This is a genomic window from Thermus neutrinimicus (assembly GCF_022760955.1).
GTDB lineage: Bacteria > Deinococcota > Deinococci > Deinococcales > Thermaceae > Thermus > Thermus neutrinimicus.
Window position 1 is genome coordinate 1 of sequence record NZ_JAKTNU010000012.1, and the last position, 55,038, is coordinate 55,038.

Sequence of the window (55,038 nt, forward strand, 5' to 3'; positions counted from 1 at the left end):
CTTGCGGGCGTTAGGGGGAGTAGAGGTGGTTTTTTAGTGGGAGGGCACTTAAAAGCCCGGGATGAGGACCCTCCCCTCCTCATCCCGCAGGCTGGCAATGGCCCGGCTCAAACGGTAAATGGGGTTCTCCACCACCGCCCCGTAGGAGGAGTGCAGGTCAAAGGCGGCGGTGCGCACCCGAAGCTCGAGGGCCACGATCCCCTTAAGCCCCGCATAAAGGTAAGGACGGCCCTTGGCGTCCACTCCCCCCGCCTCCCAGACGATGGCCCCGGCTCCCAGGAGGTCCCTTTTGTCCCTGACGTAGTCCGCCAGGTGAGGGCTTCCCACCTCCTCCTCCCCCTCCACCACAAACTTCACCCGGGGAAGAAACCCGTGCTTTTCCCGAAACAAGCGCAGGGCCATGACCCTGGCCACCAGCTCCCCCTTGTCGTCATGGGTACCCCGGCCATACCAGGCCCCCTCCCGCTCCACCAGAACAAAGGGATCGCTTTCCCATAGCTCCAGGGGATCCGGGGGCTGAACATCGTAATGGTTGTAAAACAAAAGGACCCTTTCCCCCTCACCCCCCTCGGCGTAGACCACCGGGGGCCCGTAACCCCCGTGGAGCTCCGCCCTAAGGCCCAGGTCCTGGAGCACCTCCGCCACCCTGGCCGCACCCTCCCCCAGGGCCCTTCCCTCGGCGCTCACCGTGGGCAAGGCCACCAGCTCCGCCAAAAGCGTCCTGGCCTCTTCCAGAAACGACCTCATGGTAGACTGAGCATACTATGGTGGAACCCTCCTTGGTCCTCTACGGGACCCTGTACCAGCGGGCCATGGATGTGCTCCAGGAAGCCCTGCAGGAAACGGGGGCCCGCTATGCCCTCTTCATTGACCGTAAGGGATTCGTCCTGGCCCATAAGGAGGCCCTCTGGGCCCCCAAGCCCCCGCCTTTGGACTCCCTGGCCACCCTGGTGGCGGGAAACGCCGCCGCCACCCAGGCCCTGGCCAAGCTACTGGGAGAGGCCCGCTTCCAAGAGGTGGTGCACCAAGGGGAACACATGGGGCTCTACGTGGACGAGGTCGGCGAGGCAGCCCTCCTGGTCCTGGTCTTTGACGAGAACGCTCCCTTGGGCAAGATCAAACTCCACGGGAAGCGGGCAGCGGAGACCCTGGCCCGCCTGGCCGAGGAAGCCTTGGCCAATCCGCCCAAGCTGAACCTGGACACCCAGTACCGCGAGGAGGCCAAAGCCCTGCTGGACGAACTTTTCGGTAACTAGCATGAGCACCATCAACTTCGCCAACCGCGAGATCAACTTCAAAATCGTCTACTACGGCCCGGGGCTCTCCGGGAAAACCACCAACCTGAAGTGGATATACAGCCGCATCCCCGAAGGCCGCAAAGGGGAGATGGTCTCCCTGGCCACCGAGGACGAACGCACCCTTTTCTTTGACTTTCTCCCCCTGGACTTGGGCGAGGTCAAGGGTTTTAAGACCCGCTTCCATCTCTACACCGTGCCAGGGCAGGTCTTTTACAATGCCAGCCGCAAGCTGATCCTGAGGGGTGTGGATGGCATCGTCTTCGTGGCGGACTCCGCCCCCAACCGCCTCAGGGCCAACGCGGAGAGCATGCGCAACATGCGGGAGAACCTGGCGGAGTATGGGCTTAAGGTGGAGGACATCCCCGTGGTACTCCAGGTGAACAAACGGGACCTGCCCGACGCCCTCCCCGTGGAGATGGTGCAGGCGGTGGTGGACCCCGAAGGACGCTTTCCCGTCTTCGAAGCGGTGGCCACGGAGGGAAAAGGGGTGTTTGAAACCCTCAAGGAAGTAAGCCGCCAGGTGCTGGCCCGGGTAGGTAGCACCTGAGCCCGCCCTTGGGATGCTTTACCCCCTCTGGGTATAAGCGTGAGAATATCAACTTCCCTTAGTTTCCTTTTTCCGAAGGGACAAATGTACTTCACCCTTTTCTCAGCTTTGGGCTAACATGGGCGCCGTATACGGCAACCCGCCGTAAGGGAGGAAGGGTATGGAGGAAAAACCAATCGGCGCCACGGGAGTGATAGTGGTTCTTACCCTCACCATCCTGATCTTCTGGCTGGGGGTATACGCCATCTTCTTCGCTAGGGGGTAGGGTATGGTGGACGAGCACAAGGCCCACAAAGCGATTCTGACTTATGAGAAGGGCTGGCTGGCCTTCTCCTTGGTGATGCTGGTGGTCTTCATCGCCCTCATCGCCTACACCCTGGCCACCCACAGCGCAGGGGTCATCCCCGCGGGACAGCTGGAACGGGTGGACCCCACCAAGGTGCGGTTCGAGGGCCCGTGGGCCGACCCTGCCCAGGCGGTGGTGGAGACCGGCCCCAACCAGTACACGGTCCATGTCCTGGCCTTCGCCTTCGGCTACCAGCCCAATCCCATAGAGGTGCCCAAGGGGGCGGAGATCATCTTCAAGATCACCAGCCCGGACGTGATCCACGGCTTCCACGTGGAGGGCACCAACATCAACGTGGAGGTCCTCCCCGGGGAGGTATCCACCGTGCGCTACACCTTTAAGAAGGCCGGGGAGTACCGGATCATCTGCAACCAGTACTGCGGCATAGGCCACCAGAACATGTTCGGCAAGATCGTGGTGAAGGAGTGAGCCATGGCGGTGCGCACCTCTGACTTCAGCCGAGTCTACGAGGCCTACCCGGAAAAGAAGGCCACCCTCTACTTCCTGGTCTTGGGCTTCGTCGCCCTCATCATCGGCAGCCTTTTCGGTCCCTTCCAGGCCCTGAACTACGGGAACGTGGACGCCTATCCGCTTCTTAAGCGCCTCCTTCCCTTCGTCCAGTCCTACTACCAGGGCCTTACCCTGCACGGGGTGCTGAACGCCATCGTCTTCACCCAGCTCTTCGCCCAGGCCATCATGGTCTACCTGCCGGCCCGGGAGCTGAACCTGCGCCCCAACATGGGCCTCATGTGGCTCTCCTGGTGGATGGCCTTCGTCGGCCTGGTGATGGCGGCCCTGCCCCTTCTGGCCAACGAGGCCACGGTCCTTTACACCTTCTACCCTCCCCTCCAGGGCCACTGGGCCTTCTACCTGGGGGCCAGCATCTTCGTCCTCTCCTCTTGGGTGAGCATCTACCTGGTCCTGGACCTGTGGCGGCGCTGGAAGGCGCAAAACCCTGGGAAGGTGACCCCTTTGGTCACCTACATGGCGGTGGTCTACTGGCTCATGTGGCTTATCGCCTCCATTGGCCTGGTCCTGGAGGCGGTGCTCTTCCTCCTGCCCTGGTCCTTTGGCCTCATCAAGGGGGTTGACCCCCTGATCGCCCGCACCCTCTTCTGGTGGACGGGCCACCCCATCGTCTACTTCTGGCTCATGCCCGCTTACGCTATCATCTACACCGTGCTTCCCAAGCAGGCGGGGGGCAAGCTGGTTTCCGACCCCATGGCCCGCTTGGCCTTCTTGCTCTTTCTCCTCCTTTCCACCCCGGTGGGGTTCCACCACCAGTTCGCCGACCCCGGCATCGACCCCACCTGGAAGATGATCCACTCCGTCCTTACCTTGTTCGTGGCCGTACCCAGCCTGATGACCGCCTTCACCATTGCGGCCAGCTTGGAGCTGGCTGGCCGGATGCGGGGAGGCAAGGGCCTTTTCGGCTGGATCAAGGCCCTGCCCTGGGGCAACCCCGCTTTCGTGGCCCCGGTGCTGGGCCTGATTGGGTTTATCCCGGGTGGCGCCGGGGGCATAGTGAACGCCAGCTTCACCTTGGACTACGTGGTCCACAACACCATTTGGATCGCCGGGCACTTCCACCTGCAGGTGGCAAGCCTGGTAACCCTTACGGGTATGGGGTCTTTGTGGTGGCTCATCCCCAACCTCACCGGCAAGCCCATCTCCGACGGCCAGAGGCGGCTGGGGTTGGCGGTGGTCTGGCTTTGGTTTATCGGCATGATGGTCATGGCCCTGGGGCTTCACTGGCAAGGGCTCCTTAACGTGCCGCGGCGGGCCTACATCGCCGACCGCGTGCTTCAGGAAGCCGGCGCCTATGCCCATGCTGCCCTTCCCATGGTCTTCAGCATCCTTGCGGGCATCATCCTCTTGGTGGCCCTTCTCCTCTTCATCTACGGCCTCTTTGGCGTCCTCCTGGGCCGGGAGCGTAGGGCAGAGCTGGCCGAGGCCCCGGTGCCCTTCGCCGAGGTCATCTCTGGCCCCGAGGACCGCCCCCTGGTGCAGGCCATGGACCGCATCGGCTTCTGGTTCCTGGTGGCGGTGATCCTGGTGGTGCTGGCCTACGGGCCCACCCTGGTGCAGCTTTTCAGCAACCTGAACCCGGTACCCGGCATGCGCCTCTGGTAGCCGGGCCACACGGGCAGGCAAGGGCCGGGCCTTCCGGCCCTTGACCTTTTCTGGGTAAAAGGAAAAGCTATAGGCGTGGGCTTCATCCCCTCGCCCGGACTCCCTTGGATAGCGGGTCTTTCCCTCCTCCCCTTCTTCCTTCAGTTTCTGGGGCTGGGCCTCGAGGGGGTCCTGGGCCAAGGCCTATGCGGCAGCGCCCTAGGGGTGTCGGAGCTGGAGGCCGTAAAGTACGGCCTGGTGAGCGAGTATTACCTCTACGGACAGCTTTTCCTGGCCCTCTTGGCCCTAAAGGTCACCTACGCCCTGGTCCTGATGGCCCTCCGCTTGATGTATCCCGAGAAAGACCCGCCCTTTGCCCCTCTGGTCTGGAAGGTGGGCGTGGGGCTTTCCCTGGTCCTCCTCCTCCTTTTTCTCGCCACCCGCACGCTACCGCTACCCTTCAGCACCCCTTTGGGCCCCGCCCTCCTCTCTCCTGCCCCCTTGGATCCCCTCTCGGTCATGATGGTTCTGCCCGAGCCCTTCCTGCTGGGTCTTTACCTCCGCTTCCGACCATGAAGCTTCCTCTTCAGGTATACCTGTTGGGCCTTGTCAGCTTCCTCATGGACGTGGCCAGCGAGATGGTCTATCCCCTCCTACCCCTTTTTCTGACCAGCCTAGGGGCGGGCGCAGGGGTGCTGGGCCTGGTGGAGGGCATGGCCGAGGCCACGGCCAGCCTCTTCAAGGTGGTGGGTGGAAGGATTTCCGACCGGTTGGGCCGAAGAAAACCCTTACTCCTCCTGGGATATGGGTTGCCCGCCTTCCTGAGACCCATTTTGGCCCTAGCCCAAAGCCCCGCCCATGTGCTCCTTTACCGTTTCCTGGACCGCACCGGTAAGGGCTTGCGCACCGCACCCCGTGATGCCTTACTGGCGGAGAGCGTGGACCAGGATGCCTTTGGCCGGGCCTACGGCCTCCACCGGGGCCTGGACACCCTGGGAGCCACCGTGGGTCCCTTCTTGGCCTTTCTCCTCCTACCCCACCTGGGAATCCGGGGCGTGTTTTGGGCGTCGGCTATCCCTGCTTTTCTGGCCTTTATGGCCCTCTTTTGGGTCCGGGAGGCCAAGGCCCCGCGGGCCAGGACCCCCCTACCCCCCTTCCGCCTCACCTACCTGGGTACCCTTCCCGTCCCCTACCGCCGGTTTCTCCTGGTTTCCGGCGTCTTCGCCTTGGCCCTCTCCTCTAATGCCTTTCTGCTCCTCCGCCTGAAGGAGCTGGGCCTAACCCAGGAGGCCGTGACCCTGGCCTACACGGGCTACAACCTTCTCTACGCTCTTTTGGCCTACCCTCTGGGTAGCCTGGCGGACCGGGTGGGCTTAAGGCGGGTGGTGGCATGGGGGTTTGGCCTCTACGCCCTGGTGTATTTAGGCTTTGCCCTGGCAAAAACCGCCCTCGCAGGTGTGGCCCTGCTACTCCTCTATGCCCTTTATTCGGCCGCCTTCGAGGGAGCCAGCCGGGCCTATCTGGCCACCTTGATACCCCAGGAAACGAAGGCCACAGCCATCGGACTCTACCACACGGTGGTGGGGGTTCTGCTCTTACCGGCCAGCGTGATCTTTGGCTTTCTTTGGCAAAGCTACGGGCCCGGGCTGGCCTTCGGCGTGGGAGCGGGCCTGGCCCTTTTGGCCCTCACCCTCTTCCTGCTTGACGGAAAGAGGAGGAGGCCCTAACCTAGAGGAGGTCCTTCGGGACCTCGAGGAGGAAGGGGCCAAAAGCGCCTTCCCCCCTGACGGAGGTAGAAATGCCCATCAGCAAGGAAGAGAAGCAGAAGGTGATAGAGGAGTTCGCCCGCTTCCCTGGGGATACGGGGAGCACCGAGGTGCAGGTGGCCTTGCTCACCTTGCGCATCAACCGGCTTTCCGAGCACCTCAAGGTCCACAAGCACGACCACCACTCCCACCGGGGTCTTTTGATGATGGTGGGGCAGAGGCGTAGGCTTCTTCGCTACCTGGAGCGGGAAGACCCCGAGCGCTACCAGGCCCTGGTTGAGAAACTGGGCCTGAGGAAGTAAACTGGTATGTAGGTCGGGGGCGGGGCCTTAGGGCTCCGCCCTTCGCTTGAGGAAACTATGCCGGAAGCCACACCCAACACCCCCCAGGCCCATAGGTACGAAACCCAGGTGGCTGGCCGCCCCCTGGTGTTGGAGGCAGGGAAATACGCCAAACAGGCCTCGGGCTCGGTCCTGGTGCGCTACGGGGACACCGTGGTCCTGGCCACCGCCCAGGCCTCCGAGGAGCCCATAGAGGCGGACTTCCTCCCCCTCACCGTGGAGTTTGAGGAGCGGCACTACGCCGTGGGCAAGATCCCGGGAAGCTTCATGCGCCGGGAAGGGCGGCCCGGGGAAAAGGCCATCCTCTCCGCCCGCATGACGGATAGGCCCATCCGCCCCCTCTTCCCCAAGGGGTTCCGGCACGAGGTGCAGGTGATCGTAACCGTGCTCTCTGCCGACCAGAAGAACCCCCCGGACATCCTGGGGCCCACGGCAGCCAGCGCCGCCCTCATGCTCTCGGACATCCCCTGGGAAGGCCCCGTGGCCGCGGTGCGGGTGGGTCTCATCGGGGGGCAGTTCGTCCTCAACCCCACCCTGCAGGAGCTGGAGGAGAGCACCCTGGACCTGGTGGTGGCGGGAAGCCGGGAGGCCATCCTCATGGTGGAGGCCGGGGCCCAGGAGGTGGACGAGGAAACCCTGGTCCAGGCCCTGGAGTTCGCCCACCGGGAGATGCAGCCCATCCTGGACCTGCAGGAGGAGATGGCCCGGGCCCTGGCCAAGCCCAAAATGGCCTGGACGCCTCCCGAAACCCTTAGCGAGGAGGAAAAGGAGGCCTTCTACCGCCTAGCCGTGGAACGGGGGCTTTCCGCCGTGCTCCAGACCGCCAGCAAGGGGGAAAGGAGCCGGGCCCTCGAGGCCTTCGCCGAAGCCTTGATCGCCGAGGTTTTGCCCAAGAAGGAGGACGGCACCCCGGACGAGAGCAGGAAGCCCCTTTACGAAAGCGCCTTTGACGAGGTGGTGCGCAAGGAGCTCAGGCGGCTCGTGCTGGAGGAGGGCAAGCGGGCGGATGGCCGCACCCCCAAGGACCTCCGGCCCATATGGATCGAGGTGGACGTCCTCCCCCGCGCCCACGGCTCCGCCGTCTTCACCCGGGGGGAGACCCAGGTGCTGGGCACCGTCACCCTGGGCACGGGCCGGGACGAGCAGATCATCGACGACCTGGGGATTGACGAGACGGAAAAGTTCCTGGTGCACTACAACTTTCCCCCCTTCTCCACGGGGGAGGTCAAGCGCCTGAGGGGGGTTTCCCGCCGCGAGGTGGGCCACGGCAATCTGGCCAAGCGGGCCCTGAAGGCGGTGCTACCCCCCGAGGACGCCTTCCCCTACACCATCCGGGTGGTGGGGGATGTCCTGGAGTCCAACGGCAGCAGCTCCATGGCCACGGTCTGCGCGGGATGCCTGGCCCTGATGGATGCCGGCGTCCCCATCCGCGCCCCGGTGGCGGGGGTGGCCATGGGTTTGGTGTGGGAGGGGGAGCGGGCAGTGATCCTCACCGACATCCTGGGGTTGGAGGATGCCCTGGGGGACATGGACTTCAAGGTGGCGGGAACAAGGAAGGGGGTCACCGCCTTGCAGATGGACAACAAGGTGGGTGGGCTCCCCCGGGAGGTGCTCAAGGAAGCCCTCATGCAGGCCCGGGAGGCCCGCATGAGGATCCTGGACCTCATGGAAAGCGTCCTTCCCGCCCCGCGCCCCGAGCTCAAGCCCTTTGCCCCCCGCATCCTCTCCCTGAAGGTGCCCGTGGAGAAGATCGGCTTGGTCATCGGGCCTGGGGGTAAGAACGTGCGGGCCCTCGAGGAGCTGGGTGTGGAAGTGGACATTGAAGAGGACGGGACGGTGCGCATCTACTCCAGCGACATGGAGGCTGCAAAGAAGGCCAAAAAGCGCATAGAGGAGCTCACCATGGAGGCCAAGGTGGGCGAGATCTACGAGGGCACCGTGACCAAGATCACCCCCTTTGGTGCCTTCATCAGCCTCTTCCCCGGGACCGAGGGCCTCTTGCACATCAGCCAGATCGCCCCAGGACGCGTGGAGCGGGTGGAGGACCACCTGAAGGTGGGGGATGTCATCAAGGTCAAGGTGCACCGCATTGACGAAAGGGGCAAGATAGACCTGATCCGCCCCGAGCTGGAGGGCAAGATTCCCCCCAGGCGGCGCAGCTAGCCTAAGGGGGTTTTCCTTAGGGTAAGGTCCCGGCCTAGCCGGGAAGATGGGAGGTTTATGGAAAACCAGGAACGCAGACCAAGAAAAAGACGGCGTAGAAGGCCATCGGAGGCCACTCCCATAAATCCGGGGGATGCCAGGGATTACCTGGAAATCATCCCCCTAGGGGGGATGGGGGAGATCGGCAAGAACATCACCGCTTTCCGCTTCCGGGACGAGATTTTTGTGCTGGATGGGGGGCTTGCCTTCCCCGACGAGGGGATGCCCGGGGTGGACCTCCTCATCCCCCGGGTGGACTACCTGATGGAAAACCGGCACCTCATCAAGGCCTGGGTGCTCACCCATGGCCACGAGGACCACATCGGGGGGCTCCCCTTTATCCTGCCCATGGTCTTCGGGAAGGAAAGCCAGGTGCCCATCTACGGGGCCAAGCTCACCCTGGGCCTCCTTAAGGGGAAGCTGGAAGAGTTCGGGTTGAGACCGGGGAGCTTTAACCTCAAGGAGATCTCTCCCGACGACCGCATCCCCGTGGGCCGGTACTTTACCCTGGACCTATTCCGCATGACCCACTCCATCCCCGACAACTCCGGCCTGGTGATCCGCACCCCCATCGGCACCATCGTGCACACCGGGGACTTCAAGCTGGACGCCACCCCCATAGACGGAAAGGTTTCCCACCTGGCCAAGGTGGCCCAGGCGGGCGCCGAGGGGGTCTTGCTCCTCATCGCCGACTCCACCAACGCCGAACGCCCCGGCTACACCCCCAGCGAAATGGAGATCGCCAAGGAGCTGGACCGGGTCATCGGCCGGGCCCCGGGTAGGGTCTTCGTCACCACCTTCGCCAGCCACATCCACCGCATCCAGGCCGTGATCTGGGCGGCGGAGAAGTACGGGCGCAAGGTGGCCATGGAAGGGCGAAGCATGGTGCGCTTTAGCCGCATCGCCATGGAGCTGGGCTACCTGAAGGTGAAGGACCGCCTGTACACCCTCGAGGAGGTGAAGGACCTCCCCGACCACCAGGTGCTGATCCTGGCCACGGGAAGCCAGGGGCAGCCCATGTCCGTCCTCCACCGCCTGGCCTTTGAGGGCCACGCCAAGATGGCCATCAAACCCGGGGACACGGTGATCCTCTCCAGTAGCCCCATCCCTGGCAACGAGGAGGCGGTGAACCGGGTCATCAACCGCCTCTACGCCCTAGGGGCCTACGTCCTCTACCCTCCCGCCTACAAGGTCCATGCCTCCGGCCACGCCTCCCAGGAGGAGCTCAAGCTCATCCTGAACCTCACCACCCCCCGTTTCTTCATGCCCTGGCACGGGGAGGTGCGCCACCAAACCAACTTCAAGTGGTTGGCGGAGTCCATGAGCCGCCCCCCGGAAAAAACCCTCATCGGGGAAAACGGCGCCGTTTACCGCCTTACCCGGGAAACCTTTGAGAAGGTGGCCCAGGTGCCCTCCGGGGTCCTCTATGTGGACGGCCTAGGCGTGGGGGACATCACCGAGGAGATCCTGGCCGACCGCCAGCACATGGCCGAGGAGGGAATCGTGGTCATCACCGCCTTGGCGGGCCAGGACCCGGTGGTGGAGGTGGTGTCCCGGGGGTTCGTCAAGGCCGGGGAAAGGCTCTTGGGCGAGGTGAGGCGCATGGCCCTCGAGGCCCTGCAAAACGGGGTGCGGGAGAAAAAGCCCTTGGAGCGCATCCGTGACGACATCTACTATCCGGTTAAAAAGTTCTTGAAAAAGGCCACGGGCCGCGACCCGGTGATCCTGCCCGTGGTGATCGAGGGGTGACCTATGTACCAAAGCCTCCTCCTTCCCACCGACGGAAGCCCGGCCGCGGAGGCCGGGGTAAGGGAGGGGCTCCGCCTGGCCAAGGCCCTGGGGGCCCGGGTGGCCTTCCTCTACGTCCTGGAGCCCTTGGGACCCAGGCTCCTCCTGGGCCCCGAGACCCTTCCCTACCACCAAGCCCTGATGGAGGACATGCGCAACGAGGGCCTGGCCACCTTGGACCGGGCCACCCGCATGGCGGAGGAGCTTGGGGTGGGGTTTGAGGCCCACCTCCTCGAGGGGCGGGCGGCGGAGGTGATCCTAAAGGAGGCGGGGAAGTACGACCTGGTGGTCATGGCCACCCACGGGCGCACGGGGCTGGACGCGGTGCTTTTGGGTAGCGTGACCCAGGAGGTGGTCCGCCGAAGCCCCAAGCCCGTCCTGGTGGTGCCCTACCGGGCCAAAGGAAGCGAGGCCGCAAGCAGGTAGAGGGCCAGGATGGCCCAGGAATCGTAAGCCAGGACCCATAGCTTCCTAAGGCTTTGGTACATGAGCCCGGTGAGCACCGTCCCCGCCATACCCAGGAGGACCAGGAGGCTCAATAGGTGGCTTCCCCCCACCTGGGCCAAGAGGGGGCCGGGGGCCAGGAAATCCGCATGGGGGAGGAGAAAGGTGTTGAACATGACGCTTCCCAACACGTTGCCCAAGGCCAGGTCCACCGCCCCCAGGCGGGCAGCGGCCAGGGTCACCGTGGCCTCGGGCAAGGTGGTCACCAGGCCCACCAGGAAGGTGCCCACCCAAGCCTGCCCAAGCCCTGTTTCCCGGGCCAAGGCCTCGGCCAAACCCGGAAGGAGCACCGCAGCCCCCACCAAAACCCCCGCCCCCAGCAGGTAGCGCCCGAAGGCCAGCCTCAAAGGGATATGGGCGTAGGCCTCCTCCTCGAGGGTCTCGTCCCGGGGGAAGCGCCTGGCATAGCGAAAGGAAAGCCAGAGGGCAAAGAGATAGAGGGGAAAGAGGGCCAGGGCAAACCCCCCCACCCGCCCCAACCCCCGCTCCGCCACAAGGCCAAGCCCCGCCACGGCCAAAAGCAGGATGGCCAGCCCCAGGCTCAAGGCATGCCCCTGGCTGGCCCGGGCGGTGAGGGGGCGGGGGTGGACGGCGTCCAGCACGGTGAGGAGTAGGAAGTTCACCATGCTGGCTCCCAAAAGGTTCCCCACGGCGATCTCAGGGAGGCCTTGAAGGGCCGCGCTGGTCACGTTGAAAAGCTCCGGCAAGCTGGTGGTGATGCCCACCAGAAAAAGGCCCATGAAGGTGCGGCCAAGCCCCGTTTTCCCCGCCAGGACGTCCCCGTAGAAGGCCACCTGCCGGCCGGCCAGGAGGATGACCGCCGCCACCGCCAAGAAGGCCAGCCAGGTCATAGCTGGGACTGGAGCAGGCGGAGCAGGTCAAACCGGGTGATGATGCCCTGGGGTCTACCCTCACCGTCCACCACGGGAACGTGGTTGATATCGTAGGCCAGCATCAGTTCCAAAACCCGGGAAAGAGGCTCCTCCGGCCCCACGGCGTGCACCGGGCTCGTCATGATCTCCTCCACCCGGGTACCCCTGGCCTCCGCCAATACCGCTTCCAAGCCGTCGGCACCCAGGAACCGACCCAGGAGCATGGGCGCCCGGAAGGTGGAAAAGGGCACACCCCGTTCCTTCAGGAAATCGCTTTCCGTCACTATGCCCACCAGGCGGCCCTCCTTGTCCACCACCAGCACGCTCCCGATTCCCTTTCCCAACATCAGCCGGGCCGCCTCCGCCAGGGAAGTTTCCGGAAGCACGCTCACCGCAGGGCTGGTCATGGCATCCTTGGCCTTCATCGCCGAGCCTCCTTCCGCCATACTAACCGGTCCACCCCTTCGGCCAACAGCCAGGCAAGGAGCGCCATGCCCAAAACCAGCCCCCAGATCCACGCGGGAACCGGAACGGCCTCCAAGACCCCAGGGGCCAGGGTACCCAGGCCGAGCTGGATGAGGATGCCCAGGGCCACCGCCCCATGCAGGTAGGGATTGGGCAGGGGCATGAGATGGGTATGCCTGGCGGCATAGGCAAAGAAGAGCTGGCCCAGGGTCATGAAGTGGAACGTGGCCGTGCGGGCCACCTCCGTCGCCTCCGAAAGGGAAACCCTCTGACCCATCCAGCCGGGCAACAGACCCAAGATGGCCAGGGCAAAAAGGGCCTTGATGCTTCCGGTAACCAGGATGAACCGCCAAGAAGGCGGATCCAGAAGAGGGCTTTCCTTGGGCCTGGGCGGTCGGTCCAAGACCCCGGGGTTACGGTCCAAGGCCAAGGCCAGGGCGGGAAGGCCATCGGTCACCAGGTTGATCCAAAGGATTTGCACCGCGGTCAGGGGAAGGAGGAGGTGCCCCGCCTCGTCCCGCAGATGGAGAAGGGCGGCGAACACCATGCCCAAGGCCACCACCAGGATCTCGGAGAGATTGGTGGAAAAGAGGAAGCGGATGAACTTCTGGATATTCTCGTAGATGCTCCGCCCCTCCTCTATGGCGGCCACGATGGTGGCAAAATTGTCGTCCATAAGGACCAGGTCCGCCACCTCCCGGGAAACATCCGAGCCCCGCTGGCCCATGGCCACCCCCACGTCCGCCCGCTTCAGGGCCGGGGCATCGTTCACCCCATCCCCGGTCATGGCCACCACTTCCCCCGCTCTCTGGAAGGCCTCAACGATGCGTAGCTTATCCTCGGGCTTAACCCGGGCGAAGACATCCACCTCCAGAAGCTCCTCGTCGGAAAGCCCCTCTATCTCCTCTCCGGTGGCCACCACCTCGGCGGGAATGCCCACCCTACGGGCGATGGCCAAGGCGGTGGCCGGGTGGTCCCCGGTGACCATCACCACCCTAACCCCCGCCTTCAAGACCTTGGCCACCGCCTGGGGCACCTCCGGGCGGGGCGGATCCAGGAGAAGGACAAACCCCAGAAAGCTTAGGCCTTCTTCCCGCTCCCCCTCCCCATGGGCCAGGGCCAGAACCCGGAAGCCCTTCTGCGCATGGGCCTCCGCCTCCTCTAAAAGGGAGGCCTTCTCCTCTTGGCCCAGGGCAAGGCGGGGGATTAGGGCCTCGGGAGCCCCTTTTAGGAAGCTACCCCCGGGCGTGGTCACCCGCATGTACTTCCAGGCGCTGTCAAAGGGCCTTTCGGAAAGCCGGGGGTATTCCTGGCGCACCTGCCTCACGTCCAGGTGCTGGGCCGCATACCGCAAAAGACCCAGCTCCAGGGGATCCCCGGCCCCGGTTTCCAGATCGGCATCGTTGCACAGGACCATGGCGAGAAGGGCCCTTTGGGGATCCGGCCCCACCACCTTCTGCACCTCCATGCGATTTTCCGTGAGGGTGCCCGTCTTGTCCGTGGCGATAACGGTGACGCTCCCCAAGGCCTCCACCGCCGCCAGGCGCCGCACCACCGCCTTGCGACGGGCCATGCGTTCCACCCCCAGGGCCAAGGCCAGGGTGAGGACGGCCGGAAGCCCCTCGGGAACCGCCGCCACCGCCAGGGCCACCGCGAAAAGGAGCACCTTGGCGGAAAAGCCTTCCACCAGAAACCCCAAAACCACCAGGGCCACGGCAAGGGCCAACACCCAGCGGGCCACCCTGTGGCCAAAGGCCTCGAGGCGCCGCTCCAGGGGGGTTTTCTCCTCCTCCATCCCCGCAAGGAGCCCGGCGATGCGGCCCATGGCGCTTTTTAGGCCGGTGCGGCTCACCTCCATCAGGGCCCTACCCCGCACCAGAAGGGTGCCGGAAAACACCTCCTCTCCCTCCCCTTTCTCCACCGGGACGCTCTCCCCGGTGAGCACGCTCTCGTCCACCAGGACCCCGCTGGCCTCGAGGAGAACCCCATCCGCCGGGATGCGGTCCCCCGCCTCCAAGCGCACCACATCCCCTGGCACGATCTCCCGGCTGGGGAGGTGCTGGAAGCGCCCATCCCTTAGGACCCAGACCAGGGGCTCCGCCAGGGCCTTTAGGCGCCTTAGAGCCTCTTCCGAGCGCTTCTCCTGCAGGGTACCCAGCCCGGCATTGAGAAGGAGGATGGCTAGGATGGCGAAGGACTCCAAGGGAAGCCCATGGGCCCCCTCATAAAGCCAAAGGCCCAGGTCCACCGCCAAGGCGAAGAGGAGGATGTAGATGAGAGGGCTTTGAAACTGGCGCAGGAACTTCCGCCAAAGGGGCTCGGGGGGCTTTTCGGGCAGGGCGTTGGGCCCGTATTCCGCCAGGCGTCCCTGCGCTTCGTGTGAGGTAAGCCCCCGCATGGGGGCATGATACCAAGGCCCCGAGGGGCTTATTGTCCTTAGGGATGTGCTTAGGGTATCATGGCCCCATGCTGCAGTACCCCGAGTTGCCCCTAGAAAGCCCCTTGATCGATGCCGAACTTCCCGACCCCAGGGGAGGACGGTACCGGCTTTCCCAGTTCCAGGAGCCCCTCTTGGCGGTGATCTTCATGTGCAATCACTGCCCCTACGTGAAGGGCTCCATCCGGGAGATCGTCTCCCTGGCGGAAAGGTACCGGGGCCAGGTGGCCTTTGTGGGCATCAACCCCAACGACTACGAGCGCTACCCCGACGACGCCCCGGAGAGGATGGTGGAGTTCGCCAAGGAACACGGCATCTTCTTCCCCTACCTCCTGGATGAAACCCAGGAGGTGGCCAAGGCCTACAAGGCCATGCGCACCCCCGAGGTCTTCCTGTTCGACCCAAGGCGCCTCCTCCGCTACCACGGCCGGGTGAACGACAATCCCAAGTTCCCCGACCAGGTGCAAAGCCACGACCTGGAGGCGGCCATAGAAGCCTTGCTCAGGGGGGAGGAACCCCCTTTGAAGGAGGCCCCGGCCTTGGGGTGCACCATCAAGTGGCGGCCCGGCAACGAGCCCGAGGTTAAGATCGGTTAGCCCTACCCTCTAGGCCTGTTAGGATGGGCCTGCTTTGGCCTGCGGCTTCCAGGCAGGCGGGAGGTGGTATGCGCGTACTGGTGACGGGTGGAGCGGGGTTTATCGGGAGCCATATCGCAGAAAGCCTTCTCCAGGAGGGCCTCGAGGTGGCAGTCTTGGACAACCTTTCCACGGGCAGACGGGAAAACGTCCCCAAGGGCATCTACTTCTACAAGGTGGACCTCAGGGACAAGGACGGCCTAGAACGGGTTTTCCGGGAGTTCCGCCCCACCCACGTTTCCCACCAGGCGGCCCAGGCCTCGGTGAAGGTAAGCGTGGACAACCCCCTCCTGGACTTCGAGGTGAACCTTCTGGGCGGCCTGAACCTCCTCGAGGCCATGCGCAAGTGGCAGGCGGAAAAAATCGTTTTTGCCTCCACGGGCGGGGCCATCTACGGGGAGGTTCCGGAAGGGGAACGGGCCGAGGAGACCTGGCCCCCCAAGCCCAAAAGCCCCTACGCCGCCAGCAAGGCGGCCTTTGAGCACTACCTCTCCGCCTACGGGCAAAACTATGGGCTCAAATGGGTCTCCCTCCGCTACGGCAACGTCTATGGCCCCCGGCAGGACCCCCACGGGGAGGCCGGGGTGGTGGCCATCTTTGCGGATAGGGTGCTCAAGGGGGAGCCGGTTACCCTGTACGCCAGAAGGAGCCCCGGGGACGAGGGGTGCGTCCGGGACTACATCTATGTGGCCGACGTGGTGCGGGCCCACAACCTGGCCCTAAAGGGACTGGAAGGCATCTACAACGTGGGAACGGGGGAGGGGCGCACCACCCGGGAGGTCCTCCTGGCGGTGGCCGAGGCCGCCGGACAAAGGCCAGAGGTGAACCCCGCCCCCCCGCGTCCCGGCGACCTGGAAAGAAGCGTGCTCTCCCCCCTAAAGCTCATGGCCCACGGCTGGCGGCCCGAGGTGGGCTTCCAGGAGGGGATCCGGCTCACCGTGGAATACTTCCGCAGCCGTTGACATACCCCCCACCCCTATCTGATGATGGGGGGTATGAGCGCGCGCTTCTTCCATCCCGCCTGGTTCGCCATGATCATGGGGGGAAGCGGGGTGGCCCTCGCCCTGCACCGCTTCGGCCTCGAGGGCCTGGCCCTGGTGAATTACGGTGTGGTGGCCCTTCTCTTCCTCGTAAGCTTGGGCATTTTCCTGGTGAAGCTTTTCCGCCACCGGGACCGGGTCGTTGAGGAGCTCCACCACCCCCTTCTTTCCCAGCTCTACGCCACCTTCCCCCTGGCCTTTTTGCTCTTCAGCCTGGCCACCCACGAGGTTTTGGGGCAAGGGGGGCTGGCCTTGATCCTCTTTGCCGTGGGCTCGCTTTTGGTCCTCCTTTCCAGCCTCCTTCTCAGCTACCTGATCTTTACCCGCATGCGCCTTCCCTTTGAAACCGCCAACGGCACCTGGTTCATCCCGCCGGTGTCCTCCATTGTGGTGCCCCTGGCGGGAGGCCCCCTCCTACCCCTCATGGGGCCTTGGGCCAAGGAGGGGTTCTACTGGATGCTCATGTTCCTAGGCCTCGGCCTCATCCTCTTCCTCTGGGTGGGGGCCAACCTCCTGGCCCGCCTCTACGCCCATGAACGGCCGGCCCCCGAGCTGGTACCCAGCTTTTTCATCGGCCTTGCCCCGGTGGGGGTGGGAATCCTCGCTCCCCTCTCCCTCTTTAAGGGCGCCAAGGCCTTGGGCCTTTTCCCAGGAGACCTTGAGGGCCTGTACCTGTTGGGGATCGCCCTTTGGGGCCTGGGCGGGTGGTGGTTTGCCCTGGCCATGGCCCTTTTTCTGGAGAACCTTCTCCTCCACCGGATCCCCCTAGGGTTCCAACCAGGGCTGTGGGCCTTTGTCTTTCCCCTGGCGGCCTTCACCCTGGCCACCCGGGCCCTGGCCGAGGGCCTCCACAGCCTGCTCCTCCACCTCCTAGCCCTGGGGCTCTTCCTGGTGCTCCTCTCCTTCTACCTGCCCCTGCTGATCCGTAGCCTTCTCGCCTTCCTCCGCCTGGAAACCCTCAGGCCCTTTGGCCAACAGCCGCCTGGCCAGGCGCACCCGAGCCCGCAGGGCCGCTAGGGCCTTCCGGTCCTCCTTAAGCCGGTCCTTGGCCCGGGCCATGGCCTCCGCCCGGGCCTTGGGGCCCACGCCCCCCAGGACCTCCCGGCGGGCAAAGAAGGCCTCGAGGCTCATCCAAGCCAGGAGCTCCTCCCGCGCCACCCCCAAGAGCTCGGGCCGCACCCCGGGCAGGGCCCCCTGGACCCGCCGGTAAGCCTCGGCAAGGGGCACCCCCTTGCGCACCAACAGGTCCACCGCCTCCGAGGCCAGGACCTCGGGGGAAAGCTCCTCCAGGAGAAGGGCCGGCTCAAATCGGCTTTCCTCGAGGGCCACCCGGGTTAGCTCCAAAGCCGCCTCAGCGCTTTCCAAAAGGGCCGTCAAGGGCTCCAGTACCCCGGTGGAGTGGTCGTTCAGGTCGGTGAAGGGGGTGTTGTGGTTCAAGGAAGCCAAGGTACCCATCCCGCCCACCAGCCGGCCGGCATGGATGCGGGCGTGCTCCAACACCACGGGATTCCGCTTCTGCGGCATAAAGCTGGAACCCTGGGCCAGCCCCTCCCCCACCACGAAGGCCCCCCGCTCCGCCAGGGCCAGAAGGTCCGTGAGGAAGCGGGAAAGGGAGGTGCCCAGTCCCGCCAGGGCCGAGGCCAGCTCCAGGGCGTAATCCCCCGAGGCCACGGCATCCAAGGTGTTCTCCACCGGCCCAGAAAAGCCCAAAAGGGCGGCGAGCCGCCACCGGTCCACGGGATAGGGGTTCCCCGCCAGGGCACTGGCCCCCAAGGGGCAACGGTCCAGGGTATCCAAAGCCCGCCTCAGGCGGCGGAAGTCCCTTTCTAAAAGCGCCTCCACCCCGAGGAGGTAATGGTCCAAGGTGGAGGGCTGGGCCGGCCGGTGGTGGGTGCGGAGGACCAGGGGTACCCCGGCATGGGCCTGGGCAACCCGGAGCACCGCCCCCCTTAGGCGGAGAAAATCCCCCAGCAAGGCCAGCGCCCGGTCCCTCAGGTAGGCGCGAAAGGCGGTGAGGTCCAGGTCGTTGCGGGATAACCCCCGGCGTATGGCCCCCGCCACCTCCTCCCCCCAGTGCTCGGCCAGCTGGGAGTAGATGGAGAAGAAGACATCCTCCACCTCTCCTGTAAAGCTGGGCAAAGGAAGGGTGCGGAGTTCCTGCAAAGCCGCCACCGCCGTTTGGGCTCGAGGAAGGCCCAGGCGGGCAAGCTCCATGGCATAGGCGGTGAGGGCATCAAAGAAATGGGGCACCAGGACCTCACGGGCAAACCGGTAGTGGCGGCCCAGGACAAAACGGCGGTAAACCGCATGCCAGCGCATGATCCCATCCTAGGGCCTGGGGGCCTTCCACCCCCCTAAGCCCCTCACCCTGCCGGGAAGCCCAAGGGGGGTACCAGGCCAGCCCCCGACCCGCTTGGCAAAGGAGAGAAAGCAGCATCCCTCAGGCGGGGCGGGCCCCTTTCCCAATGCTTAGGCGGTGGGCAAGGTCCCAGGGCTTGCCGAATGGAATGGGACATGGTATCTTTGCACCGAGCACAACCCGAAAGGAGGCGCAGGATGAAACGCAGGGAGTTTTTGAGGAAGCTGGGTGTGGGTACGTTGACGGCCCTAGGGATGCCCTACCTCGCCACCGCCCAGGCCAGGCCGGTGAAGCTGGCCACCCTTCTCCCCCTCACGGGGCCTTTTGCCTTTGCCGGCAACGCAGGCCGGGAGGGGTTCGTGGACGGGGTGGAGTACGTGAACGAGGTCCTGGGGGGTATTGCCGGCCGCAAGCTGGAGCTCATCGTGGAGGATACCGGCTACGATGTGGCCAAGGGGACCGCCGCCTTCAACCGGGTGGCGTCCCGGGAGCGCCCTGAGGAGCTTCTCTTCGTCTATGGGGACTCCACCGGCCTTTCCAAGGCCCTGGCGCCGGAGATTGCCCGCATGGGCCTTCCCTACTCCGCCACCAGCTTCGCCAGCGAACTGGCCGACCCCAAGACCTACCCCACCATCTTCGTCTTTGGCCCCACCTACAACGACATGATGGAGGCCCTCCTCAGGCAGATCCGCCTGCAAAAGGGCCGGGCCAAGATCGCCTTGGTCTACTCCAACACCGAGTTCGGCCGCGATCCCATCCCCTACGCCAAGGAAAGGGCCAAGGCCATGGGGATGGAGGTGGTCCACGAGGAGGTGACGCCCCCGGCCTTCACCGACGCCACCCCCGTGGTCCTTAACCTGCGCCGAGCCAACCCTGACTTCGTGATCCTTCAGGGCTATGCCCTTTCCGTCGAACCCCTGATCCTCCGCACCGCGCGGGAGCAGGGCCTAAGGGCCCAGTTCATGGGTACCTATTACTCGGCGGAGCTGGCCCTTATCCAGCGGGCAGGCCCTGCTGCCGAGGGTTTCACCGTCACCTACCACAACGCCTACTGGTACGACACCCTGGTGCCCGCGGTGGACGAGATGCGGAAATTCCGCCAGAGGAAGGGCCGGGACATCTCCTACCGCCCCACCTACTACATGGGGAGCCTGGCGGTGGTCCTGGGCATCGCCGAGGCCATGCGCCGGGCGGCGGGAGCGGGCAAGCTCACCCGGGCCGGGGTGGTGGAGTACCTGGAGAGGCTAGGGGACTATAACGGCCTGGGCCTGCAACGGAGCTTCCAGTTTGTGAACCACCGCCTCCCCTACACCAAGCTCTACCGGGCCGGCGTGAAGGAGGGGCGTTTCAACGCCATCACCGACTGGATCAAGCTGGCCTAACCCTAACCCGGTTACCCATGATCCCGGGGGCCTTCCCACACGCCCATGTCTGACCTCCTGCCTTATCTGATCGGCGGCCTAGCCAACGGGGCCCTTTACGGCCTGCTAGCCTTGGGGTTCGTCCTGGTCTACCGGGCCACCAGCGTGGTGAACTTCGCCATAGGCGAGTTTCTGCTGGTGGGGGCCTACCTCACCTACACCTTCGCCCTTTTCCTGCCCCTTCCCCTGGCCATGCTGGCCGCCCTACCCGTGGCCTTTCTCTTCGGCCTCCTGGTGGAGCGGGGCTTCGTGCGGCCCCTCCTGGGGCGGAACGTGGTGGCGGTGATCATGGCCACCATCGGGTTGGCCGCGGCCCTGGACGGCGGGGTGCAGCTAGTCTGGGGGCCGGACCTCAAGTACCTCAGGGGGGAACTGCCCCAGCTGGGTTTCCAGCTAGGAGACGCTTTCGTGCCCTCCCGCGCCGTCTGGAACCTCCTTCTTTCCCTGCCCTTGGGCCTTGGCCTCCTTTGGCTCCTTAGGAAAAGCCGGTATGGGATCCTGGTTCGGGCCATCTCCGAGCGGGAGGTGGCTGCGCTGGCCCTGGGCATCCCCACGGCCCGGATCCTGGCGGGGGTTTGGGGCATCTCCGCCCTCCTGGCCACCCTAGCCGGGGCCCTGCTGGCCGTGGCCAGCGGGGTGGGCCCCAACCTGGTCTTCCTGGGCCTCAAGGTCTTTCCCGTGGCCATCCTGGGCGGGATGGACTCGGTGGGCGGGGCCTTGCTGGCAGGGTTTATCCTTGGGGTCTTGGAGGCGCTTTCCCAGCGCTACCTGGAACCCGTTCTCCCCGGCTTCACCGAGGCCTTGCCCTTCGTGGTGGTACTCCTGGTGCTTCTGGTGCGACCCTATGGCCTATTGGGTGAGCGGCAGATTGAGCGGGTGTGATACCCTTCCGCCCAAGATGTCCAGGGTGTAAGCCCCGATGGAGGCCTCTTAAGGGCCAAGCGGGAAGATGCGTGAGGGAAATGGCATGGTCCTTTCTGTGGAAAACCTCAAGGTGGTCTACCGGGGAGTAATCCTGGCCCTGGATGGGGTGTCCCTGGAGGTTAGGGAGGGGGAGGCTGTGGCCCTCCTCGGGCCCAACGGTGCCGGCAAGAGCTCCTTGGTGCGGGCGGTGGCCGGCCTTCTTCCCAAGTTTGAGGGAAGGGTGCTGGACGGGCACGTGCGCCTCTTCGGCCAGGAGGCCACCCACCTGGATCCCGTGCGGATCAACGGCCTTGGGCTCACCGCGGTCCTCGAGGGGCGCCCCCTCTTCCGCTACCTGACCCCTGTGGAGAACCTGGTGGCCGCCGGCCACCGCCTCTCTCCCCGGGAGCTTAAGGAAGGCATAGAGGAGGTCTTCGCCCGCTTCCCCCGGATCTACGAAAGGCGCCACGAACAGGCCGGCTACCTTTCCGGGGGCGAACAGCAGATGCTCCTCCTGGGCATGGCCCTCCTCACCCGCCCCAAGGTGCTGGTGGTGGACGAGCCTTCCTTGGGCCTAGCCCCCAAGCTGGTGGAGGAGGTGATGCGCACCCTCGAGGCCTTAAGGCGGGAGAAAAACCTGAGCCTTCTTCTGGTGGAGCAAAATGCCCGGGCCGCCCTGGCCATCGTGGACCGGGTGTATGTCATGGAGCGGGGCCGGGTGGTCTTCGAGGGAGATGCCCTGACCGCTCAAGAGGACCAGGACGTGATGGAGTTCTACTTGGGCAAGGAAGAGGTGGGTTTCCGCCAGGCCAAGCGTTACCGGAGGAGGAAGCGGTGGGTGTGATCCTGGAGGTTAAGGACCTGCACCTTTCCTTCAAAGGGGTAAAGGCCCTGGCGGGGGTAGGGTTCAGCGTGGCCGAGGGGGAGTTCTTCGCGGTCATCGGCCCCAACGGCGCCGGAAAGACCACCCTCTTGAACGTGCTTTCCGGGGTGTACGAGCCCGAAAAGGGGGAAGTGGTGTTTCTCGGCCAGAACCTCCGCGGGAAAAGCCCTCAGGAAAGGGCCCGCTTGGGCCTGGGGCGCACCTTCCAGGGCCTGGAGATCTTCCGTGGCATGAGCGTTTTGGACAACGTGAAGCTGGGAGCCGAGTTGGCCCTTCCCTCCTATCCCCTAGCCCTACCCCAGGCCGAGCGGGAATGGCGGCTTAGGGCTTGGGCTGAGGAGGTCTTGGACTACCTCCACCTCTCCCCCTTTCGCCACGCCCCCGCCGGGATGCTTCCCTACGGCCTGCAGAAGCGGGTGGAGGTGGCCCGGGCCCTGGCCAGCAGGCCCAAGCTCCTCCTCCTGGACGAACCCATGGCCGGGCTTTCCCTGGAGGAGAAGCAGGACCTGGCCCGCTTTCTCCTGGATGCCCGGGAGGAATGGGGGGTAACCCTCCTCTGGGTGGAACACGACCTAAGGGCGGTTCTGGAGCTTTCCGATAGGGTCCTGGTCCTCTCCTACGGGGAGGTGCTCTACCATGGCCCCCCGCAAGGGGTGCGCCAGGATCCCAAGGTGGCGGAGGCCTACCTGGGGCAGGCTTGAGGCGCTATGGAAGGAACGCTGCTTGCCTACCTGTACCACCACGCCAAGGAAAGACCCCATGCTCCGGCTTTGCGGGCGAAGCGGCTTGGGGTCTGGCAGAAAACCTCCTGGAAGGAGCTTTTGGAGCGTACCCTTAGCCTCGCCGGGGGGCTTTGGGCCTTGGGCCTTCGGGAAGGGGAGGTCCTGGCCATCCTGGGGCACAACGCCCCCGAGTGGGTGGAAGCCGAGCTGGCTGCCCAGACCCTGGGGGCCCTTCCCATGGGCATTTACGCGGACGCCATGCCCGAGGAGGTGGGGTACTTCCTGGAGTTCACCGGGGCCAGGGGCATCGTGGTCTCCGACGAGGAGCAACTGGACAAGGTCTACCCCCACCTGCACCTTTTGGACTTCGTCCTGGTCTGGGAGGAAGCGGGGATGTCCCGCCACTTCCAGGGCAAGGTGCTCCGGTTTAGCCAGGCCCTTGGGGATCCCAGGGTGGGGGAAGAGGCTATGAACAAGCGCCGTCCTGAGGAAACCGCCCTCCTCGCCCCCACCTCGGGCACCACGGGAAGGAGCAAGCTGGCCATGCTCTCCCACCAGAACCTCCTCGCTGGCCACTTCGCCCTGGGCCAGGCCCTGGGGTTCCAGAAGGGAGCCTGGGTCTTCAGCTACCTACCCCTTCCCTGGATCGGGGAGCAGATGCTCACCGTGGTGCAGGGCCTGGTGGAGGGCTCCACCGTGCACTTCCCCGAGGACCCCACCACCCTCCGGGAGGACCTTAAGGAGGTCCAGCCCGACTTCTTCCTGGCCCCGCCCAGGCTTTGGGAGGATATGGCCAGCCTCATCCAAAGCCGCATGGCAGACGCCGACCCCATGAAGGCCTTCTTCTACCGGGTGGGGATGGGGGCTCTCCTGGAGGGGGCGAGGCGGGAGTTCCGCGGGGAAAAGGTGGGCCTGTGGCTCAACCTCAAGCGGAGCCTCTTCTATCCCCTCATCGCCAGGCCCCTCAGGGCCAGGCTGGGCCTTGCCGCCTGCCGCATCGCCGTCACCGGAGGAGCCCCCTTGGGCCCAGAGGTGTTCACCTTTTTCCGCGCCTTAGGCCTGGACATCCGCCAGGTCTACGGCCAGTCGGAAACCGCCGCCACCACCGCCGCCCACACCACCGGGGATGCCCCGCCAGAGACCGTGGGCCCCCCACTTCCCCGCACGGAGGTGCGCATCAGCGAGGAGGGGGAGATCCTGGTGAAAGGGCCCCAGGTCTTCCAGGGTTATTTCCGCCAGGAAAAGGCCACCGCGGAGACCTTCACCGAAGACGGCTTCTTCCGCACAGGGGATGCGGGCTTCTTTGACGAGCGGGGGCATCTGGTGATCCTGGGCCGGGTGAAGGAGGTGGGTGCCCTTACGGACGGAACCCGCTTTGCTCCGCAATTTCTGGAAAACCGTCTTAAATACTCCCCCTATGTCCGCGAGGCCGTGGTGCTGGGGCACGGGAGACCCTTTGTCACCGCCCTCATCGAGCTGGATCCGGAAAACGTGCAGAACTGGGCCAGGAAGCGGGGGATCCCCTTTACCACTTACCTGTCCCTCACGGAAAGACCGGAGGTCAAGGCCCTGATCGCCGAGGAAATCCGCATGGTGAACAAAACCCTTCCCGAACGGCTCAAGATCCAGCGCTTCGCCATCCTCCCCAAGGAACTCCACCCCGACGACGAGGAGATCACCCGCACCCGCAAGGTGCGCCGCCAGGTGGTGGAAGCCCGCTACGGCCCGGTGATCCAGGCCCTCTACGGGGAGGGGGGACGGGTGGAGGTGGTGCTTCCCATCCGCTACCTGGAGGGGGAGGGGAGGCTCGAGGCCACCTTGGAGGTGCAGGAGGTCTAGGATGTTCCACCTCGCCAAAGGGCTCACCGACGCCTTTAGCCGCCGCTTTGCCCGTGCGGTGCGGGAAACCTACCGGCAGGACGAGGCCTACGCCAGCACGCCCCTTGGGCGTTTGGCCCTCGGGGTTTTCCTGGTCCTCCTCCTTCTTCTTCCCCTCCTCCTCCCCCCCTATCCCATGTACGTGACCACCCTAGTGGCCATCGGGGCCTTAAGCGCCCTGGGCCTCCACCTCCTGGTGGGGGGTGCGGGGCAGATCTCCTTGGGCCACGCCGCCTTTATGGGGGTGGGAGCCTACGCCGCAAGCCACCTCCACGGCCCCTTGGCTCCCTTGGGCATCCTCCTTGGGGGAGGCATCGCCGCCCTCTTGGGCCTCGTGCTGGGCCTCCCCTCCTTGCGCATCAAGGGGGTGTACCTGGCCATCGCCACCCTGGCCTTCCAGTTCCTGGCGGATTATGTCTTCAAAAACTGGGAAGGGGTGACGGGGGGCATCCGGGGGCGGACCCTCCCCCCTGCGGAGCTTTTCGGCTTAACCCTGGACACCCCTGGGAGGCTTTGGTACCTGGTGCTCCTCTTCGCCCTACCCCTCTTCTTCTACGGCAAGCGCCTCCTCATGACCCGGGCGGGCCGGGCCTTCATGGCCGTGCGGGACAACGACCTCTCCGCCCGGGTGGCGGGGGTAGACCTGGTGCGGGTAAAGCTTCTGGCCTTCGCCCTCTCCGCCTTCTACGCCGGGGTGGCCGGGGGACTTCTGGCCCAGCTTTACAAGGCGGTGACCCCCGAGTACTTCCCCCTCACGGTGAGCATCCAGTACCTGGCCATGGTCATCGTGGGCGGGGCGGGCACGGTGCTGGGGGCGGTATTGGGGGCCTTCTTCGTCCTCCTCATCCCCGAGGTCTTAAACAGCCTGGTGGGGTCCCTGGGCCCCCAGTACGCCGCCACCCTGGCGGCCTGGCGCAACGTGGTCTTTGGCCTTCTCATCCTGGCCTTTTTGATCCTGGAACCCCTGGGATTGGTGGGTCTTTGGGGAAGAATCCGCAACTACTTCCGCACCTGGCCCCTCCCCTACTGACTACCGTTGCCAGTCCTTGAGGTGGCGTAAAGCCACGGGAAGACCGAGCCCTAACCCGAAAAGGAGGTAAGGGGGAACCGGGTGCAGAACGCTGGCCAGGAAGGGCTGGGCCAGGGCCACGGCCAGGGCCACCCGGTAGGGCCTTCGGAAAAGGGCAAAAAGCATGGCGAAAAGCAGGAGGGAAAGGAGGAGAAGCCGGGGGTCCACGGCAAGGAGCACCCCGGCCCCCGCGGCCAGGCCCTTTCCCCCCTTGAGGAGGAGCCAGGGGGAGAAGGCATGCCCCCACACCGCCCCCACGCCCCCGGCAAGGCCGCCCAGAGGGCTTCCCGCCACCCCCTCTCCCAGGGCCACGGCCAGGATCCCCTTGAAGAGGTCCAGAAGGAGAACCAGGAAACCCGGCACGGGACCCAGCACCCGGTAAGCGTTCAGGGCTCCTGGGTTGCCCGACCCCTCCCGCAGGAGATCCCTTCCCCGCAGGGCTCCAAACCAGTAGGCGATGGGCAAGCTACCCAGGAAGTACCCAAGGAAAAGCGCTAGGAACATGGGCTAGGAAAGGGCCCTTTGCACCTGGGCTTGGAGCCGCAGGAGGGCCGCCTCGAGGCCCCTTAGGCGCAAGGGGGTGAGGAGTTCCTCTAGCCCCGCCCCCTGGTAGAAGGTGGGGGGCACGGAAAGCACCGCCTCTGGGGGCTCGCCCTCGAGGCCCTCCTTGAGAAGCCCGGCAAAGGCCTTTACCGTGGGGGCTTCATGGGGGACGAGGAAGTAAAGCCTAACCCTGCCTTCCTCCACCTCCGCCCTCAGGAAGAAGGGGGTCTGGCATTCATGCACCCGTTCCAGCTCCACCCCAGGGGGCGGGGTGGGCACCTTTCTGGCATACTCCAGAAGCACCTGGGCCTTAAGCTCCTTGGGCATGGCCCGAATCAGGTCCAGGGCTTCCTGAAGCCTCTTGGGCAAGGCCATAGCCGTAGCTTAATCCACCCGGGGAGCGGTATGGGTGGGGCGGAGCTCCATCTCGCTCACCAAGGCCCTCTCCGGCATCTCCGCCGCAAAGAGCACCGCCTGGGCCACATCCTCTGGGGAAAGCTTCCAGGATGCTCCCGGGGTATTGCCGGCAAAACCCGTATCCACCGAGCCGGGCAGGATATTCACCACCCGCACCCCAGCTTCCCGAAGTTCCAGCATGGCCGCCCCCATGAGGCCCAAGAACCCAAACTTGCTGGCGTTGTAGGCGGCCCCGCCCTTAAAGGCGTTCTTACCCGCCAGGCTGGCGATGTTCACCACCACCCCCCTCGAGGCCAAGAGGGCAGGCAAAGCCGCCTTGAGGCCCAAAAAGGGCCCCACCAGGTTCACCTCCAAAACCTGGCGGAACTCCTCCTCGCTGAGCTCGGCCACGGGCCTCATCACGCCGATCCCGGCGTTGTTGACCAGGAGGTCCAGCCGGCCGTAAGCCTCCACGAGGCCTGCCACCGCCCTCTGCCAGTCCCCAAAGGAGCGCACGTCCCCAGGCAAGGCCATGGCCCCCTCCCCTAGCTCCGAGGCCAAGGCCCCAAGCCTACCTCCATCCCGGGCAAAAAGGCCCACCCGGTACCCTTTGGCGTGGAGAAGCCGGGCGATGGCCTCCCCGATGCCCCGGCTCGCCCCCGATACCAAGGCCACCCTCATGCCCCCTAGCTTAGCCCAAAGCGCTCCTTGATCCGGGACAAAACCCCCCTTAACCCCTCTTCCAGCTCCTCAACCCCTCCCCGGTTCTCCAAAACCCAGGTGGCCCGCCTCCTCTTCTCCTCCTCGGGCATCTGGGCCCTTTCCCGGGCCAGGACCTCCTCCGGCGAAAGCCCGGAGCGCGCCACCACCCGCCTCACCCGCTCCTCCACAGGGGCCGCCACCAAAAGGGTCCCATCCAGACGGGCTTCCCAACCCTTCTCAAAAAGAAGGGGGATTTCCAGGAAAACCAGGGGGGCCTGGATCCTGCCCAACTCCTCGGCCAACAGCCTCCGCACCTCGGGGTGGAGGAGGTCCTCGAGGGCCCTTAGCCTTTCCGGGTGGGAAAAGACCAGCTGGGCCAGCACCCTGCGGTCCAGTTCCTCGCCGGCAAAGGCCTCGGGGAAAAGCCGCTTAAGCTCCGCCTTCTTGTTCTCCCTGGCCCTTGCGGCCAGCTCGTCCAGGTCCAGGACCGGGTAGCCCCAGGACCTGAGGAGGGCGGCCACCGTGCTCTTGCCGCTTCCGATGTTCCCGGTAATGCCGATAATGATGGGGTGCTTCGCCCTATCGCCCATAGGGACTTCCCCTTTTATACCCCCAAGGGGGCCATCCCCGTGGGGGGTGTCCTAAGGGACCTCCTTCTGGGAAGGAGGCCCCAGGACCTGGACTTCGTGGCAGAGGACCCGAGGAAGGCGGCAGAGGATGCCCAAAACCACCTGGGGGGCACCCTTTTCCCCTTGGACGAGGAACGGGGCCAGTACCGCCTGGTGGCGGGTGGCCTTGTCCTGGACTTCTCCCCCTTAGAGGGCAGCCTGGAGGAGGACCTCCTCAAGCGGGACTTCCGCCTAAATGCGCTTATCTGGAGGCAAAACCGCATCCTTGGTATCCCAGGGGCGGGAGGGGATCTCTCCAAGAGGGTGCTGGTTCCCGTACGGGAGGCCAATTTCTACCAGGACCACCTGCGAAGCCTCCGCGCGGTGCGCCTGGCCGCCAGCCTGGGCCTTGGCCTGCCCGGGGAAACCCGAAAAGCCCTTTCCCGCCATGCCCGCTTCCTCCAGGACCACCTCGAGGCCCTTCCCGCCCGGGAGCGGGTGAAGGAGGAACTGATCCGACTCCTCCTTTCCCCAAGGGCAACCTGGGGCCTTCATCTTTTGGAGCGCACGGGCCTTTTGGACCTCTACCTCCCCGAGCTCCGCCCCCTGGTGGGCCTTAAGCAGGGGGGCGTCCATCATCTGGATGGCTGGCAGCACACCCTCTCCGTGGTCCTCCACCTGGTCTGGCTTTGGCCCGAGGCCCCCTTGGAGGCCCGGCTGGCCGCCCTGTACCACGACGTGGGCAAGCCCTTAACCCGCCGCTTTGACCCCCAGGTGGGCCGCTTCCGCTTCCTGGGGCATGCGGAGGTGGGGGCGGAGATGGCCAAGGCTGCCCTCCTTTGGCTCCGTTTTCCCAAGGAGGCCGTGGAAAAGGTGGAGGCTTTGGTGCGTCGCCACATGGACCGGTTACCAGACGAGGCCAAAGCCCTCCGGCGCTTTCTCTTCCGCCGAAAGGACCTTCTGCCCCACCTGGTTTACCTCATGGCCGCAGACCGCCTGGGCACAAGGGGGGTGGAGGAGGAGGCCTGGGGGGTCTTGGAAGCCTACCAAAAGGCCTTATCCCAGCCCCTGCCCACCCGTCCCCTCCTTTCCGGGGAGGAGGTGATGGCCCTCCTTTCCCTAAGGCCCGGCCCCCTGGTGGGGAAGGCCCTGGAAGCCCTCCTCTTGGCCCAGGTGGAGGGAAGGGTTACGACCCCAGAAGAGGCCAAGGCCTTTCTCCTATATTGGAAGGGCCATGGAGCGGATACGCCTGCGGGAACCCCAGATCACCCCTATTGAGGGGGGGTTCCTGGTTTCCGACCCCTACGGGGTCTTCCCCAAACCCCTGGCCCTTACGGAAGGAGGGCTTTTCCTCCTCTCCCTCCTGGAGGGACGCACCCTGGAGGAAGTGCAGGAGGAGGTATTCAAAACCCACGGGGTGCTGGTACCTAAGAAGGAGCTGGAGGAGCTGGTCAAGGCCCTGGAGGAGGCCGGACTGCTCCTTACCGAGGAGGTGGAGAGGCGGCTTAAGGAGGAAGAGGACAAGCTGAAAAAGGAGCGCCCCATGCGCCTGGCAGGGCTTTCCTACCCCCAAGGGGAACGGGAGGCCCGGGCCTTCCTCCAGGCCTTCCGGGCCAGCTTCCCGGGGCCAAGGCCCCAAGGGGACCCCTCCATCCTCCTGCTTCCCCATCTGGAGCCGAGCCGGGTGCCCGAGGCCTACGGAGCCGCCCTGGCAGCCTTGGAGGGCATACCGGAACCCGAGCGGGTCTACCTGGTGGGGGTGGCCCACCGGCCCCTGAGGGAGAAGGCCGCCGCCCTCCCCGTTCCCTTCCAAACTCCCTTTGGCCCCGCGGAGCCCGACCTTGCCGCCCTGCAGGCCCTGGACGCCCTCCTGCCCTACGAGCTCTTCAACACCCCCCTGGCCTTCCGGGAGGAGCACAGCCTGGAGCTACCCCTTTTCTTCCTCAAGGGAGCCTTTCCCCAGGCTAAGCTCCTCCCCCTCCTGGTGGGCCGCGGGAGCCTCGAGCTGGGGGAGGCCCTGAGGGTGGTCCTTAAGGACCATCCCGGCCTTCTGGTCCTGGCGGTGGACCTCTCCCACGTGGGGCCCCGCTTCGGCGACCAACCCCTTTCCCGCTCCCTGGCGGAGGAGGCCCGGAGGCGGGACCTGGGCTTTTTGGAAAGGCTCGCCCAGGGAGAGCCGGAGGCCGCCCTGGCCTTCCTGGGGGGAAATCCCACCCGCGTGGACGCCGTGGAGGTGGTGAAAAGCCTAGCCCCCCTCCTCACCGCCCAGCGGGGCCAGGTCCTGGCCTACCGCCTGGACCTCGAGGCCCCCACCCTCTCCGCCGTGGGGGCCGGCACCCTGGTCTTCCCCGCCCCTCCCGCCTAGTGGGGCTTGCCCCCTTCCCCCCATACCGCGGGGGGAGGGCAAGGCCTGGCCCAGGGATCCCCCAGGGCTCCCGTCCTGGCCTCGCCAAGGCGGGGTGGTGTCAGCGGCGCCTGCGCCGCCTCTTGGCCCTGGTCTTCACCGGGCGGTGCACCCCGGCCTTCTCCTCCCTGGGAGCCCACTCGCCGAAGTACACGGTGTTCACCGTGGCCCTTTCAGGCCGGCTGTCGCGGCTTTTATCCGTAGGCGGTCCTACCACCTTGCGCATTTCTACCTCCTTTGCCTTCTTCACCAGGGTTTTCCCCCTGGAAGATTCCCTCTTTTCCCCCTCCCGGTAGGGCAGGAGGTCGATCTGCCGAAGCCTGGGGTTGGCGGCGGCGATCACCACCTCCATCTCGTCCCCCAGGCGGATCCTCTTGCCCTTGGGACCCAAAAGGGCCAGGGCCTCCTCGCTGTAGCTGTAAGGGCCCAGGGCCTCGAGGCGCACCAGACCCTCCACCCCGTTTTTCAGCGTGACAAAGGCGCCAAAGCTGGCCACCCCGGTCACCTTGCCCAGGAAACGCTCCCCCAGGTGGAGCTCCGCCCACTTGGCCATGTAGTACTTGGTGAGCTCCCGCTCCGCCGCCTCCGCCTTCCTCTCCATCTCCGAGGCGTGCTCGGCCATGGCGGGGAAGGTTTCCAGCCAGCGGGCCTTTTTGGCCGGGGTGAGGGTGCGCCGAAGGATGGCCTTTAGCACCCGGTGCACCACCAGATCCGGATAGCGGCGGATGGGGCTCGTGAAGTGCAGGTAGTGCTCCATGGCCAGGCCGAAATGCCCCAGGTTCTCGGCAGCGTACCGGGCCAGGCGCAAGGAGCGCAGGACCAGGTTGGCCACCACGGGCTCCTCGGGGCGGCCCTTGGCCTCGAGGAGGACCCGTTGCAAGGCCTTGGAGGAGAGCTTCTCCGGCAGGGTATACCCCAGCCGGGCCAAGGCCAGGCGGAGCTTTCCGTAGGCCTCCTCCAGGGGCTCCTCGTGCACCCGGAAAAGCCCGGGAAGCCCCTTGTTCACCAGGTGCTCGGCCACCACCCGATTGGCCAGGAGCATGAGCTCCTCGATAAGGCTACGCGCCTTAGCCTCCTCCTGGGGGATGAGGTGGAGGGTGCCCTCCTCCACCTCCACCTTCACCTCGGGGAAGGAGAAGTCCAGGGACCCCGCCTCGAGGCGCCTTTGCCTGAGCCTTTGGGTAAGGTCCAGGAGAAGGCTTAGATCCTCCGCCAAAAAGGCGTGCTCCTCGGGCAGTCCGAAGCCCTCGGCGAAGGCCTCCACCTCCGTGTAGGTCATCCGGGCCACGCTGCGGATAACCCCCTCGGCAAAGCGCACCCGCCTCACCCTAAGGTCCTCGTCCAGCTCCACCAGCACGGAGAGGACCAGCCGGTCCTCATGGGGCCTCAGGGAGCACACCCCGTTGGAAAGCCTCTCGGGGAGCATGGGCAGGACCCGCCCCGGCAGGTAGACGCTGGTGCCCCTTAGGAAGGCCTCCTGGTCCAGGGCGCTACCCTCCTTGACGTAGTGGGACACGTCGGCGATGTGCACCCCGACGCGGTACCCCTTGGAAAGGCGCTCCACGTGGATGGCGTCGTCAAAGTCCTTGGCGTCCACCCCGTCGATGGTGAAGACCCGGAGGCCCCGGAAGTCCTGCCGCCTCCTAAGCTCTGCCTCGGGGATCTCCAGGGGAATGGCCTCCGCCTCCCTTAGCACCTCCTGGGGAAACTCGGCCCTTAGGCCGTACTTGGCGATCACCGCCTCGGTTTCCGTCTCCGGGGCGTCCCCCTCCCCCAGGTACTCCAAAAACTCCCCGTAAGGGCGCCGGCCATAGTGAACCTTCGCCACGATCCGGCTTCCCCGCTTAAGGCCGTGGAGCCCCTCGGGAAGAAGCCTGAGCTCGGGCAGGCCCGGCTCATCGGGCAAGAGGACCGCATACCCCTTGCGGAAATCCAGGGTACCCACCACCCGTTCCCGGGCCCGCTTTAGCACCCGCTCCACCACCCCCCAGGGCTTCCCGTCCCGGCCAGGGGGCATGACGCGGGCCTCCACCAGGTCGCCGGGCCAGGCATCCTGGGTGTAGCCGGGCGGGATGAAAAGGTCCTTTTCGGGAAGGCGCACAAAGCCATACCCGTCCCGGTGGAGGCTGATGGGCCCCTGCACCCGGGCGGGGAGGAAGTACTGGCTTCCCCTCTTCTCCAACAGCCCTTCCCGCACCAGGGCCTTAAGGTAGGCCTTGGCCTCCCGCTTTTCCAGCCCAAAGCGCCTTAGGATCTCCTCCAGGCGGTGGGGCTTGCCGGTCCTTTTGAAAAACTCCAGTAAGGTTTCCCGCATTCTAACCCAAGAGGCCTTCCAGGGCCTTCTCCGTGGCCTTAAGGCTCTCCGAGAAGGCCGAAAGGGCCTCGTCCACGTGCTCCTTGCCGATGATGAGGGGGGGCTCGAGGCGCACCACCTTGGGGTTATTGAGCCCAAAGGCGGTGATCACTCCCCTCTCCGCCAGCTCCGCCACCACCAAGGCGCCGATGTCCGCATCGGCGAACTCCACACCCAGCATGAGACCCCGGCCCCGCACGTCCGCCATGAGGTGAGGATACTGGGCCTTAAGCCCCTTGAGCCCCGCCATCAGGTACTCCCCCATCTCCAGGGCCCTTTGCGGCAGGTTCTCCTCCAGGGTGACCTCTATGGCCGCCAAGGCCGCCGCCGCCGCCAGGGGGTTACCCCCAAAGGTGGAGGAGTGGAAGAGGGGGTTTTGCCGGAAGATCTCAAAGATCTCCCTCCGGCCCACGCAGGCCCCAATGGGCATCACCCCGCCCCCTAAGGCCTTGGCCAGGGTCATGAGGTCGGGGGCCACCCCCTCCCAGTCCACCCCAAAGAGCCTCCCCGTGCGCCCCAGGCCGGTCTGCACCTCGTCGGCGATCATGAGGACGCCCCTTGCCCGCGTAAGCTCCCGCACCCCCTTCAGGTAGCCCTGCGGGGGCACCCGGATCCCCCCTTCCCCCTGGATGGGCTCCACGATCACCGCGGCGGTCTCCCCGTCTATGGCGGCCTCCAGGGCCTCGAGGTCCCCATAGGGCACCGCCTTCACCCCGGGGAGAAGGGGCTTGGCCGGATCCTGATACTCGGGCTTGGGGGTAAGGGAAAGGGCCCCCATGGTCTTGCCGTGGAACCCCCCATGGGTGGTGACGATGCCCGGCTTGCCCGTGTAGGCCCGCGCCAGCTTGATGGCGGCCTCCACCGCCTCCGCCCCGGAGTTGCCGAAGAAGACCATTTCCAGGCCTTCGGGGGTGATCTCCGCCAGTTTCGCCGCAAGCCTCGCCGTGGGCTCGGAAACCAGGACCCGCACGGACATGGGCATGCGCTCAAGCTGGGCCCTAACCGCCGCCAGCACCTTGGGGTGGCGGTGGCCCAGGTTCAAGGTGCCGTACAGGCCCAAAAAGTCCAGGTAGCGCTTGCCCGTGGTGTCCCAGACGTAAGGGCCTTCCGCATGGGACTCTACCCGGTCCAAACCGGTGAAGCGCAACAACCCTGCCAAGCCGGGATTGATGTGCCGCTCAAAAAGCGTGAAGGGGTCGTGGCTCATGCCCACAATGCTACCCTAAGTGTAGCATACTCAAGGTTTGGTAGATGTCCTCGGGGATGCGCCCGGCCCTCTCCCCCACCTGGCAAAGGTGGCGGGTAAAACCCTCGGCCAACAGCACGCCCTCCCGCTCCACCCGGTAGCGGAAGAGAAGGTCCCGCCGGGAAAGGTGGGCCAGGCGGGTCCGCACCAAGACCTCCTCCCCAAAGCGGGCAGGGGCACGGAAGGTCAGGCCCAGCTCCACCACGGGGAAGAACACCCCCCGGGCCTCCACCCGGTGATAGGGTAGGCCCGCCCTCTCCAAAAACTCCACCCGGGCCGCCTCCAGGTACACCGCATACACGGAGTGGTGGACCACCCCCATCTGGTCGGTCTCCGCGTAGCGCACCTTTATGCGGGTCTCGCTCTCCACGGCACGAACTCCAGACGGGGCAGGTGGCGCAGCCGCACCCTGCGGGCGATCTCGGAAAGGAGCCTTCCCTCGGCGTGGCCTAAGGCCACGAGGGCCTTTTCCTCCTCGGCAAAGGCCTCCACGTACACCGTGAGCACCCGGCCATCGGGGGAAAGGCGGACCGCCTCCACGGTGAGGAGGAAAAGCCTGGGGTCCTCCAGGCCACCGATGGCCTCGGCCAGCGCCCGCCTAAGGCGCTCCTCCAGGTGGGCCCTTCCGTAACTCACCACCTAAAGCTTACTCCCCATCCAGGCGTAAGACCAAGGCGGCCAGCTCCCTCGCCACCTCCTCCGCCCCCTCCTTGGCCTCCACCATGACCCGCACCACGGGCTCGGTCCCCGAGGGGCGCACGTTCACCCGGCCCAAGCCCCCAAGCCTTTCCTGCGCCTCCTGCACCGCTTCCTTGAGCCTGGGATGGGCCATGATCCGATTCTTGTCGGAAACCCGCACGTTCAAAAGCACCTGGGGGTACATGGGCAATGCCTCGTACCAATCCGCCAGATCCCCCCCTAGGGCCCTTAGGGCCTTCAGGGCGAGGAGGGCGGTGAGGAGGCCATCCCCCGTGGTGTGGTGCCTGAGGAAGATCACGTGCCCCGAGGGTTCCCCGCCCAAGGCCAGCCCCTTTTCCTTAAGCATCTCCAAAACGTACCGGTCCCCCACCGCCGCCCGGTGGAAGGCCAGCCCCTTTTCCCTCAAGGCCACCTCGAGGCCCATGTTGCTCATCACCGTTCCCACCACCCCCTTTTCCCCGAAGGCCAAGGCGGCGAGGTAGAGGATGTGGTCCCCGTGAAAAAGCCGTCCCTTCCGGTCTATGAACTGCACCCGATCCCCATCCCCATCAAAGGCGATGCCCAGGTCCAGGCCCAGCTCCACCACGAAGCGGGAAAGGGCCCTGGGATCCGTGGCGCCACACTCCTTGTTGATGTTGCGGCCGTCCGGGGTGTTGAAGAAGGCCATCACCTCGGCCCCCGCCCGCTGAAAGAGCCTGGGCCCCAGGCGGTAGGTGGCCCCGTGGGCCAGGTCAAGGCCGATCCTCAGGCCCGAAAGGTCGGGGGCGTGGGAGAGGAGGAAGTCCAGGTAGATCCTCTCCGCCTCCCGGAAATCCCCCACGGTACCGATGCCCCGCGTGGGGTGCTCCTCTTCCAAGAGGGCCTCCACCTCCTCCTCCACCGGGTCGGGAAGCTTCTCCCCCTCGGGCCCGAAAAACTTGATGCCGTTGTCCTGGTAAGGGTTGTGGCTGGCGGAGATCATGGCCCCGGCGCTGGCCCTAAGGTGCCGGGTGAGGTAGGCAAGCCCCGGGGTGGGTAGGACCCCCAGGTGCTCCACCCTCACCCCCTGGCTCAGAAGCCCCGCCGCCAAGGCGGCCTCCAAAAGGTCGCTGGATTCCCGGGTATCCTTGGCCAAGAGGACCACCGGCCTGGGGCTCGCCTTGCGGAAATAGGCCCCCGCCGCCTGGCCGAGCCTCAGGACGAACCCAGGGGTCAGGGGGGGCTTGCCCGCCTCCCCTCGCACCCCGTCAGTGCCGAAGTAACGCCTCATGGGCAAGAATATACCCCAGGCCCCCCCGGGGCTATCCGGACTCCTTGCCGGACGTTTCCCTCCACCATGCGCCGTAAGCTGGGGGACCCGGTCCCCTACCCCGGCCTCAGGGGGGTCTGCCATCCCGGGAACCTCGAGGCCCTTCACCTGGGCCCCTTAGGCCTTGGCGGAAAGCCAGTCCTCCCCGATGCCCACCTCCACCTCCAAGGGCACCTTAAGGGGCCACACCTCCTCCATGGTCCCCTTGGCCACCTGGGCAACCTCCTCCGCCCTCTCCTTGGGCGCCTCGAGGACCAGCTCGTCGTGCACCTGCAAAAGCATCCTGGCCCCCAGCTCCTCAAGTCTGGGGAAGAGCCTCACCATGGCCAGTTTCATCAAATCCGCGGCGGTCCCCTGCACCGGCATGTTGAAGGCCATGCGCTCGGCGGCCTCCCGGATGCTCTTCACCCGGGAGGCCAAGTCAGGCACGTAGCGCCGCCGGCCAAAGAGGGTTTCCACGTAACCCCTCTCCCGCCCCTCGGCCAAGGTTTTCTCAATCCAGGCGCGCACCTTGGGGTAACTCTGGAAATACCGCTCAATGAAGGCCACCGCCTCCTCGTAGGGGATGGCCAGCTCCCCCGAAAGCCGGTGGGCGGACATCCCGTAGAGGACGCCGAAGTTGATGGTCTTGGCCGCCCGGCGCATGGGGGAATCCACGGCCTCAGGGGGCACGCCGAACATCCAGCTGGCCGTCTGGGTGTGGATGTCCCGCCCCTCCTGGAAGACCCGGATCAGGTTCTCGTCCCCGGAAAGGTGCGCCAGGACCCTGAGCTCGATCTGGCTGTAGTCCAAGGCCACCAGGGTCCACCCCTCCTCGGCGATGAAGGCGCGGCGGATGCGCTGGCCCAAGGGGGTGCGCACGGGGATGTTTTGCAGGTTGGGGTCGGAGCTACTCAGGCGCCCCGTGGCGGTGGCCGTCTGGTTGAAGCGGGTGTGCAGCCGGCCCGTCTTGGGGTGGACCAGGGCGGGCAAGGGGTCGATGTAGGTGCCCTTGAGCTTGGACAGTTCCCGGTACTGGAGGATGTGGTCCACGATGGGATGGACCTCCCTCAACGCCTCCAAAACCGCGGCGCTGGTGGAGCGCTTGCCCGTCTTCTCCGTCTTGCCGATGGCGGGAAGCCCCAGCTCGTCAAAGAGTACCCTTTCCAGCTGGTCCCTTGAGTTCAGGTTGAAAGGATGCCCGGCCAGGCGGTGGACCTCCTCCTCGAGGCGCCTAAGCTCCGCCTCCACCTCCAGGGAAAGGGCCTGCAAATAGGCCACATCCAACCGAACCCCCGTGGCCTCCATGTGGGCCAGGACCCGGGAAAGGGGCTTTTCCACCTCCTCATAGAGCCAAAGAAGCCTCTCCTCCCCCTTAAGCCGCTCCCGGAGGGCGGCGTAAAGCCTTTCGGCAAGGAGCGCCCTTTCCCCCGCCTCCTCGGTCCACTCTCCCCCGTAGCGCCTGGCTACCCCTTCGGGGGCCGTGTTGGAGGGGTCCAGGAGGTAGGCGAGGAGCATGGGGTCATCGCCCGAGGCCAGGGCAATCCCCTCCCGCAGGGCCAGCACCGCCAGGTCCTTGGCCAAAAGCCCCCTCACCTCCCCAAGCCCCCGCAAGGCCTCGAGGGGCTCCTCCGCCCGGTAAACCCGCCCCTCCCAGGCCGCGGCCAAGGCCCTGAGCTCTGCCCACATGGGCTCGGGGCGGGTAAGCACGTAGCCCACGAAGGCTCCCCCTGGGGGCGGCCAGGGAGCCTCCTCCACCGCCACCGGGCTTTCCAACAGGCCGAACTCGTGGAGGAGGCTTCCGAACTCCAACCTCTCCAGAAAGGCCCTGAGCCCCTCCCGGTCTGGCTCCCGGCGCCGGGTGAAGTCCACCTCCAAGGGCAGGTCCGCATGCACCCGGGAAAGCTCCAGGGAAAGCCTAAGGTCCTCCATGTGGCTAAGGATCTTCTCCCGCACGGATGCAGGCTTCACCCGGTCCAGGTGTTGGAGCAGGTTTTCCAGGCTTCCAAACTCCCGGATCAGCTTGGCCGCAGTCTTCTCCCCGATGCCCTTCACGCCGGGGATGTTGTCGGAAGGGTCCCCGGCCAAGGCCCGGTAGTCCACCCACTGGGAGGGCTTAAGCCCGTACCTCTCCCAAAGCCATTCCGGGGTGATCAGGTGCCCCTCCGGGTGGAGGATGGAGATCCGGTCCGAAAGAAGCTGGTAGAGGTCCCGGTCCGCGGTGAGGATGCGCACCTCGTAGCCCTCCCCCTCCGCCTTCTTGGCCAGGGTGGCCAGGACGTCGTCCGCCTCAAAGCCCGGCACCTCGAGGCGCATGAGCCCCATTAGGTCCACCAGTTCCTTGATGAGGGCAAGCTGCCGGGGAAAATCCTCGGGGGTAGGGGCCCGCCCCGCCTTGTAGGCCTCGTAGGCCTGGTGGCGGAAGGAGGGGGCCTTGGCGTCAAACACCACCATCACCACATCCCCGTCTTCCTTTAGCGCCTTCAACAAGCTCTTGGCAAAGCCGTACACCGCCTGGACCGGCTCCCCGCGGCTGGTGGTGAGGCCCTTTAGGGCAAAAAAGGTGCGGTAGGCCAGGTGGTGGCCGTCCACCAGAAGCACCCGGCCCTTGGGCTCAAAGAGGGGCAGCATCGCCCTTATGCTACCCTAGCCCTCCGCGTACGCCTGCCCCCGGGTGAGGTCTCTGAGCTCCTGCAAAAAGGCCTCCCTTTCCTCCGCGGGAACCCTTAGGCAAAACCGCACCCCTTCCGCCAGGTACTCCTCCGAAGCCCTCCAGGAGCGGGCGGCTAAAAGCCTGTGCACCCGGCCCACCTGGGAAAAAGGGACCACAAACCGCACCTCTTCCCACTGCGTCAAGGGCACCTTGGGAGCCCGTCGCAGGGCCTCCGCGGCCACCCCCCCGTAGGCCCGGACAAGCCCCCCGGCTCCCAGCTTGACCCCGCCGAAGTAACGCACCACCAAAACCACCACCCGGTCCAGCCCTTGGGCCTCAATGGCGTGGAGGATGGGCTTACCCGCTGTGCCCGCGGGCTCGCCGTCGTCAGAGAAGCGGTAGAGGTTGCCCAGCTTGTACGCATAGCAGTTGTGGGTGGCCTGGGGTTCCCGCTGGGCCTGCAAAAAGGCCAAGGCTTCCTCCTCCGAGGCCACCGGGGCCGCCTTGGCGATGAAGCGGCTCTTCTGAATGTTTTCCTCGTGAACCACCGGGGCCGCCAGGGTATAGGCCATTCACTCCCCCTCCAGGGCCTGGCGGGCCGCCTCCTCCATGCCCTTGGGGTCAGGGAGAAGGCCTGTCCAGATGCGGAAGGCCAAGGCCCCCTGCCAGGCCAGCATGCCTAACCCCGTCTGCACCCCTAGGCCCCTTTCCTTGGCCTCCTTGAGAAACCGGGTCCACAGGGGGCGGTAAACGAGATCCACCGCCGCCCCCTCCTCGGGGAAAAGCTCGGCCGGCAAGGGGGTGGCTAGCGGATCCCTAAGCCCCACGCTGGTGGCGTTGACCAGGAGCCTGGCCTCCCGGGCCCGTTCCAAGGGAACCGGCTTTAGTCCAAACTCCTCCGCCAGGGCCTTGGCCTTTTCCCAGGTGCGGTTCCAGATCCAGACCTCGAGGCCCGCCCCCCTCAAGGCCCAGGCCACCGCCCGCCCCGCACCCCCTGCCCCCAGGACCAAGGCGGGGCCCACGAGGGGGATCCCCCCGGCCCCCAGGGCCCGCAAAAACCCTGGGGCATCGGTGTTGAAGCCAAGGAGCCTCCCCTCCACGGAAAGCACCGTGTTCACCGCCCCGATGGCCCGGGCCTCTGGGGCCACCCAGTCCAAGAGGGGCAAGGCCGCCTCCTTAAGGGGGATGGTCAGGTTCACGCCCCGGTATTCCCGGCGCACCTCCTCCAGGCGGTCCCTCAGGGCCTCGAGGGGGGTCTCCAAGGCCTCGTAGCTGCCCTCGAGACCAAAGGACCTTAAGGCGTACCGGTGCATGGCCGGGGACAGGGAATGGGCTATGGGTTTGCCCAACACCGCCAGGCGCAGCATGAATCCCAGGATACCCCACCCCACTCCCCGCCCAAGCCGTATAGAATGGAGGCGGTGAAAAGGCTCCTTGCCCTATGCCTCCTCCTCCCCCTGGCCCTAGGGAAGACCTATCTCGTGCCCATCCAGGGGGAGATTGACCCCGCCTTGGCGGTCTTTGTGGAGCAGGCCCTAACCCGCGCCGAGCGGGAAGGGGCAAGCGGCGTGGCCTTCCTCATCGACACCCCGGGGGGCCGGGTGGACGCCGCCATCCGCATCTCCGACCGGATCCTGCAAACCCCCCTTCCCACCCTGGCCGTGGTGCAAAACGCCTTTTCCGCTGGGGCCCTAATCGCCCTTTCCTGCCGGCAGGTGGCCATGCTGCCGGGCTCGGAGATCGGCGCAGCCCTCCCGGTGGTGGCCCTGCCCCTGCAACAACCCCAGGCGGCGGACCAGAAGATCATCTCTGCCCTCAAGGGGAAGTTCCGCGCGGTGGCCGAGGCTCGGGGAAGGCCGGTGGAGCTGGCGGAGGCCATGGTGGACCCCAGCCTGGAAATCCCCGGGCTTTCCGCCAAGGGGGAGCCCCTCACCCTCTCCGCCGACAAGGCGGTGGAGCTCAAGGTGGCGGACTTTAAGGCGGGAAGCCTGGCCGAGGCCCTGCGGCAGGCGGGGTATAGCCTGGAGACGGAAAGGCTCGAGCCCGGCCCTAGGGTGCAGGTGGCCCGGTTCCTCACCAGCTCCACCGTGGCGGGGCTTCTTTTGGCCCTCGGGCTTCTCCTTCTCCTCCTCGAGCTTTTCACCCCGGGCTTCGGGGTCATGGGGGCCCTGGGCCTGGCCTTTTTGGCCCTTTACTTCGCCGGGGGATGGCTCGCCGGGCTTTCCGGGGCCTTCGAGCTGGTTCTCTTCTTTCTGGGGGTAGCCCTCCTCCTGGCCGAGGCCTTCCTCTTCCCCGGGTTTGGCATCGCGGGCGCCTTGGGGGTGGGATCCATCCTGGCCTCCGTGTACTTCACCTTTGGGGAGAACGCCCTCTTGGTCATCGCCATCGCGGTGATCGCCTTTGGCCTTGGTCTTCTTTTGGTCTTCCGCTTCCTGCCCAGGACCCGGCCGGCAAGGGCCTTGGTGCTGGAAAGCGCCATCGCGGAGCACGCCACGGGGGACGAGGTGGAGGTGGGCGCCATCGGCGTGGCCCTCACCGACCTGAGGCCCGGCGGGGTGGCCCGCTTCGGCAACAAGCGCATCGATGTGGTGGCCAACCGGGGTTTCCTGCCCAAGGGCACCACCTTAAGGGTGGTGGAGGTCAGGGGACCCACGGTGGTGGTGGAAGCCTTGGAGGAATGATATGGAAGGACTCGGTGTGCTCTTTCTGGCCTTTGTTGTTCTCATCCTCGTTTTTCTCTTCTTCAGCTTCATCCCGGTAGGCCTCTGGATCTCCGCCTGGGCCGCAGGGGTCAGGGTACCCTTGATCACCCTGGTGGCCATGCGCCTAAGGCGGGTTCCCCCGGCCAAGATCATCTACCCCCTCATCAAGGCCACCAAGGCGGGGCTGGACGTCCGCCTGGACCGCCTCGAGGCCCACTACCTGGCCGGGGGCAATGTGGACCGGGTGGTGGATGCCCTCATCGCCGCCGACAAGGCGGGCATCAAGCTCTCCTTTGACCGGGCGGCGGCCATCGACCTGGCGGGACGGGATGTGCTGGAGGCGGTGCGGGTCTCCGTGAACCCCAAGGTGATCCAGACCCCCATGGTGGCCGCGGTGGCCAAGGACGGGATCCAGCTTCTGGCCACCGCCCGGGTAACGGTGAGGGCCAACATCGACCGCCTGGTGGGCGGGGCCGGGGAGGAGACCATCATCGCCCGGGTGGGGGAAGGCATCGTGACCACCATCGGCAGCGCCAACTCCCACAAGGAGGTCCTGGAAAACCCGGATCGCATCAGCAAAACCGTGCTGGAAAAGGGCCTGGACGCCGGCACCGCCTTTGAGATCCTCTCCGTGGACATCGCCGATGTGGACGTGGGCAAGAACATCGGGGCCCAGCTCCAGATCGACCAGGCGGAGGCCGACAAGAAGATCGCCCAGGCCAAGGCGGAGGAACGCCGGGCCATGGCGGTGGCCGCGGAGCAGGAGAACCGGGCCCTGGTGGAGGCCATGCGGGCCAAGCTGGTGGAGGCCCAGGCCCAGGTGCCCCTGGCCCTGGCGGAGGCCTTGCGGGCGGGAAGGCTTGGGGTTATGGACTACTACCGCCTGAAGAACATTGAGGCCGACACGGACATGCGGGAGTCCATCAGCCGGGCCGCCAAGCCCGAGGGTGAGGAATGAGCCTAGACGACCTCCTGGGTCTCCTTTTCCTCCTCTTCTTCATCGTCATCCCGGCCCTGCAGGGCCTAAGCCGCCGGGGCCAGCCTCCCCCCACCCCCCCGGGCTTTCCCGAGGAGCTGCCCGTACCCGAACCCCCGCCCCGCCCCAAGCCCAAGGCCAAGCCCAAGCCCAAGGTCCCGCCGCCCTCGTCCCTTCCCCCACCCAGGAAGCCGGAGGCGGAGAGTCTAGAGCGGCCCTCCAGCCTCGAGCGGCAACCCTTGGAGGTGCGGTTCCGCGAGGCATCCCCGCCGGAGGAGGAGGGAAAGAAGCCCCCGCGGAAAAAACTCCTCACCACCGATAGGGAAAGCATCTTGAAAGGGGTGATATGGCACGAAATCCTGAAGAAGCCCAAAGGCTGGTGATCCCCCTAAAACCAGAGGAAACCCTGGCCTTTTTAGGCCAGGCGGACCGGAACCTAAAAAAGCTCCGCTCCCTCTTGCGGGAGGCTTTCGGCGATCGGCTTAAGCTCATCATGCGGGGCAACCAGGTGGAGCTGGAGGGCGAAGGGGAGGCGGTGGAGGTGGCCCACCGGGCGGTACGGGACCTTTTGGCCCTCCTAAGGCAGGGAGCCGAGCTGGACCCCCCCACCCTGGAACAGGCGGTGGCCCTGGCCCTGCAAGGGGAGGGTCTGTACCAGGCCACCAGCCCGGAGACCGAGCTCGCGCTACCGGGGCGTCTCAGGCCCAAAACCCCTGGGCAAAGGCGGTACGTGGAAGCCATCGCCCACCACGACATCACCTTTGGGGTAGGCCCCGCGGGCACCGGCAAAACCTATTTGGCGGTGGCCATGGCGGTGAGCCACCTCCGGGCCAAAAGGGTTAAGCGCATCATCCTCACCCGGCCGGCGGTGGAGGCAGGGGAGAAGCTGGGGTTCTTGCCGGGGGACATCCAGGCCAAGGTGGACCCCTATCTCCGCCCCCTTTACGACGCCCTCTTTGACATGATCGACGCCGAACGCTTTGAGCAGTACCTCCAGTCCGGGATCATCGAGGTGGCCCCTTTGGCCTTCATGCGGGGCCGCACCCTCAACGACGCCTTCATCATCCTGGACGAGGCCCAAAACACCACCCCGGAGCAGATGAAGATGTTCCTCACCCGCATGGGCTTCTCCTCCAAGATGGTCATCACCGGGGACATCACCCAGATCGACCTCCCCAAGCACCAAAGGTCGGGGCTGGTGGAGGCCATCCGCATCCTCGAGGGCATTGAGGGCATCGCCTTCGTGTATTTCAAGGAATCCGACGTGGTGCGCCATCCCCTGGTGGCCCGCATCATCAAGGCCTACGAGGAAGCCGAGCGTGGTGGAGATCGTAGCCAATAAGCGTACCCCCCGGGGCCTCATCCCCAGGCTCCGCCGGGCCCTTATTGCCCTGATGGAGGAGCTGGGCGTGGGGGACAAGGCGGTCACGGTCATCCTCACCGGGGACCGCAGGATCCGGATCCTCAAGCGGCAGTGGTGGGGAGAGGATGAGGCCACGGACGTCCTTTCCTTTCCCCACTACGAGCCGGGGGACCCCTTCATACCCCCCCACCTGGGGGATATCTGGATCAGCCTGGACACCGCAAGGAGGCAGGCGGAGGAACGAGGGACTTCCCTGGAGGAGGAGGTGCTGGTCCTGGCGGCCCATGGGCTATGGCACCTCCTGGGCCATGACCACCAGCAGGAGGAGGATTGGGAGGGGTTCCGCCGCGTCCAAGAGAGGATCCTCAGCCTCTAAAAGGGGTTTGGCGCTCCCTGGGCTACGCCTGGGAGGGCGTTTTGTACGCCTGGCGGGTGCAGCGCAACTTCCGCCTCGAGGCCTACCTGGCCCTTCTGGCCCTGGGGCTTGCCCTCTGGCTGGAGGTGAACCCGGTGCCGGTGCTATTGGTCAGCGCCCTGGTGCTTTCCCTGGAGCTCATGAACACTGCCCTCGAGGCCCTGGCCGACCTGGTGAGCCCGGTATTCCATCCCCTGGTCAAAAGGGCTAAGGACACCGCGGCGGCGGCGGTGCTCTTGGCCAGCTTCCTCGCCCTCCTCATGGGCCTCTACCTCTTTCTACCTCCCCTCCTGGCCCGCTTTGGGCTAAGCTAAAGGTATGGACCACGAGGAAAGGGAGATGATCCTGGAGATCTTTCCAGGCACTCCCCCAGAGCTTCTCCCCATTGGGGAGATTCTTTATTATCGTGACGAGGAAGGCCGGGTGATCATCCAGGAAAAGGGGCCCCCGGAGCTCCGCCTGGCCCTGGAACCCCTGCCGGGAACCCTGGGAAGCCCCCAGGTGTGCGAGGCCTGCCGCCGCCACCTTTCGGGAAGCGCCTTGGGTTTCTTCCGCCACCCCGTGGGGGGCAGGGAGACCCACCTCCGCTATCTGGTCCTCTGCCGGGACACCGCAGCCTGCGCCAGCCACGCGGAGCCCGAGCGTTTGAGGGAAATCCTCCTTCGCGGTATACTCACCTGAGAAGGAGGCCCTGGGGCCAAGGAGGTCGGCTTTGGCCGGCCTCCATGACTTACGAGGTGAGCTATGGCGCGCGAGGTGAAGCTAACCAAGGCCGGCTACGAGCGGCTCATGCAGCAACTGTTGCAGGAAAGGGAACGCCTCCAGGAGGCCACCCGCATCCTGCAGGAGCTCATGGAGTCCTCCGACGACTACGACGATTCGGGGCTGGAGGCGGCCAAGCAGGAAAAGGCCCGCATTGAGGCCCGGATCGATAGCCTCGAGGACATCCTCTCCCGGGCGGTGATCATCGAGGGGGCCACCACCGAGGTCATCGGCCTGGGCTCGGTGGTGGAGCTGGAAGACCCCGTCACCGGGGAGCGCCTGGAGGTGCAGGTGGTCTCCCCCGCCGAGGCCAGCGTCCTGGAGACCCCCATGAAGATCTCCGATGCCTCCCCCATGGGCAAAGCCCTACTGGGCCACAGGGAAGGGGATGTGCTCAGCCTGGAGACCCCCAAGGGCAAGAAGGAGTTCCGGGTGGTCTCGGTGCGCGGCTAAACATGAACGAACAGACGAGGCAACGCCTGCTCAACCTGGAAGCCCTGGTGGAGGCGGGCTTTCAACCCTACCCCTACCGCTTCCCCAAAACCCATAGCGCCAAGGAGATCCTCATCTCCAAGCAGGGGGCTCCCCCGGAAAGCGAGTGGGAAGGGGAAGTGGCCTTGGCCGGGCGGATCGTGGCCCTACGCCGCATGGGGAAGGTCACCTTTGCCCACCTCCTGGACGAAAGCGGGAAGATCCAGCTCTATTTCCAAAAGGACCTTACCCCGGGCTACGAGCTCCTAAAGAAGCTGGACGTGGGGGACATCCTGGGGGCCACGGGCACGGTCTTCACCACCAAGACCGGGGAGGTGACGGTGAAGGTCCTCTCCTGGACCCCCCTGGTGAAAAGCCTCCACCCCCTCCCCGACAAGTGGCACGGGATCAAGGACAAGGAGGTGCGCTACCGGCAGCGCTACCTGGACCTTATCGTCAACCCCGAGGTGCGGGAGGTCTTCCGCCGGCGCACCGCCATGGTGCGCTACATCCGCCGCTTCTTTGAGGAGCGGGGGTTTTTGGAGGTGGAAACCCCCATCCTCCAGGCCACCACCGGCGGGGCGGAGGCCAGGCCCTTCAAGACCTACCACCACGCCCTGGACCACGAGTTCTACCTCCGCATCTCCCTGGAGCTTTACCTGAAGCGCCTTCTGGTGGGCGGGTTTGAGAAGGTCTTTGAGATCGGGCGGAACTTCCGCAACGAGGGCATCGACCACAACCACAACCCCGAGTTCACCATGCTGGAGGCCTACTGGGCCTACGCCGACTACCAGGACATGGCCAGGCTGGTGGAGGAACTCCTTTCCGGCTTGGTCCTCCACCTCTTTGGCAGCTACCAGGTGCCCTACGGGGGCCGGGTGCTGGACTTCACCCCCCCCTTCCGGCGCATCTCCTTCGTGGAAGCCCTGAAGGAAAAAGCCGGCCTCCCCTTTGACCCCCTGGACCTGGAACGGCTTAGGATCTTCGCCGACGCCCACCACCCCGAGCTGGCCCAGGTCCCCAGCTACAAGCTTCTGGACAAGCTTTTCGGGATCTACGTGGAGCCGGAACTCCAGAACCCCACCTTCGTCTTTGACTTCCCCTTGGCCATCAGTCCCCTGGCCAAGCGGCACCGGGAAAAACCCGGGCTCACGGAGCGCTGGGACCTCTATGCGGCCGGGATGGAGCTCGCCCCCGCCTACTCCGAGCTCAACGATCCCCTGGACCAACGGGAGCGCTTCCTGGAGCAGGCCAGGCGCCGAAGGGAAGGGGATGAGGAAGCCCCCGAGCCCGACGAGGACTTCCTGTTGGCCCTGGAGTACGGCATGCCCCCGGCGGCGGGGCTGGGCCTAGGCCTGGACCGCCTGGCCATGATCCTCACCGACCAGCCCTCCCTAAGGGACGTCCTCCTCTTCCCCCTTCTCAAGCCCAAGCGGGAGCTGGTGGAGGAAGAAGCCTAGGTGGCGGAAAGGGCTGCCCGCCTTAGCCTCCTGGTGGCCCTTTTGGTCTTGGGGCTCAAGGCCTTGGCCTATCTCCTCACGGGCTCGGTGGCGCTTCTATCGGACGCCCTCGAGTCCACGGTGAACGTGGCCGCGGCCCTCCTGGCCCTTTTCGCCATACGCTTTGCCCACCGCCCCCCCGACGAAACCCATCCCTTCGGCCACACCAAGGCCGAGTACTTCTCCGCGGTCCTGGAGGGGGTTTTGGTGGTGGTGGCGGCCCTTTTGATCGCCCAAGAAGCCCTGCCCCGCCTCCTCCAGCCCAAGCCCCTCGAGGGCCTGGGGCTGGGCCTGGTGGTTAGCCTCGCCGCCTCCCTCCTTAACGGCCTCCTGGCCTGGCACCTTATCCGTAAGGGCAAGGTCCTCCGTTCCCCCGCCCTCACCGCCGACGGGTACCACGTGCTTTCCGACGTGCTCACCTCGGCGGGGGTTCTCGCCGGGGTGGGGCTTGCCGGGCTCACGGGGCTATGGGTGCTGGACCCCCTCCTGGCCCTGTTGGTGGCAGGGAACATCCTTTTCATGGGCTTCCGCCTGGTACGCCAGTCCGTGGGAGGGCTTATGGACGAGGGGCTTCCCGCGGAGGAGGTGGGGCGGATGCGAAAGACCATCGCCGAGGCCCTTGGGGGGAGGGCCCTCGAGGTGCACGACCTTAAAACCCGTAAGGCAGGGCACCGGACCTTTTTGGAGTTCCACCTGGTGGTGCCGGGGTCCATGACCGTGGAGGAGGCCCACAGGCTCTGCGACGAGTTGGAAAGGGTCTTGGAGGAAGGCTTCCCCGGGCTTACCGTCACCATCCACGTGGAACCCGAAAGCGAAAAGAAGCGCCTGGGGTGAGGAAGGCCGCGGCCCAATGCTCCGGGAAGACCCAGGGGACGGCATTCCCCGCTGCCCTGGCCACCCTGCCCCTTGCAAAAGGGGGCTCGCGAAAAGGGTAGGCCGGGGCCCTAACCCCCAGGGCTTCCCGCCCCGGCAGCTTGGGATGGCATAACGCTCTTTTCCTTAGGCGCACAAAAGCGTAGAATATGGCCCAAGGGAGGGCCCATGCGCAAGAAGCACGACTGGCTCAGGGAAACGTACCAGAAGAGCCTGGAGAAGATGCCCGAAAGGCCCATAGCCCACCGCACCCTTTCGGACATCGCCCCAGAGCCCCTCTACACCCCCGAGGACATCGGGGTCCTGGACCCGGAGTACGAGGAGAAGCGGGGCTACCCTGGGGAGTACCCCTACACCCGCGGGGTCTATGGCTCCATGTACCGGTCCAAGCTCTGGACCATGCGCATGTTCGCGGGCTTCGGCACCGCCGAGCAGACCAACGAGCGCTTCAAGAAGCTGTTAAAGGCGGGCCAGACCGGCCTCAGCGTGGCCTTTGACCTGCCCACCCTCATGGGTTACGACTCCGATCACCCCCTCTCCAAGGGGGAGGTGGGTAAGTGCGGGGTGGCGGTCTCCAGCCTGGCGGACATGGAGGTTCTCTTCGAGGGGATCAACCTCGAGGAGGTCACCACCTCCATGACCATCAACAGCCCCGCCAACGCCATCTGGGCCATGTACCTGGCGGTGGCCAAGAAAAAGGGCTACGACTGGAAAAAGCTGGGGGGCACCATCCAAAACGACATCCTCAAGGAGTTCATCGCCCAGAAGGAGTTCATCTTCCCCCCTGAGCCCAGCGTGAAACTGGTCATCGACACCTTTGAGTGGGGGCCCAAAAACGTTCCCAAGTGGAACTTCATCTCCGTCTCCGGCTACCACATCCGGGAGGCCGGTTCCACCGCTGTGCAGGAGCTGGCCTGGACCCTGGCGGACGGGTTTGAGTACGTGGAGGCCGCCCTCAAGCGGGGCCTGGACATCGACGAGTTCGCCCCCAGGATCAGCTTCTTCTTCGATGTCCACAACGACTTCTTTGAGGAGATCGCCAAATTCCGCGCCGCCCGGCGCATCTGGGCCAAGGAGATGCGCCACCGCTACGGGGCCAAGAACCCCCAGAGCTGGATGCTTCGCACCCATGCCCAGACCGCCGGGGTCTCCCTCACCGCCCAGCAGCCCCTCAACAACATCGCCCGGGTGGCCATCCAGGCCCTGGCCGCCGTCCTTGGGGGCACCAACAGCCTCCACACCGATGCCTACGACGAGGCCCTGGCCCTGCCCACGGAGGAGTCTGCCACCATCGCCCTCAGAACCCAGCAGATCATCGCCTACGAAAGTGGGGTCACCCACACCATCGACCCCCTGGCGGGAAGCTACTACGTGGAGTGGCTCACCGACGAGATGGAGCGCCAGGCCATGGCCATCATCGAGGAGATCCGGCGCATGGGGGGCGTGGTGCGGGCCATCGAGGAGGGCTACTTCCTCCGGGAGCTGGCCGAGGCCAGCTACCGCTACCAGCAGGAGGTGGAGCGCAAGGAGAGGATCATCGTGGGGGTGAACGCCTTCACCGACGAGATCCCCCTCAAGGTCCCCATCCAGCTGGTGGACCCCGAGGTGGAGCGGGTCCAGGCAGAGCGCCTGGCCCGGGTGCGCCGGGAGCGGGACCCCAAGCGGGTGGAGGAGGCCCTTGCGGGCCTAAGGAGGGCAGCGGTGGAGGGCCAGAACACCATGCCCCACTTCGTGGAGTGCGCCCTAGCCTACTGCACCCTGGGGGAGATGATGGACGTCTTGCGGGAAGTGTACGGCACCTACCAGGAGCCAGCCTACGTTTAGGATGGGGTTATGGACCGGCGCATACGGGTGCTCATCGCCAAGCCCGGGCTGGACGGCCACGACCGGGGGGCCAAGGTGGTGGCCCGGGCCCTAAGGGATGCGGGCATGGAGGTGATCTACACTGGGCTCAGGCAAACCCCGGAGATGATCGTCTCCGCGGCCATTCAGGAGGACGTGGACGCCATAGGGTTATCCATCCTCTCGGGGGCGCACATGCACTACTTCCGGGAGGTGAAAAGGCTCCTCGAGGAGCAAGGGGCCTCAGACATCCTCCTCTTCGGGGGAGGAATCATCCCCGACGAGGACGTGCCCAAGCTGAAGGAGCTAGGGGTGGCAGCGGTGTTCGGCCCCGGGACCAGCACCCAGGAGATCGTGGACTTCCTAAGGCGGGCGGTGCCGGAGCGCTGGCAGGCCCAGGGCTTAGCATGAAGGCCATCCAGCTCTACTACCCACCGGAGTGGGCCCACTGCTACGGGTGCGGCTACCTGAACCCCATGGGCCTCCACCTCAAGACCTACTGGAAGGCGGAGGAGGGCCAGAGCGAAACCCGTTTCACCCCCAGCCCCCACCACACCGCCATCCCCGGGTTCGTCTACGGGGGGCTTCTCGCCTCCCTGGTGGACTGCCACTCCACCGCCACCGCCGCAGCCGCCAAGGCCCATGCGGAGGGCTTGGATTTGGAAACCCATCCCCTGCGCTTCGTCACCGCCAGCCTCAAGGTGGACTACCTGAAGCCCACCCCCTTGGGACCCGAGCTGCTCCTTCTGGGCCGGGCCAAGGAGATTAAGGGGAAGAAGGTGGTGGTGGAAACCGAGCTCTACGCCAACGGGGAGGTAACCGTGCGGGGGGAGGCGGTTTTGGTGCAGATCACCGGGGGTTTTGGTCAGGAAAATAGCGCTCCAAAAGCTGGATGATTTGGGAAAGGGCTTGGGCCTTTGGTGAGGCCATCAGGACCAGTTCCAGCCAGGCCTCTTCCAGGACCTTCTTCAAAGCCGCAAGCTCAGGACCCGGAAACACCTGCCCCAACGCCACCGCCTGGGTACGCTCATAGCACTCCCACTTTTCCTTCCAAAGATGCCGGATTTCCTGCTGGGCGTCAAAAAGGGCCGCTTCCAACTGGGTGATGCGGTCGTGCAAAGGCTTCTCTTCCCAGCGCTTCCGTTCCATCTCCCGCCGGATTAGCTTGTCCAGCTCGTCATCCCAATGCATGCCTTAAGAATAGAAGGTCCCCCAAAGACCGGGGTGTGATCCATGCACACGGGGAAACCCAAGGCCCGCTAGCCCCACTGGACCTTGGGTCCTTAGGAGGAGGGTGTGGAGAAGAGGGTGGCCTCATCTGGGAAAACCCCGCCGTGCCTCGCCGAAGCGCTCCAGGAGGAAAAGCGCCAAGGCCAAGGCCAGCAGGTAGGGGCGCAGGGGAAGCGGGGCCGCTACTGGCCGCCCTAGGTCCTCGAGGGTCAAAAGCCTTCCCCCAGAGGCCTCAGCCATGGCCCTGAGAACCTCTTTTCCCTCCCTGGGAGCCCACTCCCCGGGAAGGGGCGGGGCTAGGGGTATGCGGCGCTTCCCGTCCAAGAGCACCCCCGCTTCCCCAACCCGCACCTCGTAGCGCGCAGGACCCGTGGGCACCAGGGGGACTTCCTTTCCCCCGCTAAGGAAAAGGGGGGCCTCTAGACGGCCCAGGACCACGGCACGGACCCCGTTCCCCTCAGGGTAGGCGTAGAGGCCCAGGGCCTTCACGCTTCCCATGAGGTAGCGGGCAAGCCCCCCAAGAAAGGGAGCCGCCCCTTCCCAACCCCGCCAGGATCGGGAAAGGTCGGTGGCCAAGGCGGCCACCCGCCCCTCTCCCCTTTCGCCCAGGGCCAACACCGCCCGCCCCTCGCTTTCCAGGATCACCTGGGCCCAAGGCTCGGCCCGGGCGGGGAGGAGGACGGCGAGGGGGGGTGGGGCCAGGCCCTCGGTGAGGGGATGGGGCTTGGCCTGGAGGGGGAACCGGCCTTCCAACCTCTCCCCCTGGAAGACCTCCTGGCCCTCCCTCAGGAAGAGCCGGGGAAGTTCCCGGGCGGTGGCCGCCTGGTAGTACCGCCCCCCGCCCCGGCGGGAAAGCTCCTCCAAGAAGGCCCGGTCGGCGTCGGGCCCCAGGGCCACGGCGCTCACCTCGAGGCCCGAGGCCTCCGCCAGCTCCAGGATGGGCCCCTGGGGATCGGAGATGAGGCCATCGCTCAGGACCAAGACCCCTCTGCGCTCCAGCGGCACCCCCTGCAAAAGCCGCACCGCCTCCCGGAAGGCGGGGCCCAACACCGTGCCGCCCCCCGCCCGCACGGAGAGGAGAAGGCTTTCCGCCTCCTTCTTGCCCTGTTCCGTCATGGGCCTAGGGGGGAAAAGGACCCGATGGGTTGAGGAGAAGAGGACCACGCCCAGGTGGTCCTCCGCCGCCGCCGAGCGCACCAGTTCCAAGGCCCCGGCCACCGCCAGGGAAAGCTTCTCCCCCTCCATGCTTCCGGAAACGTCCAGGACCAGGACCAAGGCCGCCCCCTTGCGCCCCCAGGGCTTTAAGGGGAGGTCCTCCGGCAAGGCCCGGTCCCAACCGCCAAAGAAAAGGCCCCTGGGGGTGGCGGTGAAAAGAAGCCCTCCTCCCCGGCGTAGGTAATCCCTAAGGGCCTCCGGGGCCTCCTCCGGCAGGTCCAGGACCCCGAGGCCCACCACCACCAGGTCGGCCTCCAAGGGCATGCGGAAGGGGCCCTCCTCCACCTGAAAACCCTGGGCCTCCAGGTAACGGGCCAAGGCCGGATCCCCCAACACCAGGGCCTTGCCGCGGTCGGCAGGTTCCAGGCTCACCTGGGCCTCGCTCCTGCCCCAGGCGCCTTCCACCACCGCCCTCACCTGGGCCTCCTCCGTAAGGGAGAAGGTATAGGCCAGGGTTTTGCGACCCTCCACCCAAAGACTCTTTTCCACGGACCCCCCAGGACCCTCCACCCTAAGCCGGGCCTCCACGGGTAGGGGAGCCTCGAGGACCACCCCCACCCCCACCGTTTCCCCCTGGAGGGAGTAAGGAGGAGGGACCAGGCGCACGTCCACATGGGGCATGGGGGGCACATAGAGGGCATCCAGGGGAAAAGGGGCCGGTATGGGATCAAAAAGCCCATCGGAAACCAGCACCACCCGGGCGGGCTTTAGGGCCTCCGCCTCCTGAAAGGCCGCCTTCAGGTTTGTCGCCTCCCCCAGGTCCAGCCTGCGGGCGGTGGGGGAGGGAAGCTTCACCGCCCTCCCGGCAAAGGCCACATACAGGCCATCCCTAGGAAGCCGATCCGCCAGGGCAAAGACGCTTTCCCGGGCAGAAGGGGAAAAGTCCAGGAGGTACACCACCCGCCCCGGCATGGGCCACCTGGGGTCCAGGAAGGCCAGGAAGAGGAGCGCGAGGACCCCAACCCTAAGAGCCCGGAGCATAGCCTCATGCTAGGGGCTTTGGAGCCACCCAGACCGCCCTGGAAACCCCATCAGTCCATCCAGTGCCCGAGCTTCTCCTTCTTGGCCTGGAGGTACCGCTCGTTGTGGGGATTGTCCCCGGCCCGCAAGGGAAGGCGCTCCACGATCTCGATGCCGAAGCCGGACAGGGCCTTCACCTTGCGCGGGTTATTGGTGAGAAGGCGCATCTTGCGCACCCCCAGGTCGTAGAGGATCTGGGCCCCCACCCCGTAGTCCCTTAGATCCGGAGGAAATCCCAAGGCCAGGTTGGCCTCCACCGTGTCCAGCCCTTGGTCCTGCAGGTGGTAGGCCCGGATCTTGTTGACGAGGCCGATTCCCCGCCCCTCCTGCCTCAGGTAGACCAAAACCCCCTTCCCCTCCTGGGCGATCCGTTCCAGGGCCAGGTCCCGCTGGAAGCCGCAGTCGCACCTCAAGGAGTGGAGGGCATCCCCGGTGAGGCACTCGGAGTGCATGCGCACCAGGATGGGCTCCTCAGGGTCCCAGCTTCCCATGACCAAGGCGGCGTGCTCCTCCCCCGTGAGGCTATCCCGGTAGCCCAAGATGCGGAACTCGCCAAACCGGGTGGGCAACAGGGCCTCCGCCTCCCGCTTCACGTAGAGGTCCCCCTTCTCCAAGCGGTAGCGGATGAGGTCGGCGATGGTGCCCACCTTAAGCCCGTGGCGCCTGGCAAAGTCCAGGAGGTCGGGTAGCCGGGCCATGGTGCCATCCTCCTTGAGAATCTCGATGAGGCTTCCCACCGGCCTAAGCCCCGCCAGGCGCAAAAGGTCCACCGTGGCCTCGGTGTGCCCGGCCCGCCTCAGGACCCCGCCCGGCCTGGCCACCAGGGGGAAGATATGCCCCGGGCGGCGGAAATCCTGGGGGGTGGCCTCGGGATCAGCCAGGAGCCTGATGGTGGCCGCCCGCTCAAAGGCGGAAATCCCCGTGCTGGTCCCCCGGGCATCCACGCTCACGGTGAAGCGGGTGCCCTGGGGATCCTGGTTCCTCTCCACCATGAGGGGCAGGTCCAAGGCCTTGGCCCGCTCCTCCGTGAGGGCCACGCAAAGGAGGCCCCGGCACTCCTTGAGCATAAAGTTCACCCACTCCGGGGTCACGTGTTCCGCCGCCATGATGAGGTCGCCCTCGTTTTCCCGGTCCTCGTCGTCCACCAGGATCACCGGGCGGCCCTGGCGGAGTTCCTCCAAAAGCTCCTTGACGCTGGCCAAACCCTCCATCATTCCCCCCTCATGATCCGTTCCAGATAACGGGCGATGAGGTCCACCTCGAGGTTCACCCGCTCCCCCACCCGAAGGCTTCCCAGGTTGGTGACCTTTAGGGTGTGGGGGATGAGGGTCACAAAGAAGGCATCCCCCTCTAGCCCCGCCACCGTAAGGGAAACCCCGTTTAAGGCCACGCTTCCCTTCTCGGCCACATAGCGGAGGAGCTCCCGGGGAGGGCGGAAGTAGTAGTCCCTGGCCCCCGGGGCCTCCCGGATGGCCACCACCTCCGCCACCCCGTCCACATGCCCGGTGACGAAATGCCCCCCAAGCCGGTCCCCCACCCTAAGGGCCCTTTCCAGGTTGGGCCGGTGCCCCACCCGCCAGGTGGGAGCGGTGCGGCGCAGGGTCTCCTGGGCAAGCTCCACCCAGAAGCCCTCCCCGTCCACCGCCACCGCGGTGAGACAAACCCCGTCCACCGCCACCGAATCCCCCACCTTAAGGTCGGAAAGCACCTCCTGAGCGGCAATCCGGACCCTGAGGAAAGGGCCTTCCTCCACCCGTAGAATCTCGCCGGTTTCCTCCACCAGTCCCGTGAACATCATCCCTCCGGGTACGCTTCCAGCCAAAGGTCCTCCCCTAGCCACTCCTTCCGGACGATCCTGAGCCTTCTGGCCTCCGCCATGCGCTCCAGGGAAAAGCCCTCCAAGAACCCTCTCCCCTCCCCCAAAAGCTTAGGGGCCAGGAAAAGGGCCAGCTTGTCCACCAAACCCCTTTGCCAAAAGGCCCCGGCCAGCCTTGGGCCCCCTTCCAAGAGCACCCCGTCCAGGCCCTCCTCCAGCAAAAAGGTCAGGGCCGCCTCGAGGCTCACCCTTCCCCCCTCCCTGGGAAGCTCCACCACCTGGCCACCCGCCTCCTCCAGGGCCTTAAGCCTTTCCCTGGGCGCCCCCTGGCCCACCAGCACCCACACCCGGGCGGGCTCTCCCCGGGGCCCCTCCTGAAAGATGCGGGCGGTGGG

55 protein-coding genes and 2 pseudogenes (1 of these 57 only partly in view) are annotated in these 55,038 nt (G+C 65.8%); 35 read left to right on the top strand and 22 right to left on the bottom strand.

Annotation, left to right across the window (positions count from 1 at the left end; all coding sequences use genetic code 11):
- Window positions 1–51: 51 nt before the first annotated feature.
- Window positions 52–747, bottom strand: a pseudogene (locus L0C59_RS07825) (M20/M25/M40 family metallo-hydrolase); the annotation flags it as partial.
- Between the two features lie 17 nt (window positions 748–764).
- Here L0C59_RS07825 and mglB point away from each other — a divergent pair.
- The 11 genes from mglB to L0C59_RS07880 all read left to right on the top strand — a co-directional run bounded on the left by mglB (window position 765) and on the right by L0C59_RS07880 (window position 10,826).
- The gene (gene mglB, locus L0C59_RS07830; RefSeq protein WP_243090803.1) at window positions 765–1,256 is read left to right on the top strand and encodes a GTPase-activating protein MglB; all 492 of its coding nucleotides are present in this window, start codon (window positions 765–767) and stop codon (window positions 1,254–1,256) included.
- Between the two features lies 1 nt (window position 1,257).
- Window positions 1,258–1,845: a GTPase MglA gene (gene mglA / locus L0C59_RS07835; protein ID WP_243090804.1), complete on the top strand. Its 588-nt coding sequence runs from the start codon at window positions 1,258–1,260 to the stop codon at window positions 1,843–1,845.
- Between the two features lie 160 nt (window positions 1,846–2,005).
- Window positions 2,006–2,110, top strand: coding sequence for a cytochrome c oxidase subunit 2A (locus tag L0C59_RS07840; RefSeq protein ID WP_243090805.1), 105 nt, complete (start codon window positions 2,006–2,008; stop codon window positions 2,108–2,110).
- A 3-nt stretch (window positions 2,111–2,113) separates the two neighbouring features.
- Window positions 2,114–2,620 carry a cupredoxin domain-containing protein gene (locus tag L0C59_RS07845; protein ID WP_243090806.1) on the top strand — a complete coding sequence of 169 codons (507 nt, stop codon included), beginning with the start codon at window positions 2,114–2,116 and terminating at the stop codon, window positions 2,618–2,620.
- Between the two features lie 3 nt (window positions 2,621–2,623).
- Window positions 2,624–4,324, top strand: coding sequence for a b(o/a)3-type cytochrome-c oxidase subunit 1 (locus tag L0C59_RS07850; RefSeq protein ID WP_243090807.1), 1,701 nt, complete (start codon window positions 2,624–2,626; stop codon window positions 4,322–4,324).
- Window positions 4,325–4,399: 75 nt separating this feature from the next.
- Window positions 4,400–4,879, top strand: a complete 480-nt coding sequence (locus L0C59_RS07855) for a hypothetical protein (RefSeq protein ID WP_243090808.1) — start codon at window positions 4,400–4,402, stop codon at window positions 4,877–4,879.
- Window positions 4,876–6,030, top strand: coding sequence for an MFS transporter (locus L0C59_RS07860; RefSeq protein ID WP_243090809.1), 1,155 nt, complete (start codon window positions 4,876–4,878; stop codon window positions 6,028–6,030). Before L0C59_RS07855 ends, L0C59_RS07860 begins: the two co-directional genes overlap by 4 nt.
- 71 nt (window positions 6,031–6,101) lie before the next feature.
- Window positions 6,102–6,371 (top strand): 30S ribosomal protein S15, encoded by a 270-nt coding sequence (rpsO, locus tag L0C59_RS07865; RefSeq protein ID WP_243027373.1) that lies wholly within the window; start codon window positions 6,102–6,104, stop codon window positions 6,369–6,371.
- A gap of 57 nt (window positions 6,372–6,428) precedes the next feature.
- Entirely contained in the window at window positions 6,429–8,573 is a 2,145-nt protein-coding gene (gene pnp, locus L0C59_RS07870; protein WP_243090810.1) for a polyribonucleotide nucleotidyltransferase, read from the top strand.
- 57 nt (window positions 8,574–8,630) lie between these two features.
- Window positions 8,631–10,361, top strand: a complete 1,731-nt coding sequence (locus L0C59_RS07875) for a ribonuclease J (protein ID WP_243090811.1) — start codon at window positions 8,631–8,633, stop codon at window positions 10,359–10,361.
- Between the two features lie 3 nt (window positions 10,362–10,364).
- A complete protein-coding gene (locus tag L0C59_RS07880; protein WP_243090812.1) occupies window positions 10,365–10,826 on the top strand; it encodes a universal stress protein in 462 nt (153 codons plus the stop codon).
- Here L0C59_RS07880 and L0C59_RS07885 read toward each other — a convergent pair.
- Genes L0C59_RS07885 through L0C59_RS07895 form a run of 3 tightly spaced genes read right to left on the bottom strand, consistent with a single transcriptional unit; the run spans window position 10,790 to window position 14,639 of the window.
- Window positions 10,790–11,755, bottom strand: a complete 966-nt coding sequence (locus L0C59_RS07885; RefSeq protein WP_243090813.1) for a sodium:calcium antiporter — start codon at window positions 11,753–11,755, stop codon at window positions 10,790–10,792. The two genes, L0C59_RS07880 and L0C59_RS07885, sit on opposite strands and share 37 nt — an antisense overlap.
- Complete coding sequence (locus tag L0C59_RS07890; RefSeq protein WP_243090814.1) at window positions 11,752–12,201, bottom strand: CBS domain-containing protein; 450 nt, start codon at window positions 12,199–12,201, stop codon at window positions 11,752–11,754. Before L0C59_RS07890 ends, L0C59_RS07885 begins: the two co-directional genes overlap by 4 nt.
- Window positions 12,198–14,639 (bottom strand): cation-translocating P-type ATPase, encoded by a 2,442-nt coding sequence (locus L0C59_RS07895; protein ID WP_243090815.1) that lies wholly within the window; start codon window positions 14,637–14,639, stop codon window positions 12,198–12,200. Before L0C59_RS07895 ends, L0C59_RS07890 begins: the two co-directional genes overlap by 4 nt.
- A 68-nt stretch (window positions 14,640–14,707) precedes the next feature.
- On the opposite strand from L0C59_RS07895, the gene L0C59_RS07900 reads away from it, so the two are divergent.
- From L0C59_RS07900 to L0C59_RS07910, 3 genes and pseudogenes are all read left to right on the top strand, one after another.
- A complete protein-coding gene (locus tag L0C59_RS07900; protein WP_243090816.1) occupies window positions 14,708–15,274 on the top strand; it encodes a thioredoxin family protein in 567 nt (188 codons plus the stop codon).
- Between the two features lie 68 nt (window positions 15,275–15,342).
- Complete coding sequence (locus tag L0C59_RS07905; RefSeq protein WP_243090817.1) at window positions 15,343–16,275, top strand: NAD-dependent epimerase/dehydratase family protein; 933 nt, start codon at window positions 15,343–15,345, stop codon at window positions 16,273–16,275.
- Window positions 16,276–16,350: 75 nt separating this feature from the next.
- Window positions 16,351–17,220, top strand: a pseudogene (locus L0C59_RS07910) (SLAC1 family transporter); the annotation flags it as partial.
- 3 nt (window positions 17,221–17,223) lie between these two features.
- On the opposite strand, the gene L0C59_RS07915 reads toward L0C59_RS07910, so the two are convergent.
- Complete coding sequence (locus L0C59_RS07915) at window positions 17,224–18,672, bottom strand: lyase family protein (RefSeq protein ID WP_243090818.1); 1,449 nt, start codon at window positions 18,670–18,672, stop codon at window positions 17,224–17,226.
- 237 nt (window positions 18,673–18,909) lie between these two features.
- Here L0C59_RS07915 and L0C59_RS07920 point away from each other — a divergent pair, with 237 nt between their 5' ends.
- The 6 genes from L0C59_RS07920 to L0C59_RS07945 all read left to right on the top strand — a co-directional run bounded on the left by L0C59_RS07920 (window position 18,910) and on the right by L0C59_RS07945 (window position 25,549).
- Window positions 18,910–20,094, top strand: a complete 1,185-nt coding sequence (locus L0C59_RS07920; RefSeq protein ID WP_243090819.1) for an ABC transporter substrate-binding protein — start codon at window positions 18,910–18,912, stop codon at window positions 20,092–20,094.
- Window positions 20,095–20,139: 45 nt separating this feature from the next.
- Window positions 20,140–21,015, top strand: coding sequence for a branched-chain amino acid ABC transporter permease (locus L0C59_RS07925; RefSeq protein WP_243090820.1), 876 nt, complete (start codon window positions 20,140–20,142; stop codon window positions 21,013–21,015).
- Between the two features lie 85 nt (window positions 21,016–21,100).
- The gene (locus L0C59_RS07930; RefSeq protein ID WP_243090821.1) at window positions 21,101–21,880 is read left to right on the top strand and encodes an ABC transporter ATP-binding protein; all 780 of its coding nucleotides are present in this window, start codon (window positions 21,101–21,103) and stop codon (window positions 21,878–21,880) included.
- On the top strand, window positions 21,871–22,620 hold the full coding sequence (locus tag L0C59_RS07935) for an ABC transporter ATP-binding protein (RefSeq protein WP_243090822.1): 750 nt from the start codon (window positions 21,871–21,873) through the stop codon (window positions 22,618–22,620). Before L0C59_RS07930 ends, L0C59_RS07935 begins: the two co-directional genes overlap by 10 nt.
- Window positions 22,621–22,626: 6 nt before the next feature.
- Window positions 22,627–24,480 (top strand): AMP-binding protein, encoded by a 1,854-nt coding sequence (locus L0C59_RS07940; protein ID WP_243090823.1) that lies wholly within the window; start codon window positions 22,627–22,629, stop codon window positions 24,478–24,480.
- A gap of 1 nt (window position 24,481) precedes the next feature.
- Complete coding sequence (locus L0C59_RS07945; protein WP_243090824.1) at window positions 24,482–25,549, top strand: branched-chain amino acid ABC transporter permease; 1,068 nt, start codon at window positions 24,482–24,484, stop codon at window positions 25,547–25,549.
- Here the strand turns inward: L0C59_RS07945 and L0C59_RS07950 are convergent, their stop codons facing one another.
- From L0C59_RS07950 to coaE, 4 genes are read right to left on the bottom strand one after another with little or no spacing between them, the layout of a single operon-like run.
- Window positions 25,550–26,092 carry a glycerol-3-phosphate acyltransferase gene (locus tag L0C59_RS07950; protein WP_243090825.1) on the bottom strand — a complete coding sequence of 181 codons (543 nt, stop codon included), beginning with the start codon at window positions 26,090–26,092 and terminating at the stop codon, window positions 25,550–25,552.
- A gap of 3 nt (window positions 26,093–26,095) precedes the next feature.
- On the bottom strand, window positions 26,096–26,506 hold the full coding sequence (locus L0C59_RS07955; protein WP_243090826.1) for a SufE family protein: 411 nt from the start codon (window positions 26,504–26,506) through the stop codon (window positions 26,096–26,098).
- 9 nt (window positions 26,507–26,515) lie between these two features.
- Window positions 26,516–27,208 (bottom strand): SDR family oxidoreductase, encoded by a 693-nt coding sequence (locus L0C59_RS07960; protein WP_243090827.1) that lies wholly within the window; start codon window positions 27,206–27,208, stop codon window positions 26,516–26,518.
- Window positions 27,209–27,213: 5 nt separating this feature from the next.
- Window positions 27,214–27,819, bottom strand: coding sequence for a dephospho-CoA kinase (gene coaE, locus L0C59_RS07965; protein ID WP_243090828.1), 606 nt, complete (start codon window positions 27,817–27,819; stop codon window positions 27,214–27,216).
- Between coaE and L0C59_RS07970 the strand changes: the two genes are divergently transcribed.
- Complete coding sequence (locus tag L0C59_RS07970) at window positions 27,799–29,115, top strand: HD domain-containing protein (protein ID WP_243090829.1); 1,317 nt, start codon at window positions 27,799–27,801, stop codon at window positions 29,113–29,115. The genes coaE and L0C59_RS07970 overlap by 21 nt on opposite strands.
- A complete protein-coding gene (gene amrB / locus L0C59_RS07975; protein ID WP_243090830.1) occupies window positions 29,072–30,202 on the top strand; it encodes an AmmeMemoRadiSam system protein B in 1,131 nt (376 codons plus the stop codon). The genes L0C59_RS07970 and amrB overlap by 44 nt, the downstream gene beginning before the upstream one ends.
- A 100-nt stretch (window positions 30,203–30,302) precedes the next feature.
- On the opposite strand, the gene rnr is transcribed toward amrB, so the two are convergent.
- The 8 genes from rnr to aroE form a co-directional block, all read right to left on the bottom strand.
- Window positions 30,303–32,555, bottom strand: a complete 2,253-nt coding sequence (gene rnr / locus L0C59_RS07980) for a ribonuclease R (protein WP_243090831.1) — start codon at window positions 32,553–32,555, stop codon at window positions 30,303–30,305.
- 1 nt (window position 32,556) lies between these two features.
- Window positions 32,557–33,801 (bottom strand): aspartate aminotransferase family protein, encoded by a 1,245-nt coding sequence (locus L0C59_RS07985; protein WP_243090832.1) that lies wholly within the window; start codon window positions 33,799–33,801, stop codon window positions 32,557–32,559.
- Window positions 33,802–33,811: 10 nt separating this feature from the next.
- A complete protein-coding gene (locus L0C59_RS07990; protein WP_243090833.1) occupies window positions 33,812–34,210 on the bottom strand; it encodes an acyl-CoA thioesterase in 399 nt (132 codons plus the stop codon).
- Window positions 34,189–34,476, bottom strand: coding sequence for a ribosome-binding factor A (locus tag L0C59_RS07995; RefSeq protein WP_243090834.1), 288 nt, complete (start codon window positions 34,474–34,476; stop codon window positions 34,189–34,191). The genes L0C59_RS07990 and L0C59_RS07995 overlap by 22 nt, the downstream gene beginning before the upstream one ends.
- Window positions 34,477–34,486: 10 nt before the next feature.
- Window positions 34,487–35,788: a phosphoglucosamine mutase gene (glmM, locus tag L0C59_RS08000; RefSeq protein ID WP_243090835.1), complete on the bottom strand. Its 1,302-nt coding sequence runs from the start codon at window positions 35,786–35,788 to the stop codon at window positions 34,487–34,489.
- Window positions 35,789–35,944: 156 nt separating this feature from the next.
- Entirely contained in the window at window positions 35,945–38,446 is a 2,502-nt protein-coding gene (gene polA / locus L0C59_RS08005) for a DNA polymerase I (RefSeq protein ID WP_243090861.1), read from the bottom strand.
- 6 nt (window positions 38,447–38,452) lie between these two features.
- Window positions 38,453–39,031, bottom strand: a complete 579-nt coding sequence (locus L0C59_RS08010; RefSeq protein WP_243090836.1) for an IMPACT family protein — start codon at window positions 39,029–39,031, stop codon at window positions 38,453–38,455.
- A complete protein-coding gene (gene aroE / locus L0C59_RS08015) occupies window positions 39,032–39,826 on the bottom strand; it encodes a shikimate dehydrogenase (protein WP_243090837.1) in 795 nt (264 codons plus the stop codon).
- A 45-nt stretch (window positions 39,827–39,871) separates the two neighbouring features.
- Between aroE and L0C59_RS08020 the strand changes: the two genes are divergently transcribed.
- The 13 genes from L0C59_RS08020 to L0C59_RS08080 all read left to right on the top strand — a co-directional run bounded on the left by L0C59_RS08020 (window position 39,872) and on the right by L0C59_RS08080 (window position 50,258).
- Window positions 39,872–41,140 (top strand): NfeD family protein, encoded by a 1,269-nt coding sequence (locus tag L0C59_RS08020; protein WP_243090838.1) that lies wholly within the window; start codon window positions 39,872–39,874, stop codon window positions 41,138–41,140.
- A gap of 1 nt (window position 41,141) precedes the next feature.
- Window positions 41,142–42,119 carry a flotillin-like protein FloA gene (gene floA / locus L0C59_RS08025; protein ID WP_243090839.1) on the top strand — a complete coding sequence of 326 codons (978 nt, stop codon included), beginning with the start codon at window positions 41,142–41,144 and terminating at the stop codon, window positions 42,117–42,119.
- Window positions 42,116–42,520 carry a hypothetical protein gene (locus tag L0C59_RS08030; protein WP_243090840.1) on the top strand — a complete coding sequence of 135 codons (405 nt, stop codon included), beginning with the start codon at window positions 42,116–42,118 and terminating at the stop codon, window positions 42,518–42,520. The genes floA and L0C59_RS08030 overlap by 4 nt, the downstream gene beginning before the upstream one ends.
- Window positions 42,484–43,479: a PhoH family protein gene (locus L0C59_RS08035; protein ID WP_243090841.1), complete on the top strand. Its 996-nt coding sequence runs from the start codon at window positions 42,484–42,486 to the stop codon at window positions 43,477–43,479. The genes L0C59_RS08030 and L0C59_RS08035 overlap by 37 nt, the downstream gene beginning before the upstream one ends.
- A complete protein-coding gene (gene ybeY, locus L0C59_RS08040) occupies window positions 43,457–43,876 on the top strand; it encodes an rRNA maturation RNase YbeY (protein WP_243090842.1) in 420 nt (139 codons plus the stop codon). Before L0C59_RS08035 ends, ybeY begins: the two co-directional genes overlap by 23 nt.
- Window positions 43,831–44,229: a diacylglycerol kinase gene (locus L0C59_RS08045; RefSeq protein ID WP_243090843.1), complete on the top strand. Its 399-nt coding sequence runs from the start codon at window positions 43,831–43,833 to the stop codon at window positions 44,227–44,229. The genes ybeY and L0C59_RS08045 overlap by 46 nt, the downstream gene beginning before the upstream one ends.
- Window positions 44,230–44,233: 4 nt before the next feature.
- Window positions 44,234–44,596 (top strand): hypothetical protein, encoded by a 363-nt coding sequence (locus L0C59_RS08050; RefSeq protein WP_243090844.1) that lies wholly within the window; start codon window positions 44,234–44,236, stop codon window positions 44,594–44,596.
- Between the two features lie 63 nt (window positions 44,597–44,659).
- Window positions 44,660–45,130 carry a GreA/GreB family elongation factor gene (locus tag L0C59_RS08055; protein WP_243027339.1) on the top strand — a complete coding sequence of 157 codons (471 nt, stop codon included), beginning with the start codon at window positions 44,660–44,662 and terminating at the stop codon, window positions 45,128–45,130.
- Window positions 45,131–45,132: 2 nt separating this feature from the next.
- Window positions 45,133–46,608 carry a lysine--tRNA ligase gene (lysS, locus tag L0C59_RS08060; protein WP_243090845.1) on the top strand — a complete coding sequence of 492 codons (1,476 nt, stop codon included), beginning with the start codon at window positions 45,133–45,135 and terminating at the stop codon, window positions 46,606–46,608.
- Window positions 46,609–47,481 carry a cation diffusion facilitator family transporter gene (locus L0C59_RS08065; protein ID WP_243090846.1) on the top strand — a complete coding sequence of 291 codons (873 nt, stop codon included), beginning with the start codon at window positions 46,609–46,611 and terminating at the stop codon, window positions 47,479–47,481. It abuts the gene before it with no gap.
- Window positions 47,482–47,688: 207 nt separating this feature from the next.
- The gene (locus L0C59_RS08070; protein WP_243090847.1) at window positions 47,689–49,344 is read left to right on the top strand and encodes an acyl-CoA mutase large subunit family protein; all 1,656 of its coding nucleotides are present in this window, start codon (window positions 47,689–47,691) and stop codon (window positions 49,342–49,344) included.
- A 9-nt stretch (window positions 49,345–49,353) separates the two neighbouring features.
- Window positions 49,354–49,773, top strand: coding sequence for a cobalamin B12-binding domain-containing protein (locus L0C59_RS08075; protein ID WP_243090848.1), 420 nt, complete (start codon window positions 49,354–49,356; stop codon window positions 49,771–49,773).
- Window positions 49,770–50,258, top strand: coding sequence for a PaaI family thioesterase (locus L0C59_RS08080; RefSeq protein WP_243090849.1), 489 nt, complete (start codon window positions 49,770–49,772; stop codon window positions 50,256–50,258). The genes L0C59_RS08075 and L0C59_RS08080 overlap by 4 nt, the downstream gene beginning before the upstream one ends.
- Here L0C59_RS08080 and L0C59_RS08085 read toward each other — a convergent pair.
- The 5 genes from L0C59_RS08085 to ribD all read right to left on the bottom strand — a co-directional run.
- Window positions 50,212–50,553 (bottom strand): hypothetical protein, encoded by a 342-nt coding sequence (locus L0C59_RS08085; protein ID WP_243090850.1) that lies wholly within the window; start codon window positions 50,551–50,553, stop codon window positions 50,212–50,214. The two genes, L0C59_RS08080 and L0C59_RS08085, sit on opposite strands and share 47 nt — an antisense overlap.
- Before the next feature lie 123 nt (window positions 50,554–50,676).
- Window positions 50,677–52,788 (bottom strand): vWA domain-containing protein, encoded by a 2,112-nt coding sequence (locus L0C59_RS08090; RefSeq protein WP_243090851.1) that lies wholly within the window; start codon window positions 52,786–52,788, stop codon window positions 50,677–50,679.
- Between the two features lie 50 nt (window positions 52,789–52,838).
- Window positions 52,839–54,038, bottom strand: a complete 1,200-nt coding sequence (locus L0C59_RS08095) for a bifunctional 3,4-dihydroxy-2-butanone-4-phosphate synthase/GTP cyclohydrolase II (RefSeq protein WP_243090862.1) — start codon at window positions 54,036–54,038, stop codon at window positions 52,839–52,841.
- Window positions 54,038–54,622 (bottom strand): riboflavin synthase, encoded by a 585-nt coding sequence (locus L0C59_RS08100; RefSeq protein WP_243090863.1) that lies wholly within the window; start codon window positions 54,620–54,622, stop codon window positions 54,038–54,040. Before L0C59_RS08100 ends, L0C59_RS08095 begins: the two co-directional genes overlap by 1 nt.
- Window positions 54,622–55,038 carry the end of a bifunctional diaminohydroxyphosphoribosylaminopyrimidine deaminase/5-amino-6-(5-phosphoribosylamino)uracil reductase RibD gene (ribD, locus tag L0C59_RS08105; protein ID WP_243090852.1) on the bottom strand. It continues 717 nt past the right edge of the window, so the window shows 417 of its 1,134 coding nt (coding positions 718–1,134); its start codon lies beyond the right edge, outside the window — the gene reads right to left on this strand; it ends in the stop codon at window positions 54,622–54,624. The genes L0C59_RS08100 and ribD overlap by 1 nt, the downstream gene beginning before the upstream one ends.

Excerpts from the sequence above, each read along its gene's own strand:
- L0C59_RS07925 (WP_243090820.1), top strand. The coding sequence starts at position 20,140 with ATGTCTGACCTCCTGCCTTATCTGATCGGCGGCCTAGCCAACGGGGCC.
- L0C59_RS07915 (WP_243090818.1), bottom strand. The coding sequence starts at position 18,672 with ATGCGCTGGCATGCGGTTTACCGCCGTTTTGTCCTGGGCCGCCACTAC.
- rnr (WP_243090831.1), bottom strand. The coding sequence starts at position 32,555 with ATGCGGGAAACCTTACTGGAGTTTTTCAAAAGGACCGGCAAGCCCCAC.
- L0C59_RS07860 (WP_243090809.1), top strand. The coding sequence starts at position 4,876 with ATGAAGCTTCCTCTTCAGGTATACCTGTTGGGCCTTGTCAGCTTCCTC.
- L0C59_RS07960 (WP_243090827.1), bottom strand. The coding sequence starts at position 27,208 with ATGAGGGTGGCCTTGGTATCGGGGGCGAGCCGGGGCATCGGGGAGGCC.
- L0C59_RS07900 (WP_243090816.1), top strand. The coding sequence starts at position 14,708 with ATGCTGCAGTACCCCGAGTTGCCCCTAGAAAGCCCCTTGATCGATGCC.
- L0C59_RS08070 (WP_243090847.1), top strand. The coding sequence starts at position 47,689 with ATGCGCAAGAAGCACGACTGGCTCAGGGAAACGTACCAGAAGAGCCTG.
- pnp (WP_243090810.1), top strand. The coding sequence starts at position 6,429 with ATGCCGGAAGCCACACCCAACACCCCCCAGGCCCATAGGTACGAAACC.
- L0C59_RS08010 (WP_243090836.1), bottom strand. The coding sequence starts at position 39,031 with ATGGCCTATACCCTGGCGGCCCCGGTGGTTCACGAGGAAAACATTCAG.
- L0C59_RS08080 (WP_243090849.1), top strand. The coding sequence starts at position 49,770 with ATGAAGGCCATCCAGCTCTACTACCCACCGGAGTGGGCCCACTGCTAC.
- L0C59_RS08055 (WP_243027339.1), top strand. The coding sequence starts at position 44,660 with ATGGCGCGCGAGGTGAAGCTAACCAAGGCCGGCTACGAGCGGCTCATG.
- L0C59_RS07920 (WP_243090819.1), top strand. The coding sequence starts at position 18,910 with ATGAAACGCAGGGAGTTTTTGAGGAAGCTGGGTGTGGGTACGTTGACG.
- L0C59_RS07850 (WP_243090807.1), top strand. The coding sequence starts at position 2,624 with ATGGCGGTGCGCACCTCTGACTTCAGCCGAGTCTACGAGGCCTACCCG.
- L0C59_RS07950 (WP_243090825.1), bottom strand. The coding sequence starts at position 26,092 with ATGTTCCTAGCGCTTTTCCTTGGGTACTTCCTGGGTAGCTTGCCCATC.
- L0C59_RS07845 (WP_243090806.1), top strand. The coding sequence starts at position 2,114 with ATGGTGGACGAGCACAAGGCCCACAAAGCGATTCTGACTTATGAGAAG.
- L0C59_RS07905 (WP_243090817.1), top strand. The coding sequence starts at position 15,343 with ATGCGCGTACTGGTGACGGGTGGAGCGGGGTTTATCGGGAGCCATATC.
- floA (WP_243090839.1), top strand. The coding sequence starts at position 41,142 with ATGGAAGGACTCGGTGTGCTCTTTCTGGCCTTTGTTGTTCTCATCCTC.
- L0C59_RS08050 (WP_243090844.1), top strand. The coding sequence starts at position 44,234 with ATGGACCACGAGGAAAGGGAGATGATCCTGGAGATCTTTCCAGGCACT.
- L0C59_RS07945 (WP_243090824.1), top strand. The coding sequence starts at position 24,482 with ATGTTCCACCTCGCCAAAGGGCTCACCGACGCCTTTAGCCGCCGCTTT.
- L0C59_RS07885 (WP_243090813.1), bottom strand. The coding sequence starts at position 11,755 with ATGACCTGGCTGGCCTTCTTGGCGGTGGCGGCGGTCATCCTCCTGGCC.
- lysS (WP_243090845.1), top strand. The coding sequence starts at position 45,133 with ATGAACGAACAGACGAGGCAACGCCTGCTCAACCTGGAAGCCCTGGTG.
- coaE (WP_243090828.1), bottom strand. The coding sequence starts at position 27,819 with ATGGGCGATAGGGCGAAGCACCCCATCATTATCGGCATTACCGGGAAC.
- L0C59_RS08095 (WP_243090862.1), bottom strand. The coding sequence starts at position 54,038 with ATGGAGGGTTTGGCCAGCGTCAAGGAGCTTTTGGAGGAACTCCGCCAG.
- mglA (WP_243090804.1), top strand. The coding sequence starts at position 1,258 with ATGAGCACCATCAACTTCGCCAACCGCGAGATCAACTTCAAAATCGTC.
- L0C59_RS07875 (WP_243090811.1), top strand. The coding sequence starts at position 8,631 with ATGGAAAACCAGGAACGCAGACCAAGAAAAAGACGGCGTAGAAGGCCA.
- L0C59_RS08085 (WP_243090850.1), bottom strand. The coding sequence starts at position 50,553 with ATGCATTGGGATGACGAGCTGGACAAGCTAATCCGGCGGGAGATGGAA.
- amrB (WP_243090830.1), top strand. The coding sequence starts at position 29,072 with ATGGAGCGGATACGCCTGCGGGAACCCCAGATCACCCCTATTGAGGGG.
- L0C59_RS07895 (WP_243090815.1), bottom strand. The coding sequence starts at position 14,639 with ATGCGGGGGCTTACCTCACACGAAGCGCAGGGACGCCTGGCGGAATAC.
- glmM (WP_243090835.1), bottom strand. The coding sequence starts at position 35,788 with ATGAGGCGTTACTTCGGCACTGACGGGGTGCGAGGGGAGGCGGGCAAG.
- mglB (WP_243090803.1), top strand. The coding sequence starts at position 765 with ATGGTGGAACCCTCCTTGGTCCTCTACGGGACCCTGTACCAGCGGGCC.
- L0C59_RS08075 (WP_243090848.1), top strand. The coding sequence starts at position 49,354 with ATGGACCGGCGCATACGGGTGCTCATCGCCAAGCCCGGGCTGGACGGC.
- L0C59_RS08090 (WP_243090851.1), bottom strand. The coding sequence starts at position 52,788 with ATGCTCCGGGCTCTTAGGGTTGGGGTCCTCGCGCTCCTCTTCCTGGCC.
- L0C59_RS08035 (WP_243090841.1), top strand. The coding sequence starts at position 42,484 with ATGGCACGAAATCCTGAAGAAGCCCAAAGGCTGGTGATCCCCCTAAAA.
- L0C59_RS08020 (WP_243090838.1), top strand. The coding sequence starts at position 39,872 with ATGGAGGCGGTGAAAAGGCTCCTTGCCCTATGCCTCCTCCTCCCCCTG.
- L0C59_RS07985 (WP_243090832.1), bottom strand. The coding sequence starts at position 33,801 with ATGAGCCACGACCCCTTCACGCTTTTTGAGCGGCACATCAATCCCGGC.
- L0C59_RS07940 (WP_243090823.1), top strand. The coding sequence starts at position 22,627 with ATGGAAGGAACGCTGCTTGCCTACCTGTACCACCACGCCAAGGAAAGA.
- rpsO (WP_243027373.1), top strand. The coding sequence starts at position 6,102 with ATGCCCATCAGCAAGGAAGAGAAGCAGAAGGTGATAGAGGAGTTCGCC.
- L0C59_RS07840 (WP_243090805.1), top strand. The coding sequence starts at position 2,006 with ATGGAGGAAAAACCAATCGGCGCCACGGGAGTGATAGTGGTTCTTACC.
- L0C59_RS07955 (WP_243090826.1), bottom strand. The coding sequence starts at position 26,506 with ATGGCCTTGCCCAAGAGGCTTCAGGAAGCCCTGGACCTGATTCGGGCC.
- L0C59_RS08100 (WP_243090863.1), bottom strand. The coding sequence starts at position 54,622 with ATGTTCACGGGACTGGTGGAGGAAACCGGCGAGATTCTACGGGTGGAG.
- L0C59_RS07930 (WP_243090821.1), top strand. The coding sequence starts at position 21,101 with ATGGTCCTTTCTGTGGAAAACCTCAAGGTGGTCTACCGGGGAGTAATC.
- L0C59_RS08030 (WP_243090840.1), top strand. The coding sequence starts at position 42,116 with ATGAGCCTAGACGACCTCCTGGGTCTCCTTTTCCTCCTCTTCTTCATC.
- L0C59_RS07880 (WP_243090812.1), top strand. The coding sequence starts at position 10,365 with ATGTACCAAAGCCTCCTCCTTCCCACCGACGGAAGCCCGGCCGCGGAG.
- aroE (WP_243090837.1), bottom strand. The coding sequence starts at position 39,826 with ATGCTGCGCCTGGCGGTGTTGGGCAAACCCATAGCCCATTCCCTGTCC.
- L0C59_RS07890 (WP_243090814.1), bottom strand. The coding sequence starts at position 12,201 with ATGAAGGCCAAGGATGCCATGACCAGCCCTGCGGTGAGCGTGCTTCCG.